Origin of the sequence: Klebsiella sp. CN_Kp066, assembly GCF_040065135.1 — a bacterium.
In the GTDB taxonomy this organism is placed as follows: domain Bacteria; phylum Pseudomonadota; class Gammaproteobacteria; order Enterobacterales; family Enterobacteriaceae; genus Klebsiella; species Klebsiella oxytoca.
Map to the genome: position 1 here is coordinate 57,672 of NZ_JBEAIU010000037.1, position 56,809 is coordinate 114,480.

Here is a 56,809-nt window from a genome sequence, read left to right on the forward strand (position 1 = left end):
ACCGTCAGCGCCTGGCCGCGCAGGCGCGCCAAGAGAGAGACCTCTTCTCCGGCGTAACCGATATCCTGCTGCTGCGGGGTCAACGACATCACCAGACGCCCCTGCCATTTCTCCCACGGCGACAGACGCAGATTTTCAATCGTCAGCCAGCTGTATGGCAGCATCGATTGCCACTCGGCAAGGGTTTTCGGCGCCCCCGGCGCGGCTTCGCTGTGCGGTAATTTATTCAGGCAGGCGCTGTTAATATCCAGCTCAGTGATATGTAAACGCCAGCGGCTGGGGCGGGAGAGCTCGGCGTTAGCGACACGCGCGATTTCGCAGTCGCCTACCAGGTAGCGTAAATCCGGAATACGCAGGGAAGAGCGCGTCAGGCGCGGGCTCTCGCTGAGGGAGATTCGGGTGCCCGCAGGTAGCCAGATGCCTGCCAGCGTGGGCACCCAGTGGGTGAGCGTCAACAGCAAAGCCAGCGGTAGCAGCACGAGTGCTAATAATAGCGCGATGGCGGCTTTATATTTACCCTTCATGGGCAGCTAATATCCTGATTCGAAATAAGTAAAAGCCGAGAGGCCGTCATTGTGGCACGTTCGACCTGCGAGTTAAAGTTCCCATCCCGTTTAAGCGTAGTCGCCGCCCTGTGATTCACCAGCAGACCATTTAGCCGGGGTTTAGTTTTCTCCTGCGACACTGGTCACCCACCGGGAACGTAAACGGATGCTGCTGTGGACTTAATTATCTCGCTGATGGCGTACGCTCAGGGCCACTATTCATTGGTATTACTGATGGTTTTCCTGCTGACGTTCACCAAATCCTGCGCCGTTATCTCGCTGCTGATTCCGGGAACTTCCGGTCTGCTGCTGTTCGGCACCCTGGCTTCGGCCAGCGCCGGGCATTTCTTGTTAATGTGGATGAGCGCCAGCTTCGGCGCAATCGGCGGATTCTGGCTGTCATGGCTAACCGGCCGTCATTACCAGCATCATCTGTATCGTATTCGCTGGCTTAACGCCGAGCGTCTCGCGCGCGGCCAGCTGTTCCTGCGCCGCCACGGCGCATGGGCGGTTTTTTTTGGCCGCTTTCTTTCCCCCCTGCGCGCCACCGTGCCGCTGGTAACCGGCGCCAGCGGGACGTCCTTCCGCCGTTTCCAGCTGGCCAACGTCAGTTCCGGCTTGCTGTGGCCGTTAATCCTGCTGGCGCCAGGCGCTTTAAGCCTCAATTTTTGGTGAAACGTATTGTCTTTTAAAGAGATTTCTTAACTCAGCGATATGCTCTAGAATTATTACTATAGCCTGGCAATTAAACTATTTTTTAATAATTGTAAGATTATTTTAATTATGCTACCGTGACGGTATTATCACTGGAGAAAAGTCTTATGAAAATCGCTGTGTACAGTACGAAACAGTACGACAAGAAGTATCTGCAGCATGTCAATGATGCATACGGCTTTGAACTGGAATTTTTTGACTTCCTGCTCACCGAAAAGACCGCCAAAACCGCCAACGGCTGTGAAGCGGTATGCATTTTCGTTAACGATGACGGTAGCCGCCCGGTACTTGAAGAACTGAAAGCCCACGGCGTGAAGTACATCGCGCTGCGCTGCGCCGGGTTCAACAACGTTGACCTCGACGCCGCGAAAGAGCTGGGCCTGCGGGTAGTACGCGTCCCGGCCTACTCGCCGGAAGCGGTCGCTGAGCACGCAATCGGCATGATGATGTCGCTGAACCGCCGCATTCATCGCGCCTATCAGCGCACTCGCGATGCTAACTTCTCCCTTGAGGGGCTGACCGGCTTCACTATGCACGGTAAAACCGCCGGCGTTATCGGCACCGGTAAGATTGGCGTTGCCGCGCTGCGCATCCTTAAAGGTTTCGGTATGCGCCTGCTGGCGTTTGATCCCTATCCAAGCGCCGCCGCGCTGGATATGGGCGTGGAGTATGTCGATCTGGAAACGCTATACCGGGAGTCCGATGTTATCTCCCTGCACTGCCCGCTGACCGATGAGAACTATCATTTGCTGAACCATGCCGCGTTCGATCGGATGAAAGATGGGGTGATGATCATAAACACCAGTCGCGGCGCGCTTATCGATTCGCAGGCAGCGATCGATGCCCTGAAGCACCAGAAAATTGGCGCGCTGGGGATGGACGTGTATGAGAACGAACGCGATCTGTTCTTTGAAGATAAGTCTAACGACGTTATTCAGGACGATGTCTTCCGCCGTCTTTCCGCCTGCCACAACGTTCTGTTTACCGGTCACCAGGCGTTTTTGACCGCAGAGGCGTTGATCAGTATCTCGCAGACCACCCTCGACAACCTGCGTCAGGTGGATGCTGACGAAACCTGCCCTAACGCACTGGTCTGATTTTCCTTGCCCTTTTGTGCTCCCCTTCCGCGGGGGGCACATTCAGATAATCCCCACAGATATCCCCTGCGATAAAGTTACAATCCCCTTCATTTATTGATGTGATAAATATTTATGGAGATTAAATGAACAAGATTGCTGCGCTGCTGGCGGCGGGAATGTTGCTATCGGGCTGCGTTTATAACAGCAAAGTGTCGACCAGAGCGGAACAGCTTCAGCACCACCGTTTTGTGCTGACCAGCGTCAACGGTCAACCGCTGAAAGCCGCCGATAAGCCGCTGGAGCTGAGCTTTGGCGAAAAGATGCCAATAACAGGCAATATGTACGTTTCAGGCAATATGTGCAACCGCTTTAGCGGCACGGGTAAAGTCTCTGACGGCGAGCTGAAGGTTGAAGAGCTGGCGATGACCCGCATGCTCTGCACGGACTCGCAGCTGAGCGCGCTGGACGCCACGCTGAGCAAAATGCTGCGCGACGGTGCGCAGGTCGACCTGACGGAAACGCAGCTGACGCTGGCAACCGCCGACCAGACGCTGGTGTATAAGCTCGCCGACCTGATGAATTAATAGTTACCGCAGCTTCCGCCTGCCAGCGCCTGCTCGCTGCATCGCTTGCCGTTCGGTAATGCGCACATGCCGATAGCGGAGCCATCAAGCTGGCGGGCTACGGATAACGAGCCGCCGACCATGGCGCAGTTCGCCTGCCCGCTGCTGCTCATCGCGGCACGCATCCCTGGCGACACGTGCGCCGCCGTTGCCTGCTGAACAGGTTCATCATTGCTACTACACGCCGACAGTAGCAGCGCAGCACATCCCACTAAAAACGCAGCTCGCATCTTCTCTCCCCTCAGATACATCTTAAAATGAACAAGCTCAAGAATAATAGGCAGCTCAGCGCGCCGCGTCGAGAGGCGAAGTACGTATTTATGCGTTGTGTTAACATTTTTTAGCAATTTTTTCGCGATAGCAGTTTGTCTGCATGAACGCATTAATCTCTCAGTGTGGGTGTGACACATCGTCATGATACGATTGGGTCGTTGCACGTAAAGATATCATTCTTTATTCTGCAAACATATCTTCTACAGCGGAGCTGTTTTCTCTTCCTGTCATTCAATAAAAATGCCCGGCTAAGGGCTATGCCGATTTAGCCGGGCGTAGGGTCATTAATTTGGCACAACTCCAGAATAGAATGTTCCAGCCAGATATTGCGTATTGGTTACCGCATAGGCTTGTGTCATCACGCTTGAATCGACATCATCAAACGGATGACGGAAATAGGCATCGTGCTCTGATTTTGCTTTATCAAAAAACATCACACGCCCGGAAAAATAAAGAACACCATCATCAAGATTGCGAAAAACCATCTGAAAGACCGGCGTAATATTGACGCGATCGGCACTTTCATTAGAGGGGTCCCAAAGGTTAATGAAGTTCCCTGCCACACGGACATATTTCCCTTCAACAACCTCACCATTTTTTGCTCTGTAGATAGCCTGCAAAGTTGCCCACGGCAGTGCTATGAATTGCATATTTTCATCCTTAATAAAATTTAGTAATCTGGTTTTCTTGATAGATTAATCATCGACAGATTAACCTTGGGTTATATCATAACGTTGCGATACATTATCGGCTCATCTGCTATTAAAAAAATGAAATTAGCATGGCATACCCTCCATTTGCTGTAGTATAAACTTTGTGCTTTAAGGTAATTCCTGTAAAAGGGGATATTCTGCTTTGGATTAGCAGATTTTTTATTGCCGGTCAACTCATTACTCGAACCCTGAGCCAACCATAGATAAAGGATTCATTAGCATCGTTTCTTTCAGCCAACTCCAGATAATATTGCCCTTGACTACAGTTTAATGCTCGTAATAGTACCGTCTCACCTTCACTGCCTCTGCGAATAAGATACTGGCTTAAGGCGTTAATCGTTCTGGGGCCGATAGCACCATCGACCATGAGGTCCGGATACAGCACTCCGCGATGATTAAAGGCATTTAGCCATCGCTGAAGCCACTTACCCGGCAGAATGGTGCCCATATTGACCCCGGCATCACACAGTTTTTCAGCAAGCGGGGTAGATATCTCAGCAACATGGTCGAACCGGGGCGCAATCCAGTAGTCCGCGTTGAGAATATCCAGCGCCTGCTGGCGCGGCAGTTTTTGCATAGGTCCATCATAACCATGCGCGCGGGCAGTGGCCTGAGTAATCCCCCAATTTGTTGGGCCACCTCGATCGTCCGGATGATTTACATAGCCGCCCTCCTTATCCAAAATGGCGTTAAAAATCTCATCTTTATTCATACATCCCTCATTTATCGATTAAATGCGCGATATTCCCCCTGACGAGGAATACGGTAATAAGTATAAAAAAATTGACGCTGACGACTAACCAATGGGTCGATTCATACAGGCCAAAAAGATAGCGAAACGGTATGCTGGCATAGGTAAGTACCAGTAAATATGCCGTGTATGATATCCATGGCCGATGTCTTCGGTAGCACGCGCGGCGATAAAACATCAAGTTCAGAGTGATCAAAGCGCAGACAATTGCGTTAATCAGCGCCGGCAGTTCATTTTCCATTTGGCCGTTCACTATTGTTGCGGGTGAGTATTTTGTACAATTCGGTGAGATCTTGATTATTCAGAAATGTGAGTATCTTAATAATCAGCGCGGATAGCAGTACGGCGCCTAACGCGTCTAAAGACCGTTCACTGTATCCGGTCCAGATTGCCAGCTTCGTACCAATTAACCCGGCGCCCAATACGCCGACAATAAAGGAAGTCATAAAATAGGCAGCCAGTCTGAAACGTGAAATATTTACTGCGGTCGCCACATAAAACACGGCGCCAGCAAATGCGCCGAACACAACGCCATAATCAATACCTGCGATCAGGCCAAATAGACTCGCTGCCATTAATCCTCCAGTAACAATTGCCGACGTACCGGAAACAGGATCGGACATTCACCCTCCCTTCTTTCACTGACATTCCTGATGGTCATAACGAATGGCGAAGGAAAGCAGCATCATGCTAATGCTTTTACTTTGCCGTAATCTTTTTTCTTTTTTGCAAACCCAGCGCATAGATGGCCCTGTGACAGAGCCAGGTCCCAGGTTGCGCATAGTGGTGTGAAAATTCTTGCTGATAAACAATGGTGGCACGCGCAATTTGCCGTTTATATTCCTCAAGCTGCCAAAAAATATCCTGGGCAACAAAGTTAATGGGCAATGCGTCCTCGATACGCGCTGGCGTATGGTGCTTTCCCTTAGCCTGAATCTGAGCGCGAGAAGGCGTAGGCCGGTGGAGGCGTTCTGAACTGAGGGCTTGTGGATTTTGTAAGTGCGAGCGCTGCGCACGGCGACGACCGGCAGCGGAACCATGAAACGCGGTTTTACGGGACATTGCGGTCTCCTTAATGAGCTTTGACGGTGCGTCGGCGATGAATCCTCTCCCGCTGGCTTCACCCCAAAGCGCATTGCGTTATGGTGCTGGCTTTTCAGCCACGTAGATTCATTTTCGAATCGTTGTATTTCACCGACGATAACGCGATGTGTTTCAAGTCGATGAAGAAAGAATACCTCAGGGTTAATTAAAAATAAATACCTGCAGGTATATTTTATGATGCGATTAGAATAACCCTCTGAAAATATTCAAAATTTAGTTACAAGGCAGGGTTTCGGCGGGTGGGAAACGATGCAGGCGGGCGATGCGCCAGATTGCCAACATAAAAAGGGCTGCTGGACATGATTTCTCGCATCCAGCGCAGGTAAACCCGGTGCTTAAAAAGCCTGCCGGGAAATTTTACCTGCTGGACTTGATACTTAAGGCTGGAACGGGAGGAGCGTTTGAACGCTAGTAAAGCGTTAAACAAACCGTTTAACGCTATGGCTGTAGATCACGCGGCCAATAATTTTCAGATACTGTTCATGGCTTTCGCCGATCGTCCAGTCGGCATATTTGCGGTTATCTGAATGCACAAGCAGGCCATCCGCCGTGAATTGAAGACGCTTCACCAACACCGCCCCTTTGAACGAAAAGACATAGATACCGTCACCTTCAAAGTAATCTTTTGAGACATCAACAAAGATGTAATCACCGGTCTCGATGGTGCCGGACATGCTATCGCCGGAAACCGTAATCACCTTGATATGCTCTGCGGGCCGGTTACCAAAAAGCCTCAGCGCGCCGGCAGTGTCATAGGTGATACTGTTGACCGTTTCATCAACCTCGCTTGAGACAATACATCCTGGTCCCGCGCTGGCCTGAGCGTCCAGAACCTCAATGACGTACTGCATCTGAGGTGTGTCTTCCACCGGTTCTCGTTCGATATCAATACTTCCGCTAATGCCGTCCATCCAGCCGCGGGGCAAATTGAAAGAAGATTCAATAAGATCGACCATCTCGTCAGCTATCCTTTTCTTTTGTTTCTTGCCTTCCGGGTAGAGCATCCTGGAAACGTAAGAAGGCTCCCGCCCAAGGGTTCGGGCTACATCAACAGCTTTACCGCCGCATAAATTATCACGGATATAGATCAAGCGCTGACGTCTGATTTCGTATTTATCCATCGTAATCTGTCTAACACCAGTTACCAGCAGGTATCTAAAATATAGCAAAGTGCCATTAAATTACCTATAGGTAATGTACGCGAAATTATCGTTCTCAACGCTTTGCTCCCCCCACCGTCAACACTGCTACTTATGGAAAAATGGTGCCTGTGATTTTGGTGTAGGCTGTCGTTTATAAGCAAACAACGCTGTAATAAGTTGAATTAATTTATCTAAATTATGGATTTTATCGCTACCGGAGATCAAAAAAGCCTGTTGCTCAGGGGTCTATACTTAAACACGGTATCGCAAACCCTACGCCCTGCGCGAACTGAAGCGGGTCGCGTTTTGAGCGCGCTCAGGCTGATCAGAGATGCATTTTTAGCCAGCGACAGGATCGCGCCGATAGCGGTTTTAAAGCAGAGATAAGCGAGTGCCCAGGTTGCATCACTGGGCATAAAAAGTTTTTTTCAAATATTTAGCAATGTGAGTATTGATATGATCACTATTGACGGTAATGGCGCGGTTGCTTCAGTCGCGTTTCGCACCAGTGAAGTTATCGCCATCTACCCGATCACGCCCAGCTCCACAATGGCGGAGCAGGCGGATGCCTGGGCTGGCAACGGGCTGAAAAACGTCTGGGGCGATGTCCCCCGCGTCGTCGAGATGCAGTCGGAGGCCGGGGCGATCGGCGCCGTACACGGTGCGCTGCAGACCGGTGCGCTCTCAACCTCTTTTACTTCATCGCAGGGTTTACTGCTGATGATCCCGACGCTGTACAAACTGGCGGGCCAGCTGATGCCGTTTGTGCTGCACGTCGCCGCCCGTACCGTGGCCACCCACGCGCTCTCTATCTTCGGCGATCACTCCGACGTGATGGCCGTACGTCAGACAGGCTGCGCGATGCTCTGCGCCAGCAGCGTTCAGGAAGCTCAGGATTTTGCGCTGATTTCACATATCGCCACGCTGCAAAGTCGCGTGCCATTCATTCATTTCTTTGATGGCTTCCGTACCTCGCACGAAATCAACAAAATCGCTCCACTGGCAGACGATACCATTCGTAGCCTGCTGCCGCAGGAAAGAATTGATGAACATCGCCAGCGCGCCCTGAACCCGGAACATCCGGTTATCCGCGGCACCTCAGCTAATCCGGATACGTATTTCCAGTCACGTGAAGCGACGAATCCGTGGTACAACGCGGTCTATGAGTGTGTCGAAACGGCAATGGATGATTTTGCCGCCGCCACCGGACGTCAGTACAAACCCTTTGAGTTTTACGGTCATCCGCAGGCTGAGCGCGTAATCGTCATTATGGGCTCCGCCATCGGTACCTGTGAAGAAGTGGTCGATGAGCTGCTGAGCCGCGGTGAAAAAGTCGGCGTGCTAAAAGTTCGTCTTTACCGCCCCTTCTCTGCCGCGCACCTGCTTGAAGCCTTACCGCCGAGCACCCAAGCCGTGGCGGTGCTGGACCGCACCAAAGAACCGGGGTCCCAGGCCGAGCCGCTCTATCTCGACGTCATGACCGCCCTGGCCGAAGCCTTTAACCGCGGCGAGCGAGAAACCCTGCCGCGCACCATTGGCGGACGCTATGGCCTCTCTTCAAAAGAGTTCGGTCCGGAGTGTGTCCTGGCCATCTTCAAGGAGCTGAGCGCCGCTAAACCCAAGCCGCGCTTTACCGTCGGCATCTACGATGACGTCACTAATCTTTCCCTGCCGCTGGTCGAAAATACGCTCCCCTCGGAAGCGAAACTGGAAGCCCTCTTCTACGGGCTCGGCAGCGACGGTAGCGTCTCGGCTACGAAAAACAATATCAAGATTATCGGTAACTCTACGCCGTGGTTCTCGCAGGGCTATTTCGTCTATGACTCGAAAAAGGCCGGCGGGCTGACGGTTTCACATCTGCGCGTCAGCGAGAAGCCGATTCGTTCTTCTTATCTGATTTCGCAGGCCGACTTTGTCGGCTGTCACCAGCTGCAGTTTATCGATAAATATCAGATGGCGGAACGTCTGAAGCCCGGCGGTATTTTCCTGCTTAATACGCCCTACAGCGCCGATGAAGTCTGGTCCCGTTTGCCACAAGAAGTCCAGGCCACCCTCAATCAGAAAAAAGCGCGTTTTTATATCGTCAACGCGGCAAAAATCGCCCGTGAATGCAGCCTGGGGGCGCGTATCAACACCGTTATGCAGATGGCCTTTTTCCACCTGACGCGGATCCTGCCGGGCGATAACGCGCTGGCGGAGCTACAGGGGGCCATTGCCAAAAGCTACAGCAGCAAAGGCCAGGAGCTGGTGGAGCGTAACTGGCAGGCGCTGGCGATGGCCCGCGAGTCGCTCGCGGAAGTGCCGCTACGGCCGGTTGACGGCAACAGCCCGAATCGCCCACCGGTCGTCTCCGACGCCGCGCCGGATTTCGTAAAAACCGTCACCGCCGCGATGCTGGCCGGGCTCGGCGATGCGCTACCGGTATCCGCTCTGCCGCCGGATGGTACCTGGCCAATGGGCACTACCCGCTGGGAAAAACGCAACATCGCCGAAGAGATCCCGATTTGGAAGGAAGAGCTTTGCACCCAGTGTAACCACTGCGTGGCCGCCTGCCCGCACTCGGCAATCCGTGCGAAAGTGGTCTCCCCGGAGGCAATGGAAAATGCGCCGGACAGCCTGCATTCCCTTGATGTCAAATCCCGCGATATGCGCGGTCAGAAATACGTTCTGCAAGTCGCACCTGAAGATTGTACCGGCTGTAATCTCTGCGTCGAAGTTTGTCCGGCAAAAGACAGGCAGAACCCGGAAATCAAGGCCATCAATATGATGTCGCGCCTTGAGCATGTTGAAGAAGAGAAAGTGAATTATGACTACTTCCTCAACCTGCCGGAAATGGACCGCAGCAAGCTGGAACGTATCGATATCCGCACCTCACAGCTGATCAGCCCGCTGTTTGAATACTCCGGCGCCTGCTCCGGCTGCGGCGAAACGCCATATATCAAACTGCTGACTCAGCTCTACGGCGATCGAATGCTGATTGCCAACGCCACCGGCTGTTCATCGATTTACGGCGGCAACCTCCCTTCCACGCCCTACACCACCGATGCCAATGGTCGCGGGCCGGCCTGGGCCAACTCGCTGTTTGAGGATAACGCCGAATTTGGGCTTGGCTTCCGACTTACCGTCGATCAGCATCGGCAGCGCGTCATGCGTCTGTTGGCGCAGTTCGCCGATAAACTTCCGCCCGAGCTTAACGATGCGCTGCACGCAGAAGCAACGCCTGAGGTGCGCCGCGAGCAGATAGCCGAGCTGCGCAAGGTACTGGCAAATGAAGAAGGCGCGAAGGAGCTGTTAACCGATGCCGACGCGCTGGTGGAAAAATCGATCTGGCTGATTGGCGGCGACGGCTGGGCCTATGATATTGGCTTCGGTGGTCTCGACCACGTGCTGAGTCTGACCGAAAACGTTAATATTCTGGTGCTCGATACCCAGTGCTACTCCAATACCGGCGGTCAGGCATCGAAGGCTACGCCGCTGGGAGCCGTCACGAAGTTTGGCGAGCACGGCAAGCGCAAGGCGCGTAAAGATCTCGGCGTGAGCATGATGATGTACGGTCATGTTTATGTGGCGCAGATTTCGCTTGGCGCCCAGCTGAATCAGACGGTAAAAGCCATTCAGGAAGCGGAAGCTTACCCGGGTCCGTCGCTGATTATCGCCTACAGCCCTTGCGAAGAGCACGGTTACGATTTGGCGCTGAGCCACGATCAGATGCGTCAGCTGACCGCCACCGGTTTCTGGCCGCTGTATCGCTTTGACCCGCGTCGTGCCGATGAGGGCAAACTCCCGCTGGCGCTGGACTCCCGTCCGCCGTCAGATGCGCTGGCTGAGACGCTATTGAACGAGCAGCGCTTCCGTCGCCTGAACGCTCAACAGCCGGAAGTCGCGGAACAACTGTGGAAGGATGCAACGGCAGACCTGCAAAAACGCTACGACTTCCTCGCGCAGCTGGCCGGTAAGGCAGAAAAACCGACTACCGAAAGCTAATCTACTGACGTTTTTTTCAGCCCATAAAAAAAGCCCGAATATGAATTCGGGCTTGTCATTTTACCGATCAATAAAACCATTCTCAGGAACGGGCGGCAACATAAAAATTTGGATGACAATAAAAGGCATATAACGGGTGGATAATACGGCATTAATACCGATATGTATAATTTTTATTTTATATGCATTACACGAATTCATTCATTATAATTATCATCATTTCATTCGAATTATTTATTTTAGATTTTACTTATATCGTAACAATTGATATTTACCAGATCTCAATCTGCTCCTTTAGCATGAGTTTACTTCCCTGGAGGAAGCAAAAACAAAAACAGTTAAAGGATTGTCTAAATGAAAAGAAAAGTACTGGCCCTCGTTATCCCGGCATTATTAGCTGCTGGCGCTGCACACTCCGCTGAGATTTATAATAAAGACGGAAATAAACTGGACCTCTATGGCAAGGTGGACGGTCTGCATTATTTCTCTGACGATGCATCAAAAGATGGCGATCAGTCATACGTCCGTCTTGGCTTCAAAGGCGAAACTCAGATTAACGATCAGCTGACCGGCTACGGTCAGTGGGAATATAACGTCCAGGCGAACAACACCGAAGGCGCGGACAACCAGTCCTGGACCCGTCTGGCGTTCGCAGGCCTCAAGTTCGCTGATTACGGTTCATTCGATTATGGCCGTAACTACGGCGTGCTGTACGACGTAGAAGGCTGGACCGATATGCTGCCAGAATTCGGCGGCGACTCTTATACCCAGGCGGATAACTTTATGACCGGCCGCGCCAACGGCGTAGCAACCTACCGCAATACCGACTTCTTCGGTCTGGTTAATGGCCTGAACTTTGCCCTGCAGTACCAGGGTAAAAACGAAAATGCCGGCAGCGGAGAAGGCACCAACAATGGCGATCGCAGCGTACGTAACGCTAACGGCGATGGTTTTGGTCTATCCACTTCTTATGATTTCGGTATGGGTATCAGCGCCGCTGCCGCCTACACCTCCTCTGACCGTACCAACGATCAGATGACCCAGACCACCGCGCAGGGCGATAAAGCGGAAGCCTGGGCCACCGGCCTGAAATATGACGCCAATAACATCTATCTGGCGACCATGTATTCCGAAACCCGCAATATGACGCCTTACGGCAACGGTAACGGCGTAGCCAACAAAACTCAGAACTTTGAAGTGACTGCTCAGTATCAGTTCGACTTCGGCCTGCGCCCGGCGGTCTCTTTCCTGATGTCTAAAGGCAAAGATCTGACCAATACCGATGGCGACAAAGATCTGGTGAAATATGCTGACATTGGCGCGACTTATTACTTCAACCGCAATATGTCTACCTATGTCGATTACAAAATCAACCTGCTTGACGAAGACGACAGCTTCTATTCCAACAACGGCATCTCTACCGATGACGTGGTTGCTTTAGGCCTGGTTTACCAGTTCTAATCTATGGGCCCGCTGGCAACGGCGGGCTCTCTTCCCTTGCCTCTGAAGCTGCATTCAAAGCAAAACAATATATCAATTGCTTTAAAATAATCGTCCGATGAATGATATATTACTGACAGGAACTGCCGTAGCCGTAGAGGACGCCTGCCATGCACCATCATTGCGTAAAATCATCCCGCATTCACTCCATCGCCTATGATGAATCCTCTGGCATTCTTGAAATCCGTTTCCGCGATAACCAAACGCTACAGTATCTCGGCGTCCCGCCACGCATTTTTCGCGATTTTCTCCAGGTTGTTTCTAAGGGCCGTTTTTACGACGGTGTGATTAAAGGCAAATTTACCGAACGCCGCCGCGCCTGATAGCGAAAGTGTGATTGGGTTCAATATACAATATTCGTCCGGATGGCCTACACTTTAAGTGGTTACTTAAACAGGAGGTTATATGAACAGAATGATTCTTGTGCCCATCGATATTTCCGATACAGAATTAACTGACCGTGTTATCAAGCACGTTGAGGCTGAAGCCAGAATCGATGATGCCGAGGTGCATTTCCTGACCGTCATTCCCTCCCTTCCCTATTACGCTTCGCTGGGAATGGCCTATACTGCAGAGCTGCCGGCGATGGACGACCTCAAAGCCGAATCGGAGTCGCGGCTGAAAGAGATTGTGAAAAAATTTACTATTCCGGAAGACCGTGTCCATTTACACGTTTCCGAGGGTTCGCCGAAAGATAAAATTCTCGCTATGGCGAAATCCCTTCCCGCCGATCTGGTGATCATTTCTTCGCACCGTCCCGATATCACCACCTATCTGCTGGGTTCTAACGCCGCCGCCGTTGTCCGCCATGCGGAATGCTCGGTACTAGTCGTACGATAAACCTATCCTGCCCGCCGCCGTGCGGGCTTTTATTTGCTCGCCTGACAGTAGATTCCCTGTGCTCCCCCTTTGCTAATTCCGACCATTCACATAACAACAATGCCTGCTAAGCGCAATCGGCTAGCAGCTCGCTAAAGCCAGAGTATCCACGGATTACTCCTATTTGCTGCGCCGGCAGAGGAGTATCTATGGCATCTCCTTAAAATATTCACATTTTTATATTGGAATTGGGTCTCGCCAGTTCAGGAGTTATTATGAAAAAAATTATGTTAGTCGTGTTTGTGTTCTGCGGAGCGTTGTCTCTGTCCGGATGTATTTTGCCTCCAGGTGGACCCGGTGGTGGACCGGGCGGGGGGCATTTCCACGGGCCGGGTCAGCGTTGATCGGTCAACACACTTAGTTACTCTTCCATAAAAGCCACCCGAAGATCGCTTTCGCGGTGGCCATAGAATATTTATCTGTTGCCTATCATTTCACCATTATTCCTTTTAGCAACGGCTGTTATCTCAATAAAAGGCAATTTTGCCTGTGGCAACAATGTTGTACTTGCATCCGTATAGTCAGGGTAGGGCTAAAATGGAAAGCTGCCGCAAAACGCGCTGGTATTCGTCGTCGGAATCCGTACCATACGCGACATACTTTTGCCTGCCGGCTGCGGTAAGCCGGAGCTAACCCATTGCTAACCAGATGGGGCATGAAAACGTAAAAAATGGTGTTCAACGTCGACAATACAGGGATGGAAGAAATCAACGGCGATAGGCTTTAAATGCCTGACGCCAGACTTGCACCGTAATGTTAACTTTGCCCCTTACATGCCTTTTGTTTCAGAGAACGTTTATAATGCTTGATAATCAGCAAGTTACAAAGAAAGAAAAATACAATATCGACAAATTGCAGAAGCGCTTGCGCCGTAACGTCGGCGAGGCTATCGCTGATTTTAATATGATTGAAGAAGGTGACCGCATCATGGTTTGCCTCTCCGGCGGTAAAGACAGCTACACCATGCTGGAGATTTTGCGCAATCTGCAAAAAAGCGCGCCGATATCCTTCTCACTGGTGGCGGTGAACCTCGACCAAAAACAGCCGGGCTTCCCGGAACATATCCTGCCGGAATACCTTGAGCAGTTGGGCGTTGAATATAAGATTGTTGAAGAAAATACCTACGGCATCGTTAAAGAAAAAATTCCGGAAGGCAAAACCACCTGCTCTCTCTGTTCGCGCCTGCGCCGCGGCATTCTTTACCGCACCGCGACTGAGCTGGGCGCCACCAAAATCGCCCTTGGCCACCACCGCGACGACATCCTGCAGACTCTGTTTCTGAATATGTTCTATGGCGGTAAGATGAAAGGGATGCCGCCGAAGCTGATGAGCGACGACGGTAAACATATCGTTATTCGCCCGCTGGCCTATTGCCGGGAAAAAGATATTGAACGTTTCTCTCAGGCGAAAGGTTTCCCGATTATTCCGTGCAACCTGTGCGGTTCACAGCCGAACCTACAGCGTCAGGTGATTGCCGATATGCTGCGCGATTGGGACAAACGCTATCCCGGACGCATCGAAACCATGTTTAGCGCGATGCAGAACGTGGTGCCTTCTCATCTCAGCGACGTTAATCTGTTCGACTTCAAAGGCATTCATCACGGCTCTGCGGTCGTTGACGGCGGCGACCTGGCGTTCGATCGCGAAGAGCTCCCGACGCAGCCGGCCGGCTGGCAACCGGAAGAAGATGATGCGCAGCTGGACGCTCTGCGTCTGAACGTGGTGGAAGTGAAATAATCCTCCTGCGTCTCAGGCAATCGCCTGAGACGCCGCTGCCGGGTCTATTTCAGCAAACGTACCCGGCAGGCCTTGCCTTTAATTTTGCCGTTTTGAAGCTGCCTGAATGCCTTATGCGCTACGCTCTGACGTACGGCAACGTAGACATGCGCCGGATGAACGGCGATCTTTCCGATGTCAGCACCATCAAGACCGATATCACCGGTCAACGCTCCCAGCACATCGCCCGGACGCATTTTAGCCTTTTTACCGCCATCAATGCACAGCGTGGCCATCTCTGCCTGCAGTGGCGTGATCGAGCTATTCATCGGCCCGTCCATCCAGTTGAGCTTCATTTGCAGCATTTCGGCAAGAACGTTCGCACGCTGCGCCTCTTCCGGCGCGCAGAGGCTAATCGCCAGACCGCTTTCACCGGCGCGAGCGGTACGGCCAATGCGATGCACGTGTACCTCCGGGTCCCAGGCCAGCTCATAGTTCACCACCAGTTCGAGCGATTTTATATCCAGGCCGCGGGCAGCGACATCGGTCGCCACCAGCACGCGCGCGCTCCCGTTGGCAAAACGCACCAGCGTCTGGTCGCGGTCGCGCTGTTCAAGATCGCCATGCAGCGATAGCGCGCTCTGCCCGGCGGCGTTGAGCGAATCGCAAACGGCCTGGCAATCCTTTTTGGTATTACAGAACACCACGCAGGAGGCGGGCTGATGCTGGCTTAGTAGCTTTTGCAGCAGCGCGATTTTGCCCTTTTGCGAAGTTTCAAAAAACTGCTGTTCGATAGCCGGTAGCGCATCAACGGCATCAATTTCAATAGTCTGCGGATTATTCTGCACGCGGCCGCTGATTGCCGCTATCGCTTCCGGCCAGGTGGCGGAAAACAGCAGCGTCTGGCGCGACGCCGGCGCAAAGCGGATCACGTCATCAATGACATCGCTAAAACCCATATCCAGCATGCGATCCGCTTCGTCCATCACCAGCGTTTGCAGAGCGTCCAGCGACACGGTGCCCTTCTGCAGGTGATCGAGCAAGCGTCCCGGCGTGGCGACGATAATATGCGGCGCGTGCTGCAGCGAGTCGCGCTGAGCGCCAAAAGGCTGGCCGCCGCAGAGGGTTAATATTTTGATATTCGCCAGGAAACGCGCCAGGCGACGCAGTTCACCGGCCACCTGATCCGCCAGCTCGCGGGTCGGACACAGCACCAGAGACTGAGTCTGGAACAGCGAGGCGTCAACGTGCTGGAGTAGCCCGAGGCCGAATGCCGCCGTTTTACCGCTGCCGGTTTTTGCCTGCACGCGGACATCTTTGCCCGCAAGAATCGCGGGTAAAGCCGCTGCCTGAACCGGGGTCATCGAAAGATACCCCAGTTCATTCAGATTAGTGAGCTGGGCGGCGGGCAAAACATTCAGAGTTGAAAAAGCGGTCACAATAATTTCTCGCATTACATTGAGGGGCGGACAATCTGCTGGCGCGTATCCTCGCAGATCTCCGCTCCCGATGCGACAATTTAATCGGCTCATCGTCAGGCGGCGGATCGGGCAACGGGCGCGGACGTGGCTTGGGATCGTGGACCGGCACAGGATCGTTGGGTTCCGGCGGTATGGGTATTGAGTTCAGCGGTTGATAACGCATATTGACTCCCGGTGATGGACGGGTACACCAATTAAGCGTAGAAGCTGGGAAACAGAGCGCAAAAAAAAGCCGACTCATTAAAGTCGGCGTCGTACGAATCAATTGTGCTATGCAGTAATTCAAAAAAGGAAGTAAGACAATATGGAGCGCAACGCCCATCGCTTGACGTTGCATTCACCTGCGAGAGAGATATTGCCCTGAATGGGTAGATGGTTTATTGATTTCGCTCAAACATTGCCGGGTTTTCATCATCGCCATCGCGACAAAAGACGATTCTTTACAACCATTTACTACGATGCAACCACCATGTAACACCCCCAATGAGAACGACTAACATTATGCAGAAAATAGAAAAACCCATATGCCAGCTATTGCCGGGAATGCCGCCGAGGTTAACCCCGAACAGCCCGGTTAAAAAGGTACTGGGCAGAAAAACCATCGCCATGAGCGACATCGTGTAGGTTCTTCGCGATAACGACTCCTGCATAATCTGCGCGATCTCATCGCTCATAATCGCCGTTCTGGCGATGCAGCTATCAATTTCATCCAGACCGCGGCCAAGACGCTCAGCAATATCCTGCATCCGCCGCCGATGGTCATCGGTCATCCACGGCAGCCGCTCGCTGGCCAGCCTTGCATAGACATCACGCTGCGGCGCCATATAACGGCGCATGACGATAAGCTGTTTACGCAACAGCGCCAGAAAGCCGCGCGGCGGCACCTGCTGATCGAGTAAATCATCTTCCAGATCGATAATCCGGTCATGGAGCTGCTCAATAAATTCGCTGGCGTGATCGGTCAGCGCATCGCAGACTTCCACCAGCCAGCCGCCGCCGTCAACCGGCCCGTTGCCCTCACGCAAATCGCCGAGCACATCGTCCAGCGCCAGCACTTTGCGCTGCCGGGTAGAAACAATTAACCGCTCGTCCATATAAAGACGCATCGCAACCAATTGGTCCGGGCGCTCATCGGTGCTGCCGTTAATACAGCGCAGCGTAATTAATGCCCCATCGCCAATCCTCGTCACTCTGGGACGAGTGCTCTCCCCACCCAGCGCATCGCGTACGTTATTAGGCAGCAGCGGCGTCGATGCCAGCCATTCCGCGCTATCTACATGGGTATAATTGAGATGCAGCCAACAAGGATGCTCTTTATCAATGGTATCGCTGTCGACCAGCGGCTTTACGCCGCCCTGCCCGTCGAACACCCATGCAAAAACGGCATCCGGCACGTTCAGTTCCGATCCTTTTATGGCGTCCACTGGACCTCCGTTAACTCATGCACATTTTCGTAGTCTAGCCTTACGCGACGGTTACGCAAGAGTTAATAAGCCCATCCTGCTGAATTCACTGGCGAAAAGTGGGGACGCAAAAACGAAGAATCCGCCGGCGGCGGGTCGTGGATAAACTTTGCGATACAGCGGCTAACCTGCACGATCCTCCGTCGCCAGAACGTATGCCGGCGGCAAGACAGGTTAACGGGAGTCGTTCATTTTTTCTCTTCGGCGTATTGACGCGCGTTATCATGCAAATGGGTACACATGCTTTTATCCTCCATTGTTACAAGCAGAATAAACATAGATGAGAAATAGCTTTTTGCAAGTTAGTCATTATGGCCCGCTGAGCTTCTGCGCAAATAATTTAACAACAGCACGAGGTCGACATCATGGCGTAACTTGAATTTTGACATGATGATGCGCTTATGGGAGAAAACCGTTTTTTCGCTCAGCGCCAGCTTGCCGGCAATCTCTCTGACCGAAAGCCCCGCCAGTAGTGCTGCGGCCACTTTTTCCTGCTGTCTTGAGAGCTTGCGATGACGACAATCATGACAGCGAATATCGGATTGATTCATCGAGGGAGTCGCCTCCTGCATCCGGGCCCGCTTAATTTGCGCAATTATCCGGTAAATTTTCTCATCCTGCTGAATAAATATCATCTCCTTCAGGCATGAGGGCAAGATCCCTCCGCGCCAGCGGAACTGCTTACCTACCAGGCCAATAAGGATGCCTCCCCGGCGATGCTGTAACTCGGGATGACAAATGTACTCCTCCCCGCGGCATAAACTCAGCACCATAATATCGGTTGCGGTATCTTTCCCCTTATATATTTTATTCACTGCCGACGAGCTAAACATAGCCGCAGGGAATAAACTCTCCAGCAGAGCGTTAAAACCTAATTTAAAAAAATTATTATCATTTTTATAAATGACATTCAGCATGGTCACGATAGCCCCTGGATACCCGGTGATAGTATATCAAGCATCAGCCAGACGATAGTCGCCAGCGAAATTACGGCGATCGCCGATTTACAAAATAGCGTACAGAAAAGCATGGTACTTCCTTTTATTGCCAGGTAAAGGTCACGGTGACAACTGCATTAATCGTACCGGGCGTAACACCACCTCGCGGGCTGAATGCCCGCGCGCGCAGGCGGTAGCGATATTGATTATTCACAATCGTCCCGCTTACCGTTTTATCCTTACCTAAAGGCTGCCCTTCTGCCGTTTGTAGCTGTATGGCAATATTGCCTGCGCTACCGCTATTCTGATAAAGATCGTCCGGGCCAGCGTTATCAGCATTACCGGAAAACTGCATCGTGGCCGTTGTCGTTCCCGCGGGACAGCGTTCAATATTAAAATCAAAGGGTACCCACTCTGTCGCGGAGCCAGGCGTATAGAGAGAAGACGCCCGGATACCCTGCGAATCGGTCAAGGAAATTGTTCTTGCAACACTATCGCTGCTGATCTGGCAGGGGGCGGCAACTATTTTACCCTTGATATTCAACGAAACCACATCGCCGGCCAGTAGCGGAGCGGAAAACAATACCAGAACCAGACATAAATCATGTAATTTGGCGATCATTGCCTCTCCTATTGATAAGTCATATCCAGAGTTGCGGTCGCGTTAGCTTCGCCGGCTTTAACCACCGGCTTGGTCTGATAATAACGAGCCGTAATCGGCAAACTTTCCAGGCCGCCCGAGGATTGCTTTAGCATCAGGCGATTATTCAGCTGCACTGGCGCATTGTTATAAAGCAGCTGAACGCCAACGCCATCCGCAACGGTCTCGCTGCCCTGGCCGGTTAACGCCAGCACGCTGCGGTCGCCGCTGGCGTCCGGATTCTGCGTCCCCTGGAGTTGTATATGGATATTTGCTCCGGCGTTGCAATTAAGTCCTAAATTCTGCGTGTCCGTGTGCGGAGGCGAAAAACCCGCAGCAGACCCAAACTCGGCCGCGCTTACGCTGCCGAGATCAAAACTCAATACCTGGCTCGAAATAGAGCAGCTAAGCACATTTACCTGTGAACTGGCGTCCAGGGAGATTTTGGTAAAATAATTGCCAGGAGAACCAAACCATGCCTGAGCAATTAACCCTGGCATTAATTGTCCGGAGATGATATTTCCGGTTTTCACCAGCGACACCGTATAATATCCCAGGTAAAAAATGTAGTTTGCGGTTACCGGAGGTAAGTTAAAATCTCCGGGCATGCCATTTACTTTGATCCCTACCCCTTCAAGGTTGGTTTGATAAACGCCGCTGACTGGCGATTCAATACCCGACAAATACACCATGGAATAATTTCCGGGGCAAGACTCTCCATTATCCGAAGTAATGGCAGCTTGCGCGTAGCCCGGGGAGACGGTAGAAGCGATAGTCGCCCCTACCGGGATATCGCGTTGAACATTCACCGTACCAAAACCAACGGTATTGATCTGCGCCAGTAATACTTCACAGGTCACCGCGGAACAGCAGCCAGCGGTTAAACTCAACATTAAAATAATGAGAGATATAAACTTTCTCATAGAAGTACTCTTGTGTTTGAAAAAATAACGCTTAGCGACAGGTAAACTGCGCCATGCTAATTCCGCTAATGCTATTATCTGCAGCCAGAGAATAATCCACCTGGCAGCGCTGCGAATTTTTCTGGCCCCAGGCAACGTCTAAGGTTCCCTGCGGCGGCATGCCGGTTAAATAGACCTGACCTGCCTCATCGACGATAGCGCTGCGCCCTTCATTACCCATCAGATTAACCAGCGCGCCAAATGGCACCGGCTGTTGATTATTCTGTTTTAGCGTTAACAGCGCCCGCAAACCCACATTAGCAATATAATCGGCGCGGACCACCGCTCCCCGCGTCGGAATAACCGTTTTATTGGTAATCGCCAAATCGACATTCTCCGGTAGGGTTGTCGTATTCAGGCCAATATCGTTTTTACGATAGGGAGACACATTATTCGTTACGGTATAGCCGCGAAAATCGGTCTTCGCGCCATTCTGATTATTAATGTCGACGCCGGAGGCGCCAGGAGCTTTTACCAGCACATTCGTTTCACCCAACGGTTGCGAGAACGTGATGCCGTCGGCATGCGCCAGAACCCCGCCCGCCAGGCCATAGCTCAGCCGCTCGCTATTTCTGTCATAACTGTAGCCGCTCGTCAGTTCACCATAGGTGCCTCGATAATCTGCATTCGCGCTGCCGCTGTATCCGTCGCCTCCGGAACCATACCCCTGCTGAACGCTCCAGTTCAGCGAATTGCCTTCCAGGGCAATGCCGTTTATTCCGACGGAATGGGTCGCACCGCCGCTCTTGCTGCTATTCAGGGCATAATTTGCCCAGGTATTGCTGGCCAGACGCGGCAACGGAACGCTGATATTCAGTGAAATAAGCTGTTCGGCGCTCCCTGTACTGCGGTTTTGTCCACCCGATGCTCCGCCATTTTGACTTCGCGTCCAGTTAATGCCGTAGCTAATCCCTTGCCAGGCGTTGTTATAACCGGCGCTCAGCGATGAGGCTGAGCGACTGGCATGCCAGTAATCTTCACGGATCGCACTCATCATTAATGACCCTGCGCGCTCACCCAGCCCCTGACTCAGCGTCATCTCCATTCTGTTGCGCCGATGTTGGTTCACCGTGCCGGGATTCCCCCACGAGTCCAGCGTTTCCTGCATAGCGTAGTAACCGCCGGTTGAGTAGCGATATCCCGCAATAGCGAAATTGGTGCCGGTGGCGAGCATATTTTTGCTGTAGCGTATGCGCCACGATTGTCCGGCCTGTTTCTTCTCCCCCTGAGGATGCGACCATGCCTGCGTCACATCGCTGGAGAGCGCGCCGATATCGCCGAGGTTTCTTCCTAAGCCGCCGGCAATTGACTGATATTTGGCTGATTCCTGAAAGCCGCCATATAGCGTGAACCCACCGCCTGCCCCTAAAATACCCGTCATCTGGCCGAAGGGAGTTTTATCGACGCGGCGGTCCCAGGAGCGGTACTGGCCGGCCGTTAGGGCATATTTTAATCGTCCTTCGCGTTGCAGAATCGGTAACGAAGCATAGGGAACAATAAAATTTTGCTCGCTGCCATCGGCTTCTTTAATGATCACGTTCAGATCCCCGGAACCGCCGGTGGGATACATATCATTAATTTCAAATGCGCCGGGAGCTACGTAGTCCTGGTATATAACATAACCATTCTGGCGAATAACGATCTGCGCATGCGATCTTGCTATCCCGCGAACCACCGGGGCATAGCCGCGCATCGACTCCGGCAGCATGTCATCATCAGACGCAAGCTGGCCGCCGCGAAAAGGCATACTATCGAAAATATCCGCTGGCGCCGTACTGTCGCCCAGCGTCAGCTGAGCTTTTAACGCAATAATATTGCGCTGCGCGTAGCTGTAAATCGTCTCCCACTTCTCTTCCCCCTGGCTATCACGATTCCAGGTGGAGTAGTGACGCAGCCGCCACGGTCCCAAATTTATGCCCGGACGCAGGTTGGCATATTGACTGCTGCTCTTTTCGTCCTGATGGCGCCCCCAATCGTTGGCTCCGCTAAGCATATAGTTCAGCATGACAGCGTTAATACCTTCGTCCCAACGTTCCGGGGGGACATAACCTCGTGCTACCGGTGAAAGCGCAGCTTGCGGAATACTTAATCGCAATTTTTGCGTGCTAAACAGAAATTCGGACGTTGCCTGCGGGATAGCGGAGAGATCCGCACATTTCCCGGTGCCGGATAAGGCGGCAAATTGCGCCGTTTTCACCCCATAGCTCTGTAGCAGGTCCACCGTCAGGCAAGGTTTTAGTTCTGGCACTCCGCCCTGGCGCTCAACGGCATAAAAGACGATATCCCGCGCATCAACCACCTTGTCATTTATAATCACATCGACATGATAAGTACCCGGTGCCTGAGCGCCGTTTTCAAAAGCTGAAAGGTCGGCCCCTTTCATTTCGGGGTTATCAATTTCAAGCAGCGCCGGGTTAAAAAAATCACGGCCCTGCGCGTCATTTCCCATAACGGAGAATAACAGCGTGACGCCAACCACCAGGTATGCTGGATAATGCTCCGGCTTTCGCTTTTGTGCTTTCATAAGCATTCACTCCATTACGATAGTTTTTATTGTTATTCTGTCGCTATCGCCTTAATCCTTTGTTTACGGCATGACGTTATGTATTACCCCAATTCCGCCATAGTCATTAATGAGCTTAAATGCAACTGGCGTAGAGGTTCCGCCTGAGGGAATAGCGTATGAACGGGTTGCACCTGGCGCGACGAATGTCACATCGTCTATCTTTACTGTTCCCACTTTTATTTCATTAAAATTCATATAGTACGGAGTGGGATTGGTGACCTGAAGTCGATCGCCCGTTCGCTGCCATCTGAGTTTATCCGCCTGTTCTTCAGGACTACTTTGTTTCAGCGCCGCGGGACGATAAATCAGCTTTATTCGTGTTTTCACGGCCACCTGTAAAGTATTATCCCGAGGCGTCACCGACGGAATAGATTTAATGTTTAGCCAGTACATTGATTCGCGATCTTGAGATAACTGTCCGGCCAGAATAATACGCATCACGTTCTGCTGATTTTTATCCAGCCGATAAAGCGGCGGCGTAATAATAAAAGGGGCTTTATTCCCACCCGGTATTGAAGGTTCGACCCAGGACTGGATGAGATAAGCCAGGCCGTCGGGATTGGTCACGCTCAATGAAGCCTCTTTTTTATCACCCGCATAGATCACCCGCGTCCCGCCGATAATCACCCCCGCGTAAGATGTTGAAGTAAGGGTTAAAAGCGCCACCGTCGCCACTGCGGTAAAAAACTTCATTGCACACTCCAGCGATAATCAGGGCCGAGCAGTGGCCCTGATTAACGTTCAAAAATTAGTTGTAGTTAACGGTAAAGTTGGCAACCGCATTTGCCGGACCGGCAGTAACAACTGCCTGAGTCGCCTGATAAGAGGCATAAAAATCAAGATTGTTATCAGCCGTGGTGACCAACGGGTAGCTATAGCTATTGACCTGATTTAGCCCTTGCAAACTTTTATCCGCCGTCATCAGCTTAATGGCGACGCCGCTTGCCGCAGCCGGCCCTTGGGTAATAGCTAAAAGATCGCTATTGTTTAAGTCATTGGCACCATCAAATTTCACCTTCGCTGAGTTAACGCTCGCCGGGCAGTTAATCAGCTTAATCGTGAATTTAGTTGCGTCAGACTCATCTCCTGTACTCTGGAATGAGGAGCGCGCCACGCGGCCCAAATCGACCGTCATCGTATTATTACTGCCGATATCTACGGTGCAGGCCTGGTCAAGAATTTCACCGGTAAAGTTAATGGTGCCATCAGCAGCGTGAGCGCCTGCCGCCGACAGAGCGGCGCTGATAGCAAATGTCGCCATGATTATTTTATTATTCATTTTGATACTCCTTAATTAATTTACTCTCGTTCCGCGGATAAAAACATGGCATCAAATTCGCCCGTCATCATTTCGCAGACGTTCCATTGCTTCATCATTTGTTTAGACAATAAATTATCCTTCCGGAGGCAATGCACAAGAACATACTTGTATTAAAATCTGCATTCAGGCGATATTGCCCTGTACAAATAGTGATATTAAAAAACCAACCTCATTGCTCCTGATTTAAATTTTGATATAAACCCACCCATTATCTCAAGTGATTTTTCGGTGTAATTTTACACCGCCTGAGATATTCACTCTCCGCTAGCGGTTGGCTCATAATTTCACTCTCAGTTGAATCAGCACATTGATGCCAGGCTATTCTTTTGGAGATATAAAAACGTGTCTGATAGTATAAACACAGTGAAAACAAGTATGTATGGGGCTTTATCTTTCAAACCAACGTCGCATATTGAAAATCTTATTACTCACCTCAAGCCCGGGTCTAACATATTTGAAACACATCCCAGACAAAAAATTAACTACGAGAATGATAGTTCTCGTAAATGTTACTTACTGCTCTCCGGCAGTATTGCGCTTTTTCGCACCCGGGATGGTTTTATGATGAACTCAGAGTCCGCGCCTTACGTTTTTGGCCTAAGCAATCAGCTGGCCGCAGCCGACTATCTTTATATGCAAACGATGGGGCCTTCTCGTATCGCCAGCCTGTCTTTATTTACCGCCAATACCATTATTGCCGAAAAAGACCTGTGGGAAAGCCTCGCGCATTTACTTATTTATACTGCCGGACGCGTTTACGATCACTGTACCCGCATTTCCGCACCAAGCTCATACGCGATTATCCGTTCACAATTATATGAGCTGATGCAGGAGTCCGCTGAGATTCGGCAGAGCATTACTGCGGCAAACTATATCCAGTCGCGGACATTTCTCTCTCGCAGCAGCATTATGAAAATCCTTGCCGAACTAAAAAAAGGCAGTTATATCACCACCGAACGCGGGATTTTGTTGCAGATCAAACAGGGAATCCCGTTGAAATACTGAAAGTTACGCCAAACTTGTGTCCTGTTGCCCAACGACTATCTTCTGCTAGATTTAATGTCATGGCAGATTAAACAGAATGTTCTATGGCTGCGCGCGATCGTCATATCGATATCAAAGTACCGTCACCTCATCTGACGCCTCTGCTTGCCGCGATAACCCACGATGAGGATTACCGCCTATGGAAAAAAAGCAGCAAACTTTTTTTCCGCCGTGGATCGCAACCTTTATGCCACTTCGTGCGTAAAGGCAGTGTGCTGATCGTGCGCAATGAAGATGCCTTCTCCCTCGGCATTCTTTCCGCCCCGCTGGCGTTGGGTTTTACCGTTCCACTGTCGGAACACCTTCATTTGCGTACGATGGCTGAATCTGAAATCGCTACGCTTCCCTATGAACAGGTGATGGCGATAGTCGAAGAAAAGCAGATTTGGGACCTGGTTGCTAAACACGTTATGTTTGTGACAAATAAAATTTTCATTTATAACGAGATGCTGACGGCGCCCACCAGCTTTGATATTTTGCGTTATCAGTTGCTGATGCTGATTCAGGAACCCGACGAAATCCGCGCCAGTACAGCCGCCTATCAGTATATTCTTGACCGTACTCGGTTATCACGCAGCAGTATTATGAAAATGCTCGCCGAATTAAAAAAAGGTCACTATATCCAGCTGGAAAATGGCAAACTCCTGGCCATACACCACCTACCTACCCGATTTTAAATACCGCAGCCGTTACTCAGCCCGATCTGGACTACGCGAAGGATTATTATTCGCCGGGACAAAACGCGGCAGCTGCGTCGTTAGCGCCAGACCGCCAATGCTGCCGATTTCTTTTTGCGCAAAATGCTGTATTATGCGAGTTATTGCAGCATTTTGCGGGGTCATAATAGTGCATAAAACGGCCAGACAAAAATACCTCATTGATATCCTTAGTGAAAAAGGCCAGGTCACCATCAGCGAACTGGTTGATAAACTGCAGGTATCTGCGGATACGCTGCGCCGCGATCTTAGCGACCTTGAAAAACAGGGGCTTGCCCAGAAAAACCACGGCGGTGCTATCGCGCTTAATCTCTCGATAATGAATCGCCAGAACCGCAATACGCTGCTGGCGGATACCAAGCAGCGGATCGGGAAAATGGTGGCGGAGAAGATCCCCGGCGGATCGACGCTGTTTCTTGATGCGGGTAGCACCGTACTGGCCGTCGCCGCATGGATACAGGGCCCGATGACGGTCATCACCACCTCATTGGATATTGCACAACACTTCAGCGATCGCGCGGATATTGAGCTGATTTTACTGGGTGGAAAATGGGACCGACAGCAGCGCCTGTTTGCCGGAAGCGCGACGGTATCTCTGCTGGAACGCTATCGGGCGGATATCGCGATCCTCGGCGCCTGCGCACTCCACGCCGATCTCGGCCTTAGCGCCAGCCAGGAAGCGGATGCTGAAGTCAAGCGCGCCATGCTGGCGGCCAGCGCAGAACACTGGCTGGTCGCCGATCATCTGAAACTGAATCACTGCGAGCCCTGGCTGGTTGCCGGGCTCGCCGACATCCATCAGCTCTTTCTCGACCGGCCATGGAAAGAATTGCAGGACAACGGCTCAACACAACTTAATATCGCTGAGACTAAATAACGCGGAGATGCTTATGAGTAACGCTAAGACTATTAATATTGCCCTGATTGGCTACGGCTTCGTCGGCAAGACTTTCCATGCGCCGCTGATTCAGTCCGTCGAAGGCCTGAATCTGGCGATTGTCGCCTCGCGCGATGAAGAGAAAGTCAAACGCGACTTGCCGGACGTCACCGTCATCGCATCGCCTGAAGCGGCGATTCAGCATCCGGAAGTCGATCTGGTCGTCATCGCCTCGCCTAACGCGACGCACGCTCCCCTTGCCCGTCTGGCTTTAAATTCCGGTAAACATGTCGTCGTCGATAAACCGTTTACCCTGGATATGCAGGAGGCCCGCGAACTGATTGCGCTGGCGGAGGAAAAACAGCGGGTGCTGTCGGTGTTCCATAACCGTCGCTGGGATAGCGACTATCTGGGAGTGAAGCAGGTTATCGAACAAGGGCTTATCGGCAAAGTGAAACATTTTGAGTCCCATTTCGACCGATTCCGCCCGGAAGTACGTGTCCGCTGGCGGGAGCAGAACGTACCGGGAAGCGGCCTGTGGTTTGATTTAGGTCCGCACCTGATCGACCAGACGCTACAGCTATTCGGTCTGCCTCAGTCGGTCCAGGGAAATATCGCTACCCTGCGTGAAGGCGCGGAAATCAACGACTGGGCGCATGTGGTCCTCAACTATCCGCAACATAAAGTCGTTCTGCACTGCAGCATGCTGGTGGCAGGTGGGGTGGCGCGCTTTACCGTTCATGGCGATAAAGGCAGCGTCGTTAAACAGCGCGCTGATCGGCAGGAGAGCCAGCTGCTGGCGGGGGTGACGCCGGGGAGCCAGGAGTGGGGCCAAGACGACGATAGTCTGGTCCTGTACGATGCAGACCTGCAGTCACGTGAAATCAGCGCCCCGCAAGGGGATCAGCGCCAGTACTATATTCACGTCCGCGATGCGCTGACCGGCAAAATCAACAATCCGGTATCGCCGTTAGAGGCGCTGGCGGTAATGGCTGTGCTGGAAGCCGCGGTAAAATCGGCCGAGAGCGGAACGACGCAAACCTTAGCGCTGACCGCAGAGGAACTGGCGGGTCTGAAGTAAGCGCTGCGCTAGCTGTCTGATGGCGGATTCCCGGGTCGGTGCGCCTGCATCGGTTCCGGGAAAGTTCTCTTCGCTGGCTTCCGGCGTTACGCTGACCGGGGTATCCGAGAGGGCTTGTTGGCGACAGCGTGCGGCAGCGAATAAAGCGCCCGTTCATACTGGCTTACAGTTTGACCCGCAGCAGGTCGCTGAACCGGGTGGTGTAGGCTGGAGACAGCCTGTGCCGTTTCATCTCCCAACTACGCGTAATCCCCTGCCCGGCAAACCAGAGCCGACCTTTTTCACGCCGATTCACAAAATCAAGCACCTCCATCAGCTGTTCGCTGTTGGCGCGCGGGCGATAGTCATCAAACAGGCCTAACTGGGCCACGCCCCGGCTAAAGAAATCACCCAGCATCACACCGCACTTTTGATATCGGTGTCCCTCCCGCCAGATAGTCTCCAGGCATTTTACCGCTGCGGCAACGATATCCCGGCTATCCTGAGTCGGAATGTGAATTTCTGTCCCGGCATCGTTACCGTAATAGACGTCATTGCCGGCGAAAGGACTGGTTTTCAGGAATACCGAAACATAGCGGCAATACTGATGCTGCGCGCGCAGCCTTTCCGCCGCGCGTACCGCATGGCTGCATATGGCTTCGCGCATCGGCCCATATTCGCTTACCTTCTGACTGAATGAACGCGAACTAATGATTTGCTGTTTCGTGGGCATATACTCTTCAAGTTCAAGGCAGGACTCACCTCGTAGCTCACGCACGGTGCGTTCCATCACCACGCTGAAATGTTTTCTGATGAGGGAAGCGGGCATTTCGGCAAGTTCAAGGGCCGTGGTAATTCCCATATCATTCAGCTTTTTCGCCATGCGCCGCCCCACCCCCCAGATTTCGCCGACGGCAACCTTCGCCAACAGTTTCCTCTGCCTGGCTTGTAAAGAGAGATCGACAACACCCTCGAATTTTGGCCATCTTTTGGCCGCATAATTAGCCAGCTTGGCCAGCGTTTTCGTCGGCCCGATCCCGACCCCGACCGTCAATCCTGTACACTGCAGCAGCGTACTTCGCACGTGGCGCCCGAATGCTTCAAGCTCCTCAGTGCGATGGATGCCGCTGAGATTCACAAACGCTTCATCAATGGAATATTGATACACCGCGGGAGACAGCTCCTCAAGAAGGGTCATAACGCGCTGGGACATATCGCCATAAAGCGCATAGTTGCTGCTAAATACCGCCACCTGATGACGCTCAAACTGTGATTTCATTTTGAAATACGGCGCGCCCATCGGGATCTCCAGCAGTTTAGCCTCGTGATTCCTCGCGATTACGCAGCCGTCGTTATTGCTTAACACCACCACGGGGCGCCCACGTAAATCAGGACGAAAGACCATTTCACAGCTGGCATAAAATGAATTCACATCGACCAGGGCAAACATCAGCGCAGCCTGTTGATGCTGAAAGTGACTACGCCAAAAATCTCCAGCTCTTCACCGTCGTTGTGCAGCACAATCGGCGGAAAATCCGGATTCATCGGCAGCAGTTGCATCGTGGGGTGCGTACACAGGCGTTTAACCGTGTATTCGCCGCCGATAGCGGCAATGATGATATCACCATGCTTCGCCTTCAGGCCGCGATCCACCACCAGCAACGTACCTTCATAAATGCCGGCATCCACCATCGACATGCCGGTCGCCATAACAAAATAGGTTGCCGCAGGATGGCTGATACAAAGCTCATTGAGGTCTATCCCCTTCTCGATGTAATCCTGCGCCGGGCTGGGAAAGCCGCACGACACAAGGTCACTAAACATCGGAATCGACAAGATTTCACGCATTTCAGCCGGTTTATTGAACATCATAATAGATCCTCCCACATCAATACTGTGTTTATATACAGTATTAATTTTTCAGCCGAGTTTATCAAGCCGCCCGGCAAACATTGAGGCGAAAACATAAAAAGACGTAAAATTCTGCCTGAGACCATGACTGTCGCAGGCAGGCCACTCCCGGGCCTACGTATTCCAGATGGTTTTGCACTGCGCGCTGGAAATTTCCTCAATTTGGGAGGAGGATAGAATCCGTAGATGCGCTCTTTGTACATAACCTGCTGTTGTCCACCCGACATACTGAACTGGAGATTCATATGTATTACACGTTAGGAGATAAGACTCTCCACTTTTATCGTTATCAGTGCCGCTTTTATGTTGCCCACTGGGATGGCGGCCATGTGATGACGGAGAAGTTCAAGCCGTTTGTTGCTTCTATCACCGAGAAAACGGGCATTGATGCAAAGAACGTTGAGGCGGCGGCGCGGGACTACTTCAATAACGTTGATTGAGAATGTACTTAATACCATCGCTATCGGCTCAGCCATAGCGATGATTTCCGTGGGCAAACGGCAGAAGTTCAGGTAATAGTCATGTCACGGTAACGTAAAATAAAGGCTGTAAGCTAAACCCCGGATCCCACCAGCGCTAAAACGAGGTGAAGAGATGGCCATGTTAAAAGCCAGCAATCTGGAACAGGCAAAGCAGCTACTGCAGTCCGACGATACCGTTAAAATAGAACTGGATTTCGAGCTCGACTCCGATGAGTTCTTCAATTTTGCTATTGAATACTGTACACATGGAGCAAAGCTTACGCGAGTTGGCGATCGCTTCGTAATTTCACGGAAAATAAAGTAGTCTGCGCGTTAACCTCCTGCCATTCACAGCGTCACAGAGGCCGTCGATTGACGTATCTGTGATGCTCTCAGACACAAGAAATATCTGCATAAATTGCCGTGAAAAATTGATGCAGCGCGCATTTTCGATAATCAGAGAGGAATAAGGTAGCTACGGTTACTCACCGAGGGTTAAAACGTGAAAAAACTACTAATCTGCTGTCTGTTCGGCGAAACGGCAGGTATTATTGCCCGAAGGATGCAAATAATAGCTGATGACCGACAATGCGATCTCTTAATCAGCGCCGTTGGGGTTGAAAACTTCTTTAGCATCGCCCCCGCCTTTGATGGCGTTCTGATCGCGCCACATATTCAGTATAAAATTGCCGAATTTATTGCTGCGTTGCATTTACCTCAAGAAATTGCTGTTATTGAAAGCTTGCCCTACGCTACATTTGATGGCGAAAAGATCCTCAATTTCGCGCTGAATACAATGCCGCGTGCTCTGGTTTAGTCTGAAAGTCCTGGCCACAGGAACCCGTGGAAACACGGGTTCCTGCGGAGCCAATTATCTGAAGGGCGCATCCAGAGGCACTTCGGCGTCAGGCTGGTGAGTAATGCGGTTGCGAAGGTCGCGACGAATCATCTCAATCGCCCAGAACCAAAAAATATGCCCCACTAACTCCGAAATATACTCATCTGCAGGAATATTCAATAAGGAAGGCGTCAGGCCCAGTAACGGAAATGAGATCCAGTGAACGGCAATGGTAGCAACAATCCCTGCCCACGCCCCCTGCCATAATTTGACTTTCGGAAAGATTTCAGCAACAACGCAATATCCCACCGCAAACACCAGAGAGAATATAATATGCGTCACCATAACCGGATTAATGACATGCTCGGAAAAAGTATATACCGTATGCGTGGGGTCAATTCCCAGATAGTCGCGCAAGAAAAGATACGGCGGATTAAACTCATCCCTGCCACCGGAAAAGGTTCGAGGGGGTAAAGGAACTTCCGCACCCCATTTAACGAACGCAGACATAATCCCTGCAACCACCCCGACAAATAGCGCTACGCCATAACGGCGCCTTTCCGGTTGTGTCTGAATAAAAAACTCTTTAATCGCCATATTAATCACCATTAATCCATTACATTTATTTTTGTTATCTCATTTTTAATGGCATTACGGGCAGGCAACATTGATCAAGATCACACTTTTCCGGATGCCGGTGCTACCAGTTATGTACTGTAATTATGGCCATAATGCTTTCGCCTGCGAATCGTAAGCGATTTTTTTACACAAAAAAGCCGCCCGCAGGCAGCTTAGTGACAAAAGGGTGACAATATTGAATAATTTAAGATTAATGGCCCCTTTCAGGGCCGCCAGGTTACTTGCGTAACTCGAGCGATGCCGAGTTTCTGGCAATATGCGGGGCGATATTATCGAATGTAATCATTGCCGATTTACAAAAAATGCATTTCGCGCCAAACGGATTTTTTTCAGACACATCGTAAGTCGATGTTCTGTACTGTGACCCATGACAGCATGGGCACCTGAAATGAATGTGGTCAATCATGATGTTAGCCTCTTTTTGCTACAACATTCTCTACCGCAGGAACATTCACAGAAATCACCTTCCCGGCTTTCTGTTACAGCGTCAACGCGCTGCTCTGAATGGTTGAGAATAACAATGACTCATTGTCATTACTTCTGATAGATGCCTCTGAAGCTTAGTCCAGATTGAGCTCTATTACTGCACCAGCGATTTTTTAATGTTGTTGTTTGCTTAATTTGCCCTCAGGGCACGTAATGTTCGGTAAATTTCAATAAAAAGTTGCGTGCTTTCAGGATAGCGATATCTCTTTTGCACTTTTTCACGCTAAACGGCGGTACTAAAACTACCACTTTTGCTATCACCGTTCGCGTCAGCTTCTGAACTTGTCTACTCGGGCTTAGACCGTCATCGTTGTCGCAGGTTCAAAAAACTTAACACTATTGGCTTCACAGAATTAATTAATAACGAAAAGGAGACTCTAAAGAAGGATTATCGATGGATAACGCTTGAGATGAGAACTGCTTTACTACTCGTTTCATTACTGGATCTGTGGAGTAAATCAACCATCTATTGATCGCACAAAAGTAGTTTGATAGCAAGTTTTATTTTGCTCGCGTGGCGGAAGCAAGGTTACGGCGCTCACATAATCGCGGCTTAATGGCCCGGATATTAACGCACTGGATAGCGATCATTCGTCAGTGACCGCCTGCTGTAACAGCGCTTTGCTCCACGCATAGAAGACCCGTACCGAAGGAGGAAGGTATCTGTTTTGCGGATAAACCAGCGAAAGGGGCAAAGCGGAAGAGAAGTTCTCCAGACAGGAGACCAGCTCGCCGCTGCGCAGGTACGGCTTAGCCAGATAGCTGGCAACCCGAATGAGCCCAAGCCCTTGTATTCCTGCCTGAATGTAGGCATCCGTATCGTCGACGACCAGCGTCTCTTTCATGCGAAGGGCATAATCCCCCTCAGCAAGCAAAAAATGCCACTCGATACTCCGACCGGTACGGTGGTTCAGGTAGCCAACGGCGCGATGCTGTTCCAGTTGGTCAAGAGTTTCCGGCCGACCATGAGCGGCAATATAGTCTGGAGAAGCGAGAATCGCCCAGCGAAAGCTTGCAAGCTGTCGGGCAACCAAAGTGGTCGAATCGTCGATTCTGCCCGTTCGTATCGCGCAGTCATACCCTTCCTGAATAATATCTTCTACGTCATCGCTTGAACAAATCGTGATATCCAGACCGGGATACTGCTGCAGAAATTCCGGCAGCCCTGGGATAATACAATGTCGGGCAAGGGACTGCGGCATACCCACTTTAAAGCGTCCTCTGGGCTGCGCAAATCTACCGGGGAAAGAGGACTCCAGGGTGGCGATCTCAGCCAGAAGCCTTTTGCACTCTGTATAATAACTGTGGCCGTCTACCGTCACGCTAAGCTTACGGGTGGTACGCTGTAAAAGCTGAATTCCCAGGTATGCTTCAAGCTCTTTAATCACCCGCGATACCGTTGAGCGCGGCAGCCCCAGCACCTCAGCCGCTCTGGCGAACCCGTGTGAATCCACCACGCAAACATAGACCTGCATTGATTCCAGCTTATCCATTTTGCCCCTTCCCCCACGCGATTGTTCTATATTTGCGAACAGTTTAACCCAATGTTGAGTCCTTATCGAATGTAGCTGATCGACCTAAACTTCCGTAAACCCAATCGATAGTGTGATCTGATCAGTAAGGAGTCAGAATGAGAGAATCTCATATTAATGCAGGTGAAAAGGTATTAGTGCTGGGAGCGGGACAGTTGGGAGCAGCCGTACTCAGCTCATTAATCCCGGCGGTCAAGCGACAAAATGGTACCGTCGCGGCTATCGTGTCGCCAGGATCGTGGGGCGATCGGGGGGAGTTGCTTTCTGCTAGCCATCAACAACTGGCGGCGGCAGGGGCAGAATTTATTGCCTGCGACGTAGCCGCTGGTACGGTTGCATCGTTAACTGGCCCGTTTGCAGAGTTTGATACCGTCATCAACTGCATGGGCTTTATTGCTGGCACAGGAACCCAGATAAAGATTACCCGTGCGGTACTGGAGGCCGGAGTGAAGCGCTATTTTCCCTGGCAGTTTGGCGTAAATTACGATGTAGTCGGAAAAGGCAGCGGTCAACCCGTCTGGGACGAACAGTATGATGTCAGAACATTATTACGGGAACAAATCGCCACAGAATGGGTGATTATTTCGACCGGTATGTTTACCAGTTTCCTTTTCGAGCCTGCCTTCGACGTGGTGAATTTATCGCAAAATACGATTAATGCCCTCGGCAGTTGGGATACCCAGGTTACCGTAACAACACCCGCGGATATTGGCCGTCTGACCACCGCGATTTATTTGCAACAACCGCGGGTGAGAAATGAAGTTATCTTTATCGCCGGAGAAACCACTTCCTATAGAAAACTGGCGGACACCGTTGAGCGGGTAACTCAAAAATGCTTTTCAAAAAAGGTACTCACTTTGCCCACTCTACTGGAACAACTACGTTCAAACCCGGACGATGGAATGCTTCGCTATCGCGCAGCTTTTGCCAGGGGAGACGGTATGTGGTGGCCAATGAATAAAACGTGGAATGCACAAAATAATATACCTACCCAGGATATTGCCTCATGGCTCAAAAGTAGCATTTATTAAACACCACAGTCGTCCCAAAGAAGTCGCAACAATGGTCGCGGGGCTGGCAGGCCCGAAAGCCTCGTTAGGAGCCATGCAGACCATTGACGGCGCGTTTGGTGCGTGATGCCATGACGGGGTTTGGCATCCACGAGATCCCGTCATGATTTTGTTGCGTCGGTTTTCAGCCTACGGCTAACTCGTTCACAACACTGGCGGCGCTTTTGATGCTGCGGATAGTGCCGATCCCCGTACCGAGTGAGATATAGCCTTCATCAGCATTCCCCTCCAGCATGCCAATACGCAAGCCACGCAATCCCCCCATTGCTCTGCCGAGCTCTTCATGACTTGCGCCGGCCTTATCCATTGCGACCAAAGTTTCAGCGAGCCTGCCCGGCAGGGAGCGATAGTAGTGCGGCTGCGTGCGGAACAGCAGCAAATCAAGACCGTTGGCGGCAATAATTCTGTTTTTAATCGACAGCGGTACCCTGCTCTCTTCCGTTCCGATAAACACCGAACCGGCAAATACCCCTTCTGCGCCTAATGCGTGCGCCGCTCTGGCGGTGCGGTTATCAGTAATACCACCCGCAGCCATTAGCGGAATATTTTTCACCGCATCGGCAATCAGCGGCACGATTGAAAAAGTACCCAGCGCGGTGCCCGGCAAGGTTCCCCCTTCATCAAAACCGGTCGCGACAATGATATCGGCGCCGGCATCTTCAGCAAGACGAGTATTTTCAGGCGTTGGATTGATATCGCGATAAATAATAGCAATGCCCGCCTGTTTAAGTTCATTAAATAACGACGGTATGATCGCCCCTTCACCGTAGCCGGTATAAACCACAGCGCTGACGCCCTCTTCTTTAATTACCTGCAGAATGGGTGGAGTCCAGATGTCATTGTCTGGAGAGGGGATCAGGTTTACACCAAAAGGCTTTTCGGTCAGTTGCTTAGTTTTACGAATCTCTTCGCGCATTTTTTCAGCGGTTTCTTCGGGCGTTGATACCGCAGTCGCGGCGGTTAATCCGGCATTAGGGCCAAGTACGCCAAGTCCCCCGGCATTGCTGACTGCGGCGACTAGACGGGCATCGGTCAACCAGGAGAGAGGGCCCTGAATCACCGGTTTTTCAATATGCAGGATCTGGCAGATACGGTTAGTTTTCATAATGGATTATCCTTCGCAGTGGCGCTACGGCGCGGGTCGTTTTTGCTGGAAGGAGTGTATGACGTTAGATTATTTAGAAAAATAGCTAAAAAAGTTCATCACTATTATAAAATTGATAACAATATCTACTCTGGCATCAGGCAAAAGAATCCAGCCATGCAATTAAATCTCTTTGAATCTATAAGAATTTTTATTGAAATTGTCGAATCAGGCAGCTTTACTCAGGCAGCAGAAAACCTGCAAGTTCATCGCCCCGCCGTGACGAAAGCCTTACAGCTGCTTGAGCAGCACTGCGGTACGCGTTTGCTGCAGCGAACCACGCGTCGCATTAGCCTGACGCCTGACGGGGAAACGTTTTATCAACGGAGTAAACCTTTACTCTCCCAGGCGGATGAGCTGCTGGAGTCTTTTGGCGCCGATCGCGTACTGCGCGGCCAGCTGCGGGTTGATATGCCCATCGCTTTTGCAACTTTACTGGTTGTCCCCAGGCTTCCTGATTTTTATCGCCAGCATCCTGACCTCGAAATCATTCTTAGTAGCTCAGATCGCCGGAGAGATATGCTGCGCGATGGTCTTGACTGCCTGCTTCGCGTCGGGGAACTGGATGACGGAGACTATATCGCCCGTAAGCTGGGCAATATTAAAATGACGACCTGCGCCAGCCCGGCCTATATTGCCCGCTACGGCGCGCCGAACACGCTGGAGGATTTACAGCAGCATCAGGCGATCAACTGGATTAACAGCAACAGCCGACAAAGCATGCCGTGGACGTTTACCACGCCAGAAGGCCCCGTTGAAATGACGCTTCCCGGTAAGCTGGTCGTGGATAACTCAGAAACCTATTTATCTGCGGGGCTGGCAGGCCTGGGATTAGTCCAGGGGATGAACGTGTTTTTACAGCCTTATCTCGACCGGGGGCTGTTAGTGGAAGTCTTACCCGACAATCCTACCCCCGATCGCAAACTGTCACTTTTGTATCCGCACCGCCATCTTTCCCGCAAAGTTCGGGTGTTTACCGAATGGTTAGAGAGCTTATTGTGAAAAACAAATTTAATACCGTCCTCCTGGGTGAAATTAACAGGATTAATTCACAGCAGGACAGGCGTGCCGTCAGTAAACCTTCGCCAGGCCATAGGCTCTGCGTTGGCTGGCGGCGGCACGACAGCAGATACTCATTCCGGAAAGATTAATGCGTTCAGGACGTGATCCTGCCAGATACCATTAATTTTCAGATAAGAGTGCGCATAGCCCTCTTGCACAAAACCCAGACTTTTAAGGGTATTGCTGCTCCGCACGTTATCAGGCAGATGATTGGCCATGATCCTGTGTATCCCGTAATTCTCACGCACGTACCGAATCGCCTGCTCTAACGCTTCGCGCATCAGGCCCTTTCCCTGGCAGGCGCGATCGAGGGAAAAGCCCAGATAGCATGCCTGAAAAACGCCGAAGACAAAGTTAGTGAAGTTGATACTGCCGATGATTTGCGGTTCATTTTTGAGGGTGAAAACCAGCATCAGGCTACGTTTTTCGTCATACTCTCTGCGCGCGCTGCTGATTCTTTGCGCAATAGTGTCTAACGTAAAATAGTCGTCATTTCGCAAGGGTTCGAATGGCGCAAGGTGAGAACGGTTTTCCAGCAAATAATCCTGTAAATGCCGTGCATGGTCGGGCGCCAGTAAACAGATATCGGTGCGCTCCGTAGATAATAACTTCATCGCTTAGCCCTACTAACATGTTGGGCGATGATTATAGGAACTGGCGCAAAAATTAACAAATACAACCACAACATTTAACATTAAAAATACATACCCTTATTTCTCTAATAACTTCGCATTCGGCGCTGCGCCGGTCACTGACCGCCGCGGCCACCGCTCCTCTCCTCGTGCACGTCTCCCGTATCAGGCATCCTCGTACCTGCTCAAGTTCGCAATGTATCTATCACCGCCCGCAGCGCGGGGGAGACGTTGCGATGAGGATAATAGAGAAAAGAGCCTTCCAGCCGCTGGCTGTAACGCTGCAGGACTCTGATAAGCGCGCCCCGCTCCAGGTCGTCGGCGACCAGCTCCTGCGGAACATAGGCCAGGCCCAGTCCCAGGCGGGCGGCTTTCGCTTCCATATAGCTGTCGGCAAAAGCCCACTGCCCCTGAGGCCGGTGGGTAATTTTTTTACCCTGCTCATTCAGCTCCCAGGCGTAAAGGCTACCGTCGCCAAACTGGTAAGCGATACAGGGATGGACGACCAGATCCGCTGGCGTTTGCGGGAAACCGTAGCGGCGAAAATGCTCGGGCGTGCCGACAACGGCCATCTCCATATCGGGCGAAATGCGCACTGCGACCATGCCGCCGCCGACCTCCGGCCCAAGACGCACCCCGGCATCAAACCGCTCTGCAATAATATCGACAAACCGACTTTCGCTAATAAGTTCCAGCCGGATATCAGGATAGCGCTGCTTGAACACCGCCAGCTTCGGCAGAAGGACTTTATCAATCGCATGCTGGCTGGCGTTAATGCGGACGGTGCCGGAAGGCGTGTTGCGATAATACGCCAGAGTGGAAAGCCCCGAATCCAATGCATCAAAGCCCGCTTCTACCGTTCGATAGAGCTGCTCGCCGGCCTGGGTAAGTGAAAGTTTACGGGTCGTGCGCACCAGAAGCTGTACGCCGAGCCTTTCTTCAAGTTCGCGTACGGCGCGGCTGACGCCGGATTGCGCCAGCCCAAGCCGCTGCGCGGCGGCGGTAAAGCTCCCTTCCCGCACCACCAGCATGAACAGGTAAAGATCGTTATAGTTTTCCCGCCTCGCCATCATTCTCCCCGCTACCGTTTCGCTATTTATCACAATTTGATATGAATCTTAGCACTTTCCCCCCGCTAATCAGCACTCTGACTGCTAACTATAATCAGCGCACTGCAACAAAGCACAGCAGCGTTGTCCGTATGAAACCTGTATCAGGAACCTGTTTTAGGGGAAATATTGATGAAAGCGTTCACCAGAAAACTGACGGCCGTCATGCCAGCCATGCTGCTATGCGCATCATTAAGTGGAGTAACAACCATGAGCTATGCCGATACAACCAATCCGAACGCGCCCGTTTCGCTGATCGAAACCTGGGACAAAACCTTTACGAAAAGCGCGAAAGTCGATCACCGCAAGGTGACCTTCCAGAACCGCTACGGGATCACCCTGGTCGGCGATCTCTACATCCCTAAAGATCGCGGCGAGCGCAAGCTGGCGGCGATTGCCGTAAGCGGCCCCTTCGGCGCGGTGAAAGAGCAGTCCAGCGGGCTGTATGCCCAGACCCTGGCAGAACAGGGCTTTGTCACCCTCGCCTTCGATCCTTCGTACACGGGGGAAAGCGGCGGTCATCCGCGTAACGTCGCCTCGCCGGATATCAATACTGAGGATTTCAGCGCGGCGGTGGATTTTTTAGGATTGCAAAACGAAGTGGATCGCAACCGAATCGGCCTGCTCGGCATCTGCGGCTGGGGCGGCATGGCGCTGAACGATGCCGCGATGGATACCCGCGTCAAAGCGGTGGCCACCAGCGTTATGTACGATATGAGCCGCGCGATGGGCCACGGCGTTGGCGACGGTAAAGATCGTTATACCACCGCCGATCGCCGCGCCGTACTGCAATATCTGAACGCGCAGCGCTGGAAAGATGCGGAAAACGGTACCTTCGCACCGGGCGGACATGACATTTATGTCGATGAGAAAGGCAACGCCAGCGCGGGCGATCGTATCCTGCCGGAAACCCTGCCAGCCAACCCGAACCCGGTATTGAAAGAGTTCTTTGATTATTACCGCATGCCGCGCGGTTTCCACGCCCGCTCCGTCAACTCAACCGGCGCGTGGAACGCGACCATGCCGCTGTCGTTTATGAATATGCCGCTGCTGAGCTATGCCAATGAAGTCACCATCCCGACGCTGATCGTAACCGGTGAAAATGCCCACTCACGCTATTTTGCCGAAGACGCTTTCAAGGCTATCGGCAGTAAAGAGAAAGAGCTGGTCATTGTCCCCGGCGCGAACCATGTCGATCTGTATGATAATGCGGCCGGTAAAATCCCGTTTGCCAGATTTGAACAGTTCTTCAAAACCAGCCTGAGATAACGCCCCCGAGCCGCCCGTCTTTGCGGGCGGCTGACCCTCGCGCCCATGACTTTTCACCGCCTTTTTTGCCGCTATTCCATGCCAGGCGTCCTTTGCGGCAGGGCCTGAATCTGGCCGAAAAAATATCCAGAGATGTCCATCATGTCCATATTGAGTCGTAATACACCACACCCTCAACCCCCCGCCCACTGGGGCGGCGTCTTTGCCATGACGCTGTGCGTTTTTGTCCTTATCGCTTCCGAATTTCTGCCGGTCAGCCTGCTGACGCCGATTGCCAGAGAGTTAAATATCACCGAGGGGCTGGCAGGCCAGGGCATTGCGATTTCCGGCGCCCTGGCGGTGCTGACCAGCCTGACCATCTCTGACCTTGCCGGCAGTCTGAATCGTAAATATCTCCTGCTGGGGCTGACGGTGCTGATGGCGGCGTCGGGAATGATTGTTGCCCTCGCCCACAACTATGCGGTTTATATGGCGGGAAGAGCCCTGATTGGCGTCGTTATCGGTGGCTTCTGGTCCATGTCGGCGGCCACCGCTATCAGACTGGTGCCGGCGCACCAGGTTCCCCGTGCGCTGGCGATTTTCAACGGCGGTAACGCGCTGGCAACCGTCGTAGCGGCGCCGCTTGGCAGCTACCTGGGAGCCACCGTCGGCTGGCGCGGCGCTTTTTTCTGCCTCGTGCCGCTGGCGATAGCTGCATTCATCTGGCAGTGCGTCAGCCTGCCAGCGATGGAAAGCGCCACAGCGAGTCGGCCACGCGGTGCTTTGCTTCGTCTGTTCAGCCGCCCCATCGTCGCCATCGGCCTGCTGGCCTGCGGACTTTTCTTTATGGGCCAGTTTGCCTTATTTACCTACGTGCGGCCATTTTTGGAAACGGTAACCCATATCAGCACCTCAGGTCTGTCACTGATTCTGCTCGCTATCGGCGTCGCGGGTTTTATCGGCACTCTGTGCGTTTCGACGCTCCTCAACGCCCGGTTTTATCAGACCTTAATCACCCTCCCGTTGCTGATGGCGGCGATTGCCGCAACGCTGCTTCTGGTCGGCCACCACGTCTGGCCCGTTGCCGTACTGTTAAGCTTATGGGGAATGCTGGCGACGGCGGCGCCAACCGGCTGGTGGACCTGGATAGCGCGGACCCTGCCCAATGATGCCGAGGCGGGTGGCGGCCTGATGGTCGCCGTCATTCAGCTGTCGATCGCGCTGGGTTCAACTGCTGGAGGTTGGGCATTCGACCGCCTGGGGTGGCAAAGCGCGTTTGGCTTAAGCGGCATTTTGCTGCTTGCCGCGGTGGGTATGACTTTGCTCACCAGCCGTCAACCGGCGAAATAAGCTCACGGAATCCGATACGAGCAGCGGAGTTTTCTCGTCGCGGGTAATGCGTATAATGCGGCTTGCATTCACGCTGAAAAATAACCGCGGCTCATATTATGCATCTCAACCGGTGTTGCTGGCTGCTACTGATCTTCGCAGCGATCGGTAGCTTTTTTACCTCCTGGCCCTTTGCTGTCTGGCTGCTGCTGATTAACGTACTGACGCTGGTGATTTATGGCGTGGATAAAATGGCGGCGCGCAGGGCCTGGCGTAGAGTGCCCGAGGCCACTTTACTGACATTTGGCCTGTTGGGCGGCTGGGCTGGAGCCATAGCGGGCCAAAGGCTGTTCCGCCATAAAACGCAGAAGCAGCCGTTCAGGACCTGGTTCGTCATCAGTACGATGGTCAGCATCGCAGGGATGGCGGCGATTTATGGGTTGTATGCTTTTTCCGCTCACTGAGCGATGGCAACGCTGGCGGCGGGTAAACGGGGCAAGCCATTCAACCCGCCGCTATTCGTAGTATATTATTGAGAGTATTGTTGATTATCAGGTGTACCTTATGACCTACTCCATCGGTGAATTTGCGCAGCTTTGCGGCATTAACGCGACCACGCTTCGCGCCTGGCAGCGTCGCTACGGCCTCCTTAAGCCACAGCGTACCGATGGCGGCCATCGTCTGTACAGCGATGACGATATTCAGCAGGCGCTCAAAATTCTCGACTGGGTCAAAAAAGGGGTGCCGGTCAGCCAGGTCAAGCCCCTGCTGGCCCGTCCCGGCGCGCGACGGACAAATAACTGGCTCACCTTGCAGGAAAGCATGCTGCAGCGACTGAAAGAGGGAAAAATCGAATCACTGCGCCAGCTGATTTACGACGCCGGTCGTGAATATCCCCGCCCCGAGCTGGTCACCGAAGTGCTGCGCCCGCTGCGTAGCCAGGTTTCCGCCAATGTCCCGGCAATCATGACGCTGCGCGAAATCCTCGATGGCATCATTATCGCCTATACCTCCTTTTGCCTCGAAGGGGACAAAAAAGCGCCCGGCGATAACTATCTGATCACCGGCTGGCACCTGACGGACGCCTGCGAAATCTGGCTTGAAGCGCTCAAGCGCACCGGCAAGGGTCACCGCATCGACGTCCTTCCCACCCCTCCCGCAACCCTTGCACCGGAGATCCTGCCAGAACGCAAATGGCTGCTGGTGACGACCGGTAAACTCTCGCCTGCCCGGCAGAGGCAGATTGAACGCTGGCAGCAGCAGGTTGTCTCGCTGGAGATTATCGCGCTGTAATGGCATGCGCCACACCCCGTGGCGCAGCGAACAGGTCCCTCAGTATCGCCCCAACAAAAATCCCCCTTTGCTTTTTCGTGCAACTTTTTCGCACCCGCTCGCAGACGCCTCTTTTCTCGCTAACGCCTCCAGAACCACGCATCAAAGTTTCAATAATAACCACATGATAAATAACAACAATAAAAAATATTTTCACCAAAACTTGGACAAATATTATTAATTGTGTAAGTTTTAACTATGCTACATTGTTTACTCAGGAAGTGACCTATGCGTCCCTCGTCGTCCGCCATCAGTCGTTTTAGCGCGTACTATGCCACGCTGGATACCCAGCCGCCCTCAGCGCTGGCCGAGCTGTACCATGCCCATGCCGTGCTGATCGATCCTTTTGGCCAACATCAGGGACTGGCCGCAATCCAGGATTACCTTTCACACCTGCTGGCTAACGTGGATCACTGCCGTTTCACCCTCGATGCGCCGCTCTGCGCCGGTCAACGCTTTGCCGTCGCCTGGACCATGCACTGGTCGCATCCGCGACTTGCCGGCGGAGCGGCGCTAGAGCTTGCGGGATGTTCAACGGTCACCATTGAGGACGAACGCATTATTCATCAGCGTGACTACTACGACGCCGGAGAGATGCTGTATGAACATCTTCCCCTGCTGGGATCGGCGGTGCGCGGCGTCAAGCGGAGGGTGCGGAAATGATGACGGTTCTGATCACCGGCGCCAGCTCCGGCATTGGCGCCGGGCTCGCCAGATCCTTTGCTGCGGATGGTCATCTTGTCATTGCCTGCGGCCGCGATCCGTCTCGTCTGGCGGCGCTACAGCAGCACAGCCCCAACATCCGCGTCCTCTCATTCGATATGACGGACAGAGATGCCTGTCGCCAGACGCTCGCTAACTGCCGCGCCGATTGGGTCATTCTCTGCGCCGGGACCTGCGAGTACCTCGATCGCGGCATGGTTGATGCCGGGCTGGTTGAAAGAGTCATCACCACCAATTTTCTCGGGCCGGTGAACTGCCTGGCAGCGCTTCAGTCGCAGCTGTCAGCCGGGAATCGCGTGGTGCTGGTGAGCTCGATGGCGCACTGGCTGCCCTTTCCACGGGCCGAGGCCTATGGCGCATCGAAAGCGGCGCTAACCTGGTTTGCCAACAGTCTGCGCCTGGACTGGGAGCCACGAGGGATCGCCGTCACGGTCGTTTCGCCTGGGTTTGTTGATACCCCACTAACGCGTCAGAACGATTTTTCAATGCCTGGACAGGTGAGCGTGGAGCAGGCGGTGAAAGCCATTCGCCGCGGCCTGGCGAAAGGTCACGATCGTATTGCCTTCCCGACTGGCTTTTGTTTGCTTCTGCGCCTGCTGGCCGGGCTTCCTGAAAGTCTTCAACGCAAGCTGTTACGCAGGATGGTACGGTCATGAAAATCGCGATTATTGGCAGCGGGATTGCCGGGCTGACCTGCGCATGGCGTCTTGCCGCGCAACACCAGGTAACCCTGTTCGAAGCTGCATCCACGCCGGGAGGGCACACCGCAACGGTGGATATCGCCACGCCGCAGGGTACGTGGGCCATCGATACCGGATTCATTGTGTATAACGATCGCACCTATCCGCACTTTATCGGCCTGCTGAGCGAGCTGGGGATCCGCGGCCAAAAAACGCAAATGAGCTTTTCGGTCCATAACCCGCAGAGTGGCCTGGAGTATAACGGTCATAGCCTGAGTTCGCTTTTCGCCCAGCGACGCAATCTGCTTAAGCCGGCCTTCTGGGGTCTGCTGAGAGAAATCGTCCGTTTTAATCGGCTGGCGAAGCAGGCTCTGGGAGGCGCGTTCGACCCGGCCGCCACGCTACAGACCTTCCTCGAGCGCCACCGCTTTAGCCCTTTTTTTGCGCGCCACTACATTCTGCCGATGGGGGCCGCTATCTGGTCTTCGTCGCTACAGGAGATGCGTCGCTTCCCGCTGGCGCTGTTCTTACGCTTCTTTGATAATCACGGCCTGCTGGATATCCGCCAGCGTCCGCAGTGGTACGTGGTGCCCGGCGGCTCGCGCGAATACGTCCGCGCCCTGCTTGTCCGGTCTGGCGATCGCCTGAGCCTCCGCCTCAATACGCCGGTGCAAAACGTTATCCGCGGTCAGGATGGCGTGACGTTGCAACTGGCAACGGGAGAGGAGCATTTCGATCAGGCGATCTTCGCCTGCCATTCGGCCGATGCGCTGGCCATGCTGGCGGAACCCACCGTCGCCGAACGCGAGATTCTGGGCGATATCGGCTGGCAGCGCAACGAGGTTGTTCTGCACAGCGATCCCCGCTGGCTGCCGGTGCGTAAGCGCGCCTGGGCCAGCTGGAACTATCGCCTGAGCGAGCAGGATCAGGCCAGCGCCTGCGTCACCTACAACATGAATATTCTTCAGGGCCTGCCTGCCGACGCCCCGCTGTTCTGCGTCACCCTCAATCCGCCGACGCCGGTGGACCCGCGCTTCGTCTGGAAACGTATGGTCTATGAACATCCGTTGTTTAATCCACAAAGCGGGTCGGCTCAGCTGCGGCGCGAGGAGATCAACGGCCGCCAGCGGAGCTGGTTCTGCGGCGCGTACTGGTATAACGGCTTCCATGAAGATGGCGTGCGCAGCGCCCTCGATGTGGTCAACGGCATCGCCGCGACGGAGAATCGCTGAAATGAACAGCTGCCTGTATGAAGGGGTATTACGCCACCGCCGTCTCCAGCCGAAAGCGCACCATTTTCGCTATCGCATCTTCATGGCCTGGCTCGATCTGGATGAACTGGACCTGCTCAGCGAAGTGGGTATCCGCCGCAATAGTTTTGCTGCCGCCTCTTTTTACGATGCGGATTACCCGCTGGGTACGCCGCTGAAAGCGCAGGTTCTGAATCGGCTGGAAAGCCTGACCGGCGCGCGTCCGGATGGCCGCGTTATGCTGCTGACCCAGCTGCGCTATCTGGGCTTTCATTTTAACCCGGTCAACTTTTACTACTGCTATGACGGCGCAGGCGCCCTGCGCTGGGTACTGGCAGAAGTGCGCAACACGCCGTGGAATGAACGGCATTACTACGCCGTGGACGGCCAACGGACGCGTCCGCTGGATAAGGCCTTTCACGTCTCGCCGTTTAACCCGATGGACATGGTCTATCACTGGCGATTCAACCGGCCCGGTAAAACGCTGCATATGCATATTGAGAACCATCAGACGGCAAAAGTCTTCGATGCCACGCTGGCCCTGAGCCGTGAACCCTTAACCCGGGCCAACCTGCGAGGGCTGCTGCTGCGCATTCCGCTGATGACGCTGAAAACCGTTCTCGCGATTTACTGGCAGGCGCTACGGCTGTGGCTCAAGCGCGTGCCGCTGTACAACCATCCTGTCAGCAGGAGTGAACGCTCATGACCGATCCCGTTTTTGCGCTTGAGCCCGATATCCCGCGCAACGTACGTATCGCGCGCTGGTTGCTCTTTCGTCTGTTGAGCGGCATTCGTGAAGGCTCGCTCACCGTTCGCGAAGGGGCGCAGACCTTTCACTTTGGCGACCCCGCCGCGACGTTACGCGCCGACGCGCAGGTCCTCTCCGCGGGCGTCTACTGGCGCTTACTCACTGGCGGCAGCCTTGCCGCGGCGGAGGCCTGGATGGACGGAGAATGGGAGAGCCAGCAGTTGACGCAGTTGCTGCAGATCCTGGCGCGCAACGGCCAGGTGCTGGGGCGGCTGGAGCGCGGCTTCCGGCTACTGGGCAAGCCCGTAGAACGACTGCGCCACTGGACGCGCCGCAACTCGCGCGCGCAGGCGAAGGTGAATATCGCCGCCCATTACGATCTGGGCAACGACTTTTACGCCCGCTTTCTTGACGACGAGCTCCTCTACTCCAGCGCGCTGTTTACCGATGACGGTCAGGATCTCACCCAGGCCCAGCGGGCCAAAATGGCGCGCCTGTGCGAGCGTCTGGCGCTTACGCCCGGCGATCATTTGCTGGAGATCGGTACCGGCTGGGGGGCAATGGCCGAATTCGCCGCTCGTCATTACGGCTGTCGGGTCACCACCACCACCCTGTCGCAGGAACAGTTTCAGTGGGCCAAAGCGCGGATTGCCCGCGCCGGGCTTCAGGATCGCGTCGACGTGCTGCTCTGCGATTACCGCGATCTCACCGGCCAGTACGACAAGCTGCTGTCGGTGGAGATGATTGAGGCCGTGGGCCAACGCTATCTGCCGGCTTTTTTCCGCACCTGTCAGGCGCGCTTGCGTCCGGGCGGCAGGATGGCGATCCAGGCAATCACCATCCAGGACCAGCGCTATCGCGGCTACAGCAAAAGCGTGGATTTTATTCAGCGCTATATCTTTCCGGGTGGATTTTTGCCCAGCATTACAGTGATGAACGAACTGATGACGCGCCATACCGATTTTGTGATGCGCGATCTGTTCGATATGGGCCCGGACTACGCCCGTACCCTGGCCCACTGGCGGCAGCGTTTTCTCCACGCCTGGCAGGATATCGAGAAGCTTGGCTTTGATGAACGTTTCCGCCGCATGTGGCTTTATTACTTCGGCTACTGTGAGGCCGGATTTAACGCCCGCACCATCAGCGTCGTGCAGCTCACCGCGGAGCGAACATCATGAAACGCATTTTGACCCTTGGCCTCGCGCTGCTGATGCTGGCGCTGGCGGGCTGCAGCGCCGAAGTGACCGATTATCGACAGCAGCAGCCGGCGCTGGATATCTTCCACTATTTTCAGGGTAAAACCGAAGCATGGGGGATGGTGCAGGATCGCCATGGCAAGCAGCTACGCCGCTTTCATGTTGAGATTGACGGTGAGGTTGTTGGCGACACGCTGACGCTACATGAACGCTTTGTCTACGATGATGGCGAAAAGCAGCAGCGGGTATGGCGCATTCGCCGCACCGACGACAACCGTTATCAAGGCACCGCTGGCGATATTACCGGCGTGGCGCTTGGCCAGGCATCGGGCAACGCTTTTCACTGGCGCTACAGCATGAACGTAAAAGCCGAGGGTAGCCGCTGGCTACTCGATTTCGACGACTGGATGTTCCTGCAGGACGGCGTGCATCTGTTCAACAAAACGGAAATGAAGAAATTTGGCGTTACCGTCGCCACCGTCACCCTTTTCTTCACCCGGACAGCACAATAAAAGAGGATTATGCCATGAGCACACAACCTTTGATTGGGATCAGCGGATGTTTGACCGGTGCAGCCGTGCGATTCGACGGCGGGCATAAGCGAATGGGATTCGTGATGGATGAGCTGGCGCAATGGGTCGCGTTTAAGCCCGTCTGTCCGGAGATGGCGATCGGCCTGCCCGTTCCCCGGCCTGCGCTGCGGCTGGTCCAAACTCGCGAAGGGGATATCCGCATGCGCTTCACCCATGCTCCGCACGACGACGTAACGGAGAAAATGGCCGATTTTGCCAGCGCCCACCTTACGACGCTGGGCGAACTGTCGGGATTTATCGTCTGCGCCAAATCACCTAGCTGCGGTATGGAGCGCGTGCGGCTGTATGATGATAAGGGCAATCGCGGACGTAAAGAAGGCACAGGGTTATTTACCGCCGCGCTGCTGGAGAAATATCCCTGGCTACCGGTAGAAGAGGACGGCCGCCTGCACGATCCGGCGCTGCGTGAGAATTTTGTCGAAAGAGTTTTTGCCCTGCACGAGCTCAACTGCTTGCACAAAAGTGGCCTGACGCGCCGTGGGCTGCTGGATTTCCATAGCCGCTATAAGCTTCAGCTGCTGGCTCACCATCAGGCGGGTTACCGGGAAATTGGCCCGTTCGTTGCCTCGCTGCATGAATGGGAGGATCTGGAGGCTTTCTTTGTGGCGTACCGCGACAAATTGATGGCGATCCTGAAAAAGCCCGCCTCGCGTAAAAATCACACCAACGTACTGATGCATATTCAGGGCTACTTCCGTAACCAGCTGAACAGCCGCCAGCGCGGCGAGTTACGCGACGTGATCCTCAACTATCGCTCCGGACTGCTGCCGATCCTCGCACCGCTAACGCTGCTTAAGCACTATCTGGCGGAATACCCGGATCGTTACCTGCAGACGCAGAACTACTTTGATCCCTATCCGCAGGATCTGGCCCTGCGCCTGACGGTGAATTAAGTCTACAGAACCCGCGAACAGGCCGGCGCAGGCCAGCCTGTTCGCGTAGATGCCGACAGACCTGGAACCACGCCTCAAACATCCCGCCGACGTTTAACGAATGCAGCCGTTCGACGCTGCTGTCGTTCACTTTGGCGATGTGCTTATTGTCCACCCGGCCGCCGGGGACGTAGAAGCGCAGCATCCGGCGGCTCTCCGCCCCCATGCCAATGGCGATGTTTTGCGACAGCGTCAGCTTCCAGCCGCGGTTATCGCCGCCCCGATCGTAATCGACGCGCTGATAGCTTGCTTCCAGCCAGGTCGAATGCACATCGTTCCAGAAGTACATTGGCCGCACGATGGCGCCATCGTTTTACGGTTGTCGCTAGTGTCCTTGCCGTTGTCATAGTCGCGGAAGGCCAGCGGCGATAACCGCCATCGTTGATGTAAGTTTTTTATCATTGTCATGTTTATCTCAAGACAGGTTAATCTTATTCAGATAATAACAATCCCATTCCGGGCAGGCAGAATATGCCGCTATTATGAGAGCAATTTAATTTTTATTTTGTCCGGCCAGTGAGGTTTTTTCACTATTCGGGTTGTCGCGCCTCCCTAATAAACGTGTCATCATTTATGCTAATCCGTATAAATCTACCCTAAGGATAATTCGCTGACCAGCAGTGAACTCAGTAACGGCTCAGGCATTTGCGACGGAACGTATATCCTTATTCCAACAGCCCCCTGCTATTTTTCATAGGGTATAAGGAAAACCCTGCGGATATATCCTTACGATTATTGCGGCATATACCCGGCAAGTCTTCATCGGCTGCATAAATGCAAAACAGTATGGGTAAAAACGTTATTGTCCCGTCCCTCTCCTTTTCGACTGCATGCCTTTATTGCAGCGCAAGCGTCCACAAGGCTTGCGGAGCGCCCAAACACCCGTCGGCAGTGATGGACGTATTAACCTGCGCTACCGCCAGGAACACCGTAACGACTCGACTGCGACAGCGCCGCGCTGGTGGTATAAACGCTGACCGTGCCCCTCGCAAAATACCGTTGCATGCTAAACGCCAAAATCAAGGGAAAAGTAAATTAATAATTGTGACACATCCTCTATTCTCCTGCCCGGTCATTGAATTACGTTATTTCACTCAGCGATTAAGAAAAGCCCCAAATGTGAGCCATCTCGCAAATAACAGCTTTATATATTTAACACTCGGGGAGCTATCTGGCGTACATTTTATGCAGGAATGCAAGTTGTAAGGGATAAAATGGTGGTTTTAGAAAATTCCAACGCAGGCGGAATAGCATTTTTGTGTAGCGACTCAACATACTCTGGAGTTGCCTTTGCTTTGATGATCACAGAAGTAAAAAAACATAATAAATTAATTTAAAAACGTAATAGATTCTTCGAGATCATTTATGTCAGAAAGTGTTACACATCTACACAGCAAGCCGGAGTCTGCTCAGCATGGGTAAAAACATAATGCAAAGTCGCCATGACGAATATCATAAATTAACTCGCGGGGAACGTATTGGTTATGGGATGGGCGACTTTGCTCAAAACCTGGTTTTTGGCACAATTGGCGGTTTTCTTGCTCTGCACATGCTGACGGTCAATACCATCAGTACAGCAACGGCAGGGTTTATATTTCTTTTTGTCCGCATCATCAATGTCTTTTGGGATCCGATGGTGGGAACTTTCGTTGATAAGAGAACATCGAACGCCGGGAAATACCGTCCCTGGCTGCTCAGAGCCGGCGTGCCGCTGGTGATCCTTTCCGCTTTACTTTTTGCCCCGATCCCCGGCGTCCGCGGTTCAGTCCCTTTTGCTTTTATCATCTATCTGGCGCTGGATTTAGTCTATTCGCTCGTGAATATTCCTTATGGTTCACTTAACGCTTCACTGACGCGCGACCCGGAATCGATTGATAAGCTCACCAGTACGCGAATGATGCTGGCCAACAGCGCCAACCTGCTTGTCTATACTCTGTTCCCGATGTTTGTACAAATGGCTTCGCCTAAAGATCGCAGCCTGAAGGACACCGGTTTTTTTGGTATTGAACTCAATCTGGGTAACTATACCGATCCTTCTGCGAACTATGCCTGGTTTGGCGTTTACTCAATTTATATGTTGATTGGCGCGGTGGCGCTTTTCATCTGCTATAAATTCACCAAAGAACGTGTGGTGGCGACAGCGGAACAGACGGCTAACGTCAAAACCACCGATCTTTTTCTTGAACTCAAACATAATCGCCCGCTGGTTATTCTCGGACTGTTCTTTATGCTGGCCTTTACGTTCATGTTTTTTATGAACACGGTAAATGGCTTTTTCAATCAGTACGTTGTTGGCCATTCAGAATGGATGGGGGCAGTTGGCCTGGTCGCCTCTATTCCGGGCATTGCTTTCCCCATTTTCTGGCCGCGACTCAAGAAAATTTTTGGCAAAAAAGGGTTCTTCCATCTTTTTCTGGCCATGTTCATTGTCGGTGAATTATTAACCTATATTTGGTCGCGCGAGGGTATGCACGATGCGCTGTGGCTTGCTTACATCGCGACATTTATTAAACAGTGGGGCTTAACGTCAGCGACCGGCTTCATGTGGGCGCTGGTGCCGGAAGTGATTGCATATGGCGAACTAAAATCGGGCAAACGAAACGCTGCCATCATTAACGCTATTATGGGGCTCTTTTTTAAGATTGGCTTTACTATCGGCGGCGCGTTTCCTCTGTGGTTGCTGGCCGTTTATGGCTTCAATGAAACCGGCGCCCGGCAAAGTGCCAGCGCAATCGAGGGGATTATAATGACCGCAGTTTGGATCCCGATTGCTTTGGCGATTATTTCAATGATCATTATCCAGGTTTATCCCATCTCGGACAAAAACGTGACCGATATCAATCGTCAGCTTGATGAGATACGCGTGTAGTTAAAAATATAAATCTGACGCAGTTGGAACTTTTAAATAAAAAAGGTGTAATGATATGTCTCTTATTCAAAACCCTATTTTACGTGGGTTTAATGCCGACCCCAGTATTATCCGTGTCGAGGACACTTACTATATCGCCAACTCTACATTTGAGTGGTTTCCTGGCGTTCGTTTACATGAGTCAAAAGACCTTGAGCACTGGAATCTTCTCCCTGCGCCTTTGTCAACGACCACCCTGCTGGATATGAAAGGCAACCCCTCATCCGGCGGCATCTGGGCGCCGGCGCTCTCCTGGGCCGACGGTCAATTCTGGTTAGTCTATACCGATGTCAAAGTCACCGAAGGCGCCTTTAAAGACATGACTAACTATCTGACCACCGCGACCGATATTCGCGGCCCCTGGAGCGATCCTGTCAAGCTTAACGGCGTGGGTTTTGATGCCTCTCTTTTCCACGATGATGATGGCCGAAAATATATCGTGCAGCAAACCTGGGATCATCGCGAATATCACCACCCTTTTGACGGCATTACGTTAACCGAACTGGATACCAAAACCCTGAAATTAATGCCAGGAACCGCGCGTACCATTTATCATGGGACTGCCGTTGGCCTCGTTGAAGGGCCACATCTCTATAAGCTCAACGGATATTATTATCTTTTTGCCGCTCAAGGAGGAACCGTATTCACCCACCAGGAAGTGGTTGCCCGCTCAAAAACGCTGGAAGCCAACAGTTTTACCACCGAACCGGGAGACGTCTTCTTAACGAATGTTGATACGCCAGACAGCTATATCCAAAAGCAAGGGCATGGCGCCTTAGTTTCTACCCCAGGAGGCGAATGGTACTATGCCTCGCTCTGCGCTCGTCCGTGGAATCGCCCTGGCGAGTCGGTCTACGATCCTCGCGGCTGGTCAACCCTCGGCAGAGAAACGTCGATCCAAAAAGTGTACTGGGATGAAGATGGCTGGCCGCGTATTGCGGGCGGTCACGGCGGTAAAACGTTCGTCGAGGGGCCGAAAGACGCCATTTATACCGAAAGTGCAGAGGATCGTAGCCAGCACGACGACTTTACCACGCCGACGCTCGATCCCAACTGGAATACGCTGCGGGTGCCCTTTAGCGAGAAAATGGGTACTACCGGAGACGGAAAGCTCACCTTAATCGGCCAGGGCTCTTTAGCCAATACGCACGATCTGTCGCTGATTGCCCGACGCTGGCAAGCCTTTTATTTTGATGCCCAGGTAAAAGTAAAATTTGATCCGTTCAACTACCAGCAAATGGCAGGATTAACGAATTACTATAACGATCGCCACTGGAGCTTTGTGTTTGTTACCTGGAATGAAATTAATGGAAGGGTCATTGAAATAGGGGAAAATAATCGCGGAAAATATACTTCCTATCTGAAAGATAATGCCATTAAGGTGCCAGAGCATGTCGAATATGTCTGGTTGCGCAGCAAAGTCAGGAAGGAAACGTATAGCTATGAATATAGCTTTGATGGCGTCGCGTTCACTGAAATCCCGGTCAGGTTAGATGCCGCTATCCTTTCAGATGACTATGTCTTGCAGAGCTATGGCGGTTTCTTTACCGGAGCGTTTGTTGGCCTTGCGGCAGTCGACTACTCCGGCTATGGCGCCAGCGCTGAGTTTTATCATTTTGATTATCAGGAACTTGGCGATTCGTTAGTTGGTAATGAGGTTTATAGCTGGGAAGCCAATGAGTTACGTAGTTATTAAACGACCCGCTGGTTAGGGGTAGCCAAACGTCTCTGTAAGCGGAGCTGGCGCGGCGGACCGCGCCAGCTCGCAAGAAGAGCGTCGATGGCGCGTTTTCATCTTTAAAGCGCATCATTCCCCGGCGGGCACGGGCCACCGCCGGTTCTCATCAAGCTTCAGCGTTGGACGAACTGATGATACCAGCCTGCAAAGCCTGGATTGCGGAACGGGCCTCCAGGTAATGCTGCTGCTTCAGATGACGAATAAGCACCCTTCCCTCGGGCATAAATACGGTACCATAACGTACCAGGCCAATACCCCTCAGCTCAGCATCAAGCCCATAGCGCAGCTTGCCCGCCATCGCCTGCGCCAGCAGAACCACCTTCACTTTCTTTAGCCTGGGCTCATATTTAAGCAACACGGTCGACAAGATGCTCATCAGTTCATGGGCCGTCCCTGGCATACCCTGCAGAATTTTAGTCATATCCGGCAGGCCGTAATCCGGAAGATGCGCCAGCGTCCCGGCGCGACAGTTAACAATGCGCTGCATATTATCCAGAACCGACAGAATCACCTGGGTTTCTTCGCTCACCTGGTCCAGTGCAGTCCCTCCGGCAAAATTGCCGTAGAGCATTTCATACAGAGAAGTTCCCCCCATCATCAGTCATCCTTCTTCGGTTGCAGCGTCAGACGATGTTGGCTGGCTTCAATAACGCGTGGTTTGTCCGGATCGAGGTCGTCGCGTCTCAGTACCAGCTTCCAGTCATTCCTCACCATATCCGGCGCCCGAAACAGCCCCACCACCGCGATAAACTGCGTTCTTTCATCCATCGGCATGTCGAGGCTGGCGTCTGCGCCGGGTTTCACCACCAGGCTATGGCTGGCAAGCAGTTCGTTTCCGGCTGCATTATCACCTTCCGAAGCCAGCTGCTGATAGAGCAATTGATCAAACGCCTTACGGTCCCTGAGCTGGTACACCCATACCATCACCGGCTGGGAGAATGAGGCATTTTCCCGCTCATCGGTGTTCAGCTCCGCCCGGCCAGTCACGTCCAGATGCAGGGTTTTTACCGGTTTATAAAAGACCGATTTCACTACCGATGAGGTGCCGTCGCTAATTTTCTGCATCAGGCCACACCCCGTCAGCATTAACGGTATAAGTAGTAAGGTAGATCGCTTAATCGAAGTGATACGCAACACGTTGGTTTCCTTGTTGTAAAGTTGCAGACGGCATTCCGTTATAGTTGCCTGGCTCAATAGTAAAAGCGGCGGGGATATCGGGCGGGATCGTTTCCCCCTCCACACCCAGTACCCCCGTCATGCCGAGCATAAAAGGGGAGTCGCCCAGCACCGGCGCAGCCAGTAGCTGAGCAGGAACGGTCAGCTGTATCCGCGCCTTATAGCGCCACCCGAGATAGACCCGCAGCAGGACCACAAAGTCCTGATATAGCTGCCCTTCCGGTAACCATCCCTGCGTCTCGGCAATATCATCCGTGTTCAGCGCAATCAACAGCTGGCTGCTGATCTCTGTCGTTTCATCGCCCAGCACGTTATAGCCATCAAGCAGAAAATCGTCATTGTCGTAAAACCCCAGAGGATGGCTGATGGAAAACGGGCGCGGAGAGTGCGGCGTGACGCGGGCCTGCGTGCGGGGAGCCAGCAGCCGTACCAGCGCCTGCACGCCCTCTTCGGTACGCGCAGGCAGGCGCATGATGCCGAGCAGCGCCAGAAAACGCGACGTCGGAGTGGCGATATGCTTTGCGGTACCCGGTATGCCCAGACCGATAAGTCCCAGTAGACTCTGCGAGGTGCTGTCCCTGCCGCCCGCTTCAAACGTCGCCGGGTACGAATATTTTCGCCAGATGCGATAGAACTGCGTCAGAATGCGGTGGTTAAAGATATCGAGAAAGGCCTCCTGCGCTTCGTGCCCTTCCCGCTTTCGGGCGATATCATCGAGCCATGCGGTGGGCAGGGGTGAGTCGACGCCGTAGAGCCCCATAAACGTCGTACGCACCGTCGGCGGCGCATCAGGATGATACTCATCATATTCCACCGCTTTTAGCTCGCTAACCGGGAAGCCCATTCCCGGATGCGGGCGAAAACGTACCGGATCGCTGGCCGGGTTCAGAGTACCGCCCAACGGGGAGGCTTCCGGGTGACGCTTTTCCAGTAACTGGCAGAAGCGGTAGAAGTTAATGCGATGGATTTCCCGCTCCAGCCGGGGACTCAGCCGGGAATACGGCGGTTGTGGTTCTCCTGCCATTCGAGACGTTCTCCCCCAGGTTGTAGTATCAGAATCAGATGGTTGAACAGATGAATATCGGTATAGAGCGCGAAGAAGCGGTTCAGCATTTCGCCAAACAGGCAGATATCGCCGTGCCCGGCGAAGCCGCTGCTGTCGAGGGTCACCTCAATCTGTACGCCGCGCAGAAAATGGCCCTGCGCAAAACGTTCCACCTCGCTGTGCCTGACATCAACAATCGCCTCCAGGCGGCGGCGATTCATCTCGTTATCGGTCCAGTCATAGAGGGCCAGCGCGCCGCGCAGCACGTCGGCGTTATCCATCATCCACAGGAAGCTGCTGCCGAGATGACTCAGTACTCGCCAGTGAAATCGGTCGCGATCCGGCGGATAGCACGGCAGCGTCGGAGCGCAAAGATTGCGCAGCTGGATAGGCGTGGCGGTGGATTTCACCACCGTATCCAGCAGCGCGCTCTGTAGCGCCCGGCGCGGCAGTTGACCATTAGTGCCGGTCAGGCTGAGCGATAGCTTTTCATGCTCAGGTACGCTGTGGTTATCAAACGCCTCGCCGCCGAGCATCAGCCAGGTGTCGTGCAGCCCGGAAGGACCGGGCTTCACCCGCGTATGATAGTAATATTCCGGCGCATCATGGCGCAGCATGCCCCCTTTGTGACGGAAGCTGGTAAAGGGCACATACGTCTGATGGCCGGAATGGCGCGAGGAAGTGACCGAATCCACGGAATAAATCTCGGTATGACCATCCTGGATACGCATCGGGCGCAGCAGATATTCGGTCTGCAACGAGTCCAGGTGCAGCGGATCGGACTCCAGAGGGAACAGATTAATCACCGGCGCGCAGTGCAGGCGCAGATTTTTCTCCGACAGCGCATATTCGTGCGGCCACTGTTTCTCCAGCACGATATCAATTTCAAACCACGCCAGAACCTCAGGGAAATTCACATTTTCCAGGCCGCGCAGC

58 protein-coding genes and 3 pseudogenes (2 of these 61 only partly in view) are annotated in these 56,809 nt (G+C 52.9%); 31 read left to right on the forward strand and 30 right to left on the reverse strand.

What is annotated here, in order from left to right; translation table 11 throughout:
• Nucleotides 1-524: the 5' portion of a YdbH family protein gene (locus tag ABLV75_RS14405; RefSeq protein ID WP_004101629.1), read on the reverse strand. It extends 2,116 nt beyond the left edge of the window; the window shows 524 of its 2,640 coding nt (coding positions 1-524); it begins with the start codon at nt 522-524; its stop codon lies beyond the left edge, outside the window.
• Between the two features lie 195 nt (nt 525-719).
• On the opposite strand from ABLV75_RS14405, the gene ABLV75_RS14410 reads away from it, so the two are divergent.
• The 3 genes from ABLV75_RS14410 (at nt 720) to hslJ (ending at nt 2,922) form a co-directional block, all read left to right on the forward strand.
• The gene (locus ABLV75_RS14410; RefSeq protein WP_004101627.1) at nt 720-1,220 is read left to right on the forward strand and encodes a DedA family protein; all 501 of its coding nucleotides are present in this window, start codon (nt 720-722) and stop codon (nt 1,218-1,220) included.
• Between the two features lie 146 nt (nt 1,221-1,366).
• Nucleotides 1,367-2,356 (forward strand): 2-hydroxyacid dehydrogenase, encoded by a 990-nt coding sequence (locus tag ABLV75_RS14415; RefSeq protein ID WP_004101625.1) that lies wholly within the window; start codon nt 1,367-1,369, stop codon nt 2,354-2,356.
• Nucleotides 2,357-2,481: 125 nt separating this feature from the next.
• A complete protein-coding gene (gene hslJ / locus ABLV75_RS14420) occupies nt 2,482-2,922 on the forward strand; it encodes a heat shock protein HslJ (RefSeq protein WP_004101623.1) in 441 nt (146 codons plus the stop codon).
• Here hslJ and ABLV75_RS14425 read toward each other — a convergent pair.
• The 7 genes from ABLV75_RS14425 to ABLV75_RS14455 form a co-directional block, all read right to left on the reverse strand.
• The gene (locus tag ABLV75_RS14425) at nt 2,919-3,191 is read right to left on the reverse strand and encodes a DUF333 domain-containing protein (RefSeq protein ID WP_004101621.1); all 273 of its coding nucleotides are present in this window, start codon (nt 3,189-3,191) and stop codon (nt 2,919-2,921) included. The genes hslJ and ABLV75_RS14425 overlap by 4 nt on opposite strands.
• 327 nt (nt 3,192-3,518) lie before the next feature.
• Nucleotides 3,519-3,884, reverse strand: coding sequence for a hypothetical protein (locus ABLV75_RS14430; protein ID WP_004101619.1), 366 nt, complete (start codon nt 3,882-3,884; stop codon nt 3,519-3,521).
• A gap of 232 nt (nt 3,885-4,116) precedes the next feature.
• A complete protein-coding gene (locus ABLV75_RS14435) occupies nt 4,117-4,659 on the reverse strand; it encodes a putative peptidoglycan-binding domain-containing protein (RefSeq protein WP_004101616.1) in 543 nt (180 codons plus the stop codon).
• A 7-nt stretch (nt 4,660-4,666) separates the two neighbouring features.
• Nucleotides 4,667-4,939 (reverse strand): phage holin family protein, encoded by a 273-nt coding sequence (locus tag ABLV75_RS14440; RefSeq protein ID WP_004101614.1) that lies wholly within the window; start codon nt 4,937-4,939, stop codon nt 4,667-4,669.
• A complete protein-coding gene (locus ABLV75_RS14445) occupies nt 4,929-5,321 on the reverse strand; it encodes a phage holin family protein (RefSeq protein WP_004101612.1) in 393 nt (130 codons plus the stop codon). The genes ABLV75_RS14440 and ABLV75_RS14445 overlap by 11 nt, the downstream gene beginning before the upstream one ends.
• A gap of 76 nt (nt 5,322-5,397) precedes the next feature.
• Entirely contained in the window at nt 5,398-5,760 is a 363-nt protein-coding gene (locus ABLV75_RS14450; RefSeq protein WP_004101611.1) for a hypothetical protein, read from the reverse strand.
• A gap of 461 nt (nt 5,761-6,221) precedes the next feature.
• Nucleotides 6,222-6,923, reverse strand: coding sequence for a S24 family peptidase (locus ABLV75_RS14455; RefSeq protein WP_004101609.1), 702 nt, complete (start codon nt 6,921-6,923; stop codon nt 6,222-6,224).
• A 477-nt stretch (nt 6,924-7,400) separates the two neighbouring features.
• Between ABLV75_RS14455 and nifJ the strand changes: the two genes are divergently transcribed.
• The 5 genes from nifJ to ttcA all read left to right on the forward strand — a co-directional run bounded on the left by nifJ (nt 7,401) and on the right by ttcA (nt 15,044).
• The gene (gene nifJ, locus ABLV75_RS14460) at nt 7,401-10,928 is read left to right on the forward strand and encodes a pyruvate:ferredoxin (flavodoxin) oxidoreductase (protein ID WP_004112595.1); all 3,528 of its coding nucleotides are present in this window, start codon (nt 7,401-7,403) and stop codon (nt 10,926-10,928) included.
• 354 nt (nt 10,929-11,282) lie between these two features.
• The gene (ompC, locus tag ABLV75_RS14465) at nt 11,283-12,389 is read left to right on the forward strand and encodes a porin OmpC (protein ID WP_265815936.1); all 1,107 of its coding nucleotides are present in this window, start codon (nt 11,283-11,285) and stop codon (nt 12,387-12,389) included.
• 149 nt (nt 12,390-12,538) lie between these two features.
• On the forward strand, nt 12,539-12,751 hold the full coding sequence (locus tag ABLV75_RS14470) for a KTSC domain-containing protein (protein ID WP_004112591.1): 213 nt from the start codon (nt 12,539-12,541) through the stop codon (nt 12,749-12,751).
• A gap of 82 nt (nt 12,752-12,833) precedes the next feature.
• Nucleotides 12,834-13,268: a universal stress protein UspF gene (gene uspF / locus ABLV75_RS14475; RefSeq protein ID WP_004101601.1), complete on the forward strand. Its 435-nt coding sequence runs from the start codon at nt 12,834-12,836 to the stop codon at nt 13,266-13,268.
• 840 nt (nt 13,269-14,108) lie between these two features.
• On the forward strand, nt 14,109-15,044 hold the full coding sequence (gene ttcA / locus ABLV75_RS14480; protein ID WP_004101599.1) for a tRNA 2-thiocytidine(32) synthetase TtcA: 936 nt from the start codon (nt 14,109-14,111) through the stop codon (nt 15,042-15,044).
• 44 nt (nt 15,045-15,088) lie between these two features.
• Here ttcA and dbpA read toward each other — a convergent pair whose 3' ends face one another.
• The 9 genes and pseudogenes from dbpA to ABLV75_RS14525 form a co-directional block, all read right to left on the reverse strand.
• A complete protein-coding gene (gene dbpA / locus ABLV75_RS14485) occupies nt 15,089-16,462 on the reverse strand; it encodes an ATP-dependent RNA helicase DbpA (RefSeq protein WP_196558089.1) in 1,374 nt (457 codons plus the stop codon).
• 40 nt (nt 16,463-16,502) lie between these two features.
• Nucleotides 16,503-16,667: pseudogene (locus ABLV75_RS14490) on the reverse strand (hypothetical protein); the annotation flags it as partial.
• 277 nt (nt 16,668-16,944) lie between these two features.
• Complete coding sequence (zntB, locus tag ABLV75_RS14495) at nt 16,945-17,928, reverse strand: zinc transporter ZntB (protein ID WP_004101596.1); 984 nt, start codon at nt 17,926-17,928, stop codon at nt 16,945-16,947.
• Nucleotides 17,929-18,269: 341 nt separating this feature from the next.
• Complete coding sequence (locus tag ABLV75_RS14500) at nt 18,270-18,884, reverse strand: helix-turn-helix transcriptional regulator (protein WP_004112587.1); 615 nt, start codon at nt 18,882-18,884, stop codon at nt 18,270-18,272.
• A gap of 124 nt (nt 18,885-19,008) precedes the next feature.
• A complete protein-coding gene (locus ABLV75_RS14505) occupies nt 19,009-19,527 on the reverse strand; it encodes a fimbrial protein (protein ID WP_004112585.1) in 519 nt (172 codons plus the stop codon).
• An 8-nt stretch (nt 19,528-19,535) separates the two neighbouring features.
• Nucleotides 19,536-20,603: a fimbrial protein gene (locus tag ABLV75_RS14510; RefSeq protein ID WP_224227121.1), complete on the reverse strand. Its 1,068-nt coding sequence runs from the start codon at nt 20,601-20,603 to the stop codon at nt 19,536-19,538.
• Complete coding sequence (locus ABLV75_RS14515; protein ID WP_023329610.1) at nt 20,500-23,031, reverse strand: fimbria/pilus outer membrane usher protein; 2,532 nt, start codon at nt 23,029-23,031, stop codon at nt 20,500-20,502. The genes ABLV75_RS14510 and ABLV75_RS14515 overlap by 104 nt, the downstream gene beginning before the upstream one ends.
• Nucleotides 23,032-23,094: 63 nt before the next feature.
• A complete protein-coding gene (locus ABLV75_RS14520; RefSeq protein ID WP_016807754.1) occupies nt 23,095-23,766 on the reverse strand; it encodes a molecular chaperone in 672 nt (223 codons plus the stop codon).
• A 55-nt stretch (nt 23,767-23,821) separates the two neighbouring features.
• Complete coding sequence (locus ABLV75_RS14525) at nt 23,822-24,352, reverse strand: fimbrial protein (protein WP_024274079.1); 531 nt, start codon at nt 24,350-24,352, stop codon at nt 23,822-23,824.
• 417 nt (nt 24,353-24,769) lie between these two features.
• Between ABLV75_RS14525 and ABLV75_RS14530 the strand changes: the two genes are divergently transcribed.
• The 4 genes from ABLV75_RS14530 to ABLV75_RS14545 all read left to right on the forward strand — a co-directional run bounded on the left by ABLV75_RS14530 (nt 24,770) and on the right by ABLV75_RS14545 (nt 28,112).
• Nucleotides 24,770-25,399, forward strand: a complete 630-nt coding sequence (locus tag ABLV75_RS14530; RefSeq protein ID WP_032734669.1) for a winged helix-turn-helix transcriptional regulator — start codon at nt 24,770-24,772, stop codon at nt 25,397-25,399.
• 83 nt (nt 25,400-25,482) lie between these two features.
• A complete protein-coding gene (locus ABLV75_RS14535) occupies nt 25,483-26,115 on the forward strand; it encodes a winged helix-turn-helix transcriptional regulator (protein ID WP_004101576.1) in 633 nt (210 codons plus the stop codon).
• Nucleotides 26,116-26,284: 169 nt separating this feature from the next.
• Nucleotides 26,285-27,031, forward strand: a complete 747-nt coding sequence (locus ABLV75_RS14540; RefSeq protein ID WP_024274078.1) for a DeoR/GlpR family DNA-binding transcription regulator — start codon at nt 26,285-26,287, stop codon at nt 27,029-27,031.
• A 13-nt stretch (nt 27,032-27,044) separates the two neighbouring features.
• Nucleotides 27,045-28,112: an oxidoreductase gene (locus ABLV75_RS14545; RefSeq protein WP_017146018.1), complete on the forward strand. Its 1,068-nt coding sequence runs from the start codon at nt 27,045-27,047 to the stop codon at nt 28,110-28,112.
• 163 nt (nt 28,113-28,275) lie between these two features.
• Here ABLV75_RS14545 and umuC read toward each other — a convergent pair whose 3' ends face one another.
• Together umuC and umuD are read right to left on the reverse strand one after the other, a co-directional pair.
• Nucleotides 28,276-29,541, reverse strand: a complete 1,266-nt coding sequence (gene umuC, locus ABLV75_RS14550; protein ID WP_023320845.1) for a translesion error-prone DNA polymerase V subunit UmuC — start codon at nt 29,539-29,541, stop codon at nt 28,276-28,278.
• Nucleotides 29,541-29,963, reverse strand: a complete 423-nt coding sequence (umuD, locus tag ABLV75_RS14555) for a translesion error-prone DNA polymerase V autoproteolytic subunit (RefSeq protein ID WP_004101567.1) — start codon at nt 29,961-29,963, stop codon at nt 29,541-29,543. The genes umuC and umuD overlap by 1 nt, the downstream gene beginning before the upstream one ends.
• Before the next feature lie 284 nt (nt 29,964-30,247).
• Here umuD and ABLV75_RS14560 point away from each other — a divergent pair, with 284 nt between their 5' ends.
• The 3 genes from ABLV75_RS14560 to ABLV75_RS14570 all read left to right on the forward strand — a co-directional run bounded on the left by ABLV75_RS14560 (nt 30,248) and on the right by ABLV75_RS14570 (nt 31,280).
• Nucleotides 30,248-30,442, forward strand: coding sequence for a hypothetical protein (locus tag ABLV75_RS14560; RefSeq protein ID WP_004101565.1), 195 nt, complete (start codon nt 30,248-30,250; stop codon nt 30,440-30,442).
• A gap of 154 nt (nt 30,443-30,596) precedes the next feature.
• Nucleotides 30,597-30,788 carry a hypothetical protein gene (locus ABLV75_RS14565; protein WP_004112572.1) on the forward strand — a complete coding sequence of 64 codons (192 nt, stop codon included), beginning with the start codon at nt 30,597-30,599 and terminating at the stop codon, nt 30,786-30,788.
• Nucleotides 30,789-30,965: 177 nt separating this feature from the next.
• A complete protein-coding gene (locus ABLV75_RS14570; RefSeq protein WP_324176565.1) occupies nt 30,966-31,280 on the forward strand; it encodes a PTS cellobiose transporter subunit IIB in 315 nt (104 codons plus the stop codon).
• A gap of 54 nt (nt 31,281-31,334) precedes the next feature.
• On the opposite strand, the gene ABLV75_RS14575 is transcribed toward ABLV75_RS14570, so the two are convergent.
• From ABLV75_RS14575 to ABLV75_RS14585, 3 genes are all read right to left on the reverse strand, one after another.
• Entirely contained in the window at nt 31,335-31,898 is a 564-nt protein-coding gene (locus tag ABLV75_RS14575; RefSeq protein WP_032704841.1) for a DUF1440 domain-containing protein, read from the reverse strand.
• A gap of 259 nt (nt 31,899-32,157) precedes the next feature.
• Entirely contained in the window at nt 32,158-32,346 is a 189-nt protein-coding gene (locus ABLV75_RS14580) for a hypothetical protein (RefSeq protein ID WP_004101558.1), read from the reverse strand.
• A 667-nt stretch (nt 32,347-33,013) separates the two neighbouring features.
• Nucleotides 33,014-33,919, reverse strand: a complete 906-nt coding sequence (locus tag ABLV75_RS14585) for a LysR family transcriptional regulator (protein WP_324176564.1) — start codon at nt 33,917-33,919, stop codon at nt 33,014-33,016.
• 137 nt (nt 33,920-34,056) lie between these two features.
• Between ABLV75_RS14585 and ABLV75_RS14590 the strand changes: the two genes are divergently transcribed.
• Nucleotides 34,057-34,989 (forward strand): aromatic alcohol reductase, encoded by a 933-nt coding sequence (locus tag ABLV75_RS14590; RefSeq protein ID WP_348855004.1) that lies wholly within the window; start codon nt 34,057-34,059, stop codon nt 34,987-34,989.
• A pseudogene (locus tag ABLV75_RS14595) lies at nt 34,985-35,095 on the forward strand (oxidoreductase); the annotation flags it as partial. The gene ABLV75_RS14590 and the pseudogene ABLV75_RS14595, both read left to right, overlap by 5 nt.
• 57 nt (nt 35,096-35,152) lie before the next feature.
• On the opposite strand, the gene ABLV75_RS14600 reads toward ABLV75_RS14595, so the two are convergent.
• Complete coding sequence (locus ABLV75_RS14600) at nt 35,153-36,133, reverse strand: nitronate monooxygenase (protein WP_265784519.1); 981 nt, start codon at nt 36,131-36,133, stop codon at nt 35,153-35,155.
• A 156-nt stretch (nt 36,134-36,289) separates the two neighbouring features.
• Here ABLV75_RS14600 and ABLV75_RS14605 point away from each other — a divergent pair, with 156 nt between their 5' ends.
• Nucleotides 36,290-37,174, forward strand: a complete 885-nt coding sequence (locus tag ABLV75_RS14605; RefSeq protein ID WP_348855006.1) for a LysR family transcriptional regulator — start codon at nt 36,290-36,292, stop codon at nt 37,172-37,174.
• Nucleotides 37,175-37,305: 131 nt separating this feature from the next.
• Here ABLV75_RS14605 and ABLV75_RS14610 read toward each other — a convergent pair whose 3' ends face one another.
• Nucleotides 37,306-37,848, reverse strand: coding sequence for a GNAT family N-acetyltransferase (locus ABLV75_RS14610; RefSeq protein ID WP_004101547.1), 543 nt, complete (start codon nt 37,846-37,848; stop codon nt 37,306-37,308).
• 203 nt (nt 37,849-38,051) lie between these two features.
• Entirely contained in the window at nt 38,052-38,936 is an 885-nt protein-coding gene (locus tag ABLV75_RS14615; RefSeq protein WP_004101545.1) for a LysR family transcriptional regulator, read from the reverse strand.
• A gap of 171 nt (nt 38,937-39,107) precedes the next feature.
• On the opposite strand from ABLV75_RS14615, the gene ABLV75_RS14620 reads away from it, so the two are divergent.
• From ABLV75_RS14620 to ABLV75_RS14670, 11 genes are all read left to right on the forward strand, one after another.
• Nucleotides 39,108-40,244, forward strand: coding sequence for an alpha/beta hydrolase (locus ABLV75_RS14620; RefSeq protein ID WP_016807767.1), 1,137 nt, complete (start codon nt 39,108-39,110; stop codon nt 40,242-40,244).
• A 141-nt stretch (nt 40,245-40,385) separates the two neighbouring features.
• On the forward strand, nt 40,386-41,573 hold the full coding sequence (locus tag ABLV75_RS14625; RefSeq protein WP_182205014.1) for an MFS transporter: 1,188 nt from the start codon (nt 40,386-40,388) through the stop codon (nt 41,571-41,573).
• A gap of 98 nt (nt 41,574-41,671) precedes the next feature.
• Entirely contained in the window at nt 41,672-42,016 is a 345-nt protein-coding gene (locus ABLV75_RS14630; RefSeq protein WP_016807654.1) for a DUF1294 domain-containing protein, read from the forward strand.
• A gap of 100 nt (nt 42,017-42,116) precedes the next feature.
• Nucleotides 42,117-42,845, forward strand: a complete 729-nt coding sequence (locus ABLV75_RS14635; RefSeq protein ID WP_049127904.1) for a MerR family transcriptional regulator — start codon at nt 42,117-42,119, stop codon at nt 42,843-42,845.
• Nucleotides 42,846-43,112: 267 nt separating this feature from the next.
• Nucleotides 43,113-43,547: a nuclear transport factor 2 family protein gene (locus ABLV75_RS14640; protein ID WP_004101535.1), complete on the forward strand. Its 435-nt coding sequence runs from the start codon at nt 43,113-43,115 to the stop codon at nt 43,545-43,547.
• Nucleotides 43,544-44,263 carry an SDR family NAD(P)-dependent oxidoreductase gene (locus ABLV75_RS14645; protein WP_004101533.1) on the forward strand — a complete coding sequence of 240 codons (720 nt, stop codon included), beginning with the start codon at nt 43,544-43,546 and terminating at the stop codon, nt 44,261-44,263. The genes ABLV75_RS14640 and ABLV75_RS14645 overlap by 4 nt, the downstream gene beginning before the upstream one ends.
• Nucleotides 44,260-45,519 carry an FAD-dependent oxidoreductase gene (locus tag ABLV75_RS14650; RefSeq protein ID WP_017146024.1) on the forward strand — a complete coding sequence of 420 codons (1,260 nt, stop codon included), beginning with the start codon at nt 44,260-44,262 and terminating at the stop codon, nt 45,517-45,519. The genes ABLV75_RS14645 and ABLV75_RS14650 overlap by 4 nt, the downstream gene beginning before the upstream one ends.
• Nucleotide 45,520: 1 nt before the next feature.
• Complete coding sequence (locus ABLV75_RS14655; RefSeq protein WP_004101529.1) at nt 45,521-46,243, forward strand: DUF1365 domain-containing protein; 723 nt, start codon at nt 45,521-45,523, stop codon at nt 46,241-46,243.
• Nucleotides 46,240-47,463, forward strand: coding sequence for a cyclopropane-fatty-acyl-phospholipid synthase family protein (locus ABLV75_RS14660; RefSeq protein WP_265815933.1), 1,224 nt, complete (start codon nt 46,240-46,242; stop codon nt 47,461-47,463). The genes ABLV75_RS14655 and ABLV75_RS14660 overlap by 4 nt, the downstream gene beginning before the upstream one ends.
• Entirely contained in the window at nt 47,460-47,993 is a 534-nt protein-coding gene (locus ABLV75_RS14665; protein ID WP_265815932.1) for a DUF3833 domain-containing protein, read from the forward strand. The genes ABLV75_RS14660 and ABLV75_RS14665 overlap by 4 nt, the downstream gene beginning before the upstream one ends.
• 14 nt (nt 47,994-48,007) lie before the next feature.
• Nucleotides 48,008-48,967, forward strand: coding sequence for a DUF523 and DUF1722 domain-containing protein (locus ABLV75_RS14670; RefSeq protein WP_024274071.1), 960 nt, complete (start codon nt 48,008-48,010; stop codon nt 48,965-48,967).
• Nucleotides 48,968-49,031: 64 nt separating this feature from the next.
• Here the strand turns inward: ABLV75_RS14670 and ABLV75_RS14675 are convergent.
• A pseudogene (locus tag ABLV75_RS14675) lies at nt 49,032-49,369 on the reverse strand (carbohydrate porin); the annotation flags it as partial.
• A 1,066-nt stretch (nt 49,370-50,435) separates the two neighbouring features.
• On the opposite strand from ABLV75_RS14675, the gene ABLV75_RS14680 reads away from it, so the two are divergent.
• The gene (locus tag ABLV75_RS14680; RefSeq protein ID WP_163470950.1) at nt 50,436-51,875 is read left to right on the forward strand and encodes an MFS transporter; all 1,440 of its coding nucleotides are present in this window, start codon (nt 50,436-50,438) and stop codon (nt 51,873-51,875) included.
• A gap of 55 nt (nt 51,876-51,930) precedes the next feature.
• Entirely contained in the window at nt 51,931-53,610 is a 1,680-nt protein-coding gene (locus ABLV75_RS14685; protein ID WP_004101515.1) for a glycoside hydrolase family 43 protein, read from the forward strand.
• 148 nt (nt 53,611-53,758) lie between these two features.
• On the opposite strand, the gene tssE is transcribed toward ABLV75_RS14685, so the two are convergent.
• The 4 genes in view from tssE to tssF are tightly spaced (each overlapping or abutting the next) and all read right to left on the reverse strand, a layout consistent with a single transcriptional unit that may run on beyond the window.
• Complete coding sequence (gene tssE, locus ABLV75_RS14690) at nt 53,759-54,250, reverse strand: type VI secretion system baseplate subunit TssE (RefSeq protein WP_004101512.1); 492 nt, start codon at nt 54,248-54,250, stop codon at nt 53,759-53,761.
• Entirely contained in the window at nt 54,250-54,789 is a 540-nt protein-coding gene (gene tssJ / locus ABLV75_RS14695) for a type VI secretion system lipoprotein TssJ (protein WP_004101511.1), read from the reverse strand. Before tssJ ends, tssE begins: the two co-directional genes overlap by 1 nt.
• Nucleotides 54,767-55,852, reverse strand: a complete 1,086-nt coding sequence (gene tssG, locus ABLV75_RS14700; RefSeq protein WP_004101510.1) for a type VI secretion system baseplate subunit TssG — start codon at nt 55,850-55,852, stop codon at nt 54,767-54,769. Before tssG ends, tssJ begins: the two co-directional genes overlap by 23 nt.
• On the reverse strand, nt 55,816-56,809 hold the 3' portion of the coding sequence (gene tssF, locus ABLV75_RS14705; protein WP_348855008.1) for a type VI secretion system baseplate subunit TssF. 767 nt of this gene lie beyond the right edge of the window; only the last 994 of its 1,761 coding nucleotides appear in the window; its start codon lies beyond the right edge, outside the window; the stop codon is at nt 55,816-55,818. Before tssF ends, tssG begins: the two co-directional genes overlap by 37 nt.

Bases quoted from the DNA above. Each gene is read 5' to 3' on its own strand.
- ABLV75_RS14415 (WP_004101625.1), top strand. From the start codon at position 1,367: ATGAAAATCGCTGTGTACAGTACGAAACAGTACGACAAGAAGTATCTG.
- hslJ (WP_004101623.1), top strand. From the start codon at position 2,482: ATGAACAAGATTGCTGCGCTGCTGGCGGCGGGAATGTTGCTATCGGGC.
- ABLV75_RS14425 (WP_004101621.1), bottom strand. From the start codon at position 3,191: ATGCGAGCTGCGTTTTTAGTGGGATGTGCTGCGCTGCTACTGTCGGCG.
- ABLV75_RS14430 (WP_004101619.1), bottom strand. From the start codon at position 3,884: ATGCAATTCATAGCACTGCCGTGGGCAACTTTGCAGGCTATCTACAGA.
- ABLV75_RS14435 (WP_004101616.1), bottom strand. From the start codon at position 4,659: ATGAATAAAGATGAGATTTTTAACGCCATTTTGGATAAGGAGGGCGGC.
- ABLV75_RS14440 (WP_004101614.1), bottom strand. From the start codon at position 4,939: ATGGAAAATGAACTGCCGGCGCTGATTAACGCAATTGTCTGCGCTTTG.
- ABLV75_RS14445 (WP_004101612.1), bottom strand. From the start codon at position 5,321: ATGTCCGATCCTGTTTCCGGTACGTCGGCAATTGTTACTGGAGGATTA.
- ABLV75_RS14450 (WP_004101611.1), bottom strand. From the start codon at position 5,760: ATGTCCCGTAAAACCGCGTTTCATGGTTCCGCTGCCGGTCGTCGCCGT.
- ABLV75_RS14455 (WP_004101609.1), bottom strand. From the start codon at position 6,923: ATGGATAAATACGAAATCAGACGTCAGCGCTTGATCTATATCCGTGAT.
- nifJ (WP_004112595.1), top strand. From the start codon at position 7,401: ATGATCACTATTGACGGTAATGGCGCGGTTGCTTCAGTCGCGTTTCGC.
- ompC (WP_265815936.1), top strand. From the start codon at position 11,283: ATGAAAAGAAAAGTACTGGCCCTCGTTATCCCGGCATTATTAGCTGCT.
- ABLV75_RS14470 (WP_004112591.1), top strand. From the start codon at position 12,539: ATGCACCATCATTGCGTAAAATCATCCCGCATTCACTCCATCGCCTAT.
- uspF (WP_004101601.1), top strand. From the start codon at position 12,834: ATGAACAGAATGATTCTTGTGCCCATCGATATTTCCGATACAGAATTA.
- ttcA (WP_004101599.1), top strand. From the start codon at position 14,109: ATGCTTGATAATCAGCAAGTTACAAAGAAAGAAAAATACAATATCGAC.
- ABLV75_RS14500 (WP_004112587.1), bottom strand. From the start codon at position 18,884: ATGCTGAATGTCATTTATAAAAATGATAATAATTTTTTTAAATTAGGT.
- ABLV75_RS14505 (WP_004112585.1), bottom strand. From the start codon at position 19,527: ATGATCGCCAAATTACATGATTTATGTCTGGTTCTGGTATTGTTTTCC.
- ABLV75_RS14515 (WP_023329610.1), bottom strand. From the start codon at position 23,031: ATGAAAGCACAAAAGCGAAAGCCGGAGCATTATCCAGCATACCTGGTG.
- ABLV75_RS14520 (WP_016807754.1), bottom strand. From the start codon at position 23,766: ATGAAGTTTTTTACCGCAGTGGCGACGGTGGCGCTTTTAACCCTTACT.
- ABLV75_RS14525 (WP_024274079.1), bottom strand. From the start codon at position 24,352: ATGAATAATAAAATAATCATGGCGACATTTGCTATCAGCGCCGCTCTG.
- ABLV75_RS14530 (WP_032734669.1), top strand. From the start codon at position 24,770: ATGTATGGGGCTTTATCTTTCAAACCAACGTCGCATATTGAAAATCTT.
- ABLV75_RS14535 (WP_004101576.1), top strand. From the start codon at position 25,483: ATGGCTGCGCGCGATCGTCATATCGATATCAAAGTACCGTCACCTCAT.
- ABLV75_RS14545 (WP_017146018.1), top strand. From the start codon at position 27,045: ATGAGTAACGCTAAGACTATTAATATTGCCCTGATTGGCTACGGCTTC.
- umuC (WP_023320845.1), bottom strand. From the start codon at position 29,541: ATGTTTGCCCTGGTCGATGTGAATTCATTTTATGCCAGCTGTGAAATG.
- umuD (WP_004101567.1), bottom strand. From the start codon at position 29,963: ATGATGTTCAATAAACCGGCTGAAATGCGTGAAATCTTGTCGATTCCG.
- ABLV75_RS14560 (WP_004101565.1), top strand. From the start codon at position 30,248: ATGTATTACACGTTAGGAGATAAGACTCTCCACTTTTATCGTTATCAG.
- ABLV75_RS14565 (WP_004112572.1), top strand. From the start codon at position 30,597: ATGGCCATGTTAAAAGCCAGCAATCTGGAACAGGCAAAGCAGCTACTG.
- ABLV75_RS14575 (WP_032704841.1), bottom strand. From the start codon at position 31,898: ATGGCGATTAAAGAGTTTTTTATTCAGACACAACCGGAAAGGCGCCGT.
- ABLV75_RS14580 (WP_004101558.1), bottom strand. From the start codon at position 32,346: ATGATTGACCACATTCATTTCAGGTGCCCATGCTGTCATGGGTCACAG.
- ABLV75_RS14585 (WP_324176564.1), bottom strand. From the start codon at position 33,919: ATGGATAAGCTGGAATCAATGCAGGTCTATGTTTGCGTGGTGGATTCA.
- ABLV75_RS14590 (WP_348855004.1), top strand. From the start codon at position 34,057: ATGAGAGAATCTCATATTAATGCAGGTGAAAAGGTATTAGTGCTGGGA.
- ABLV75_RS14600 (WP_265784519.1), bottom strand. From the start codon at position 36,133: ATGAAAACTAACCGTATCTGCCAGATCCTGCATATTGAAAAACCGGTG.
- ABLV75_RS14605 (WP_348855006.1), top strand. From the start codon at position 36,290: ATGCAATTAAATCTCTTTGAATCTATAAGAATTTTTATTGAAATTGTC.
- ABLV75_RS14610 (WP_004101547.1), bottom strand. From the start codon at position 37,848: ATGAAGTTATTATCTACGGAGCGCACCGATATCTGTTTACTGGCGCCC.
- ABLV75_RS14615 (WP_004101545.1), bottom strand. From the start codon at position 38,936: ATGGCGAGGCGGGAAAACTATAACGATCTTTACCTGTTCATGCTGGTG.
- ABLV75_RS14620 (WP_016807767.1), top strand. From the start codon at position 39,108: ATGAAAGCGTTCACCAGAAAACTGACGGCCGTCATGCCAGCCATGCTG.
- ABLV75_RS14625 (WP_182205014.1), top strand. From the start codon at position 40,386: ATGTCCATATTGAGTCGTAATACACCACACCCTCAACCCCCCGCCCAC.
- ABLV75_RS14630 (WP_016807654.1), top strand. From the start codon at position 41,672: ATGCATCTCAACCGGTGTTGCTGGCTGCTACTGATCTTCGCAGCGATC.
- ABLV75_RS14635 (WP_049127904.1), top strand. From the start codon at position 42,117: ATGACCTACTCCATCGGTGAATTTGCGCAGCTTTGCGGCATTAACGCG.
- ABLV75_RS14640 (WP_004101535.1), top strand. From the start codon at position 43,113: ATGCGTCCCTCGTCGTCCGCCATCAGTCGTTTTAGCGCGTACTATGCC.
- ABLV75_RS14645 (WP_004101533.1), top strand. From the start codon at position 43,544: ATGATGACGGTTCTGATCACCGGCGCCAGCTCCGGCATTGGCGCCGGG.
- ABLV75_RS14650 (WP_017146024.1), top strand. From the start codon at position 44,260: ATGAAAATCGCGATTATTGGCAGCGGGATTGCCGGGCTGACCTGCGCA.
- ABLV75_RS14655 (WP_004101529.1), top strand. From the start codon at position 45,521: ATGAACAGCTGCCTGTATGAAGGGGTATTACGCCACCGCCGTCTCCAG.
- ABLV75_RS14660 (WP_265815933.1), top strand. From the start codon at position 46,240: ATGACCGATCCCGTTTTTGCGCTTGAGCCCGATATCCCGCGCAACGTA.
- ABLV75_RS14665 (WP_265815932.1), top strand. From the start codon at position 47,460: ATGAAACGCATTTTGACCCTTGGCCTCGCGCTGCTGATGCTGGCGCTG.
- ABLV75_RS14670 (WP_024274071.1), top strand. From the start codon at position 48,008: ATGAGCACACAACCTTTGATTGGGATCAGCGGATGTTTGACCGGTGCA.
- ABLV75_RS14680 (WP_163470950.1), top strand. From the start codon at position 50,436: ATGCAAAGTCGCCATGACGAATATCATAAATTAACTCGCGGGGAACGT.
- ABLV75_RS14685 (WP_004101515.1), top strand. From the start codon at position 51,931: ATGTCTCTTATTCAAAACCCTATTTTACGTGGGTTTAATGCCGACCCC.
- tssE (WP_004101512.1), bottom strand. From the start codon at position 54,250: ATGATGGGGGGAACTTCTCTGTATGAAATGCTCTACGGCAATTTTGCC.
- tssG (WP_004101510.1), bottom strand. From the start codon at position 55,852: ATGGCAGGAGAACCACAACCGCCGTATTCCCGGCTGAGTCCCCGGCTG.